Source organism: Azospirillum doebereinerae (assembly GCF_003989665.1).
In the GTDB taxonomy this organism is placed as follows: Bacteria; Pseudomonadota; Alphaproteobacteria; order Azospirillales; family Azospirillaceae; genus Azospirillum; species Azospirillum doebereinerae.
In genome coordinates, this window is sequence record NZ_RZIJ01000014.1 from 1 (window position 1) to 56622 (window position 56622).

The 56622-nt window shown below is 69.4% G+C and carries 51 protein-coding genes (1 of these 51 only partly in view); 23 read left to right on the top strand and 28 right to left on the bottom strand.

What is annotated here, in order from left to right; translation table 11 throughout:
* Positions 1-76 precede the first annotated feature (76 nt).
* The gene (gene pflA, locus EJ913_RS17420) at positions 77-874 is read left to right on the top strand and encodes a pyruvate formate-lyase-activating protein (RefSeq protein ID WP_127000155.1); all 798 of its coding nucleotides are present in this window, start codon (positions 77-79) and stop codon (positions 872-874) included.
* Between the two features lie 7 nt (positions 875-881).
* Here the strand turns inward: pflA and flhB are convergent, their stop codons facing one another.
* From flhB to EJ913_RS17460, 8 genes are all read right to left on the bottom strand, one after another.
* Entirely contained in the window at positions 882-1967 is a 1086-nt protein-coding gene (flhB, locus tag EJ913_RS17425) for a flagellar biosynthesis protein FlhB (protein WP_127000157.1), read from the bottom strand.
* A gap of 10 nt (positions 1968-1977) precedes the next feature.
* The gene (locus tag EJ913_RS17430; RefSeq protein ID WP_127000159.1) at positions 1978-2736 is read right to left on the bottom strand and encodes a flagellar biosynthetic protein FliR; all 759 of its coding nucleotides are present in this window, start codon (positions 2734-2736) and stop codon (positions 1978-1980) included.
* 5 nt (positions 2737-2741) lie between these two features.
* Positions 2742-4835, bottom strand: a complete 2094-nt coding sequence (flhA, locus tag EJ913_RS17435) for a flagellar biosynthesis protein FlhA (protein ID WP_127000161.1) — start codon at positions 4833-4835, stop codon at positions 2742-2744.
* Between the two features lie 90 nt (positions 4836-4925).
* Entirely contained in the window at positions 4926-5708 is a 783-nt protein-coding gene (locus EJ913_RS17440) for a lysozyme family protein (RefSeq protein ID WP_238520235.1), read from the bottom strand.
* 94 nt (positions 5709-5802) lie between these two features.
* Positions 5803-6069 carry a flagellar biosynthesis protein FliQ gene (gene fliQ / locus EJ913_RS17445; RefSeq protein WP_127000163.1) on the bottom strand — a complete coding sequence of 89 codons (267 nt, stop codon included), beginning with the start codon at positions 6067-6069 and terminating at the stop codon, positions 5803-5805.
* A gap of 12 nt (positions 6070-6081) precedes the next feature.
* Positions 6082-6447 carry a flagellar hook-basal body complex protein FliE gene (gene fliE, locus EJ913_RS17450; protein ID WP_127000165.1) on the bottom strand — a complete coding sequence of 122 codons (366 nt, stop codon included), beginning with the start codon at positions 6445-6447 and terminating at the stop codon, positions 6082-6084.
* Positions 6448-6458: 11 nt separating this feature from the next.
* Positions 6459-6878: a flagellar basal body rod protein FlgC gene (gene flgC / locus EJ913_RS17455; protein WP_127000167.1), complete on the bottom strand. Its 420-nt coding sequence runs from the start codon at positions 6876-6878 to the stop codon at positions 6459-6461.
* Between the two features lie 29 nt (positions 6879-6907).
* Positions 6908-7300, bottom strand: a complete 393-nt coding sequence (locus EJ913_RS17460) for a flagellar biosynthesis protein FlgG (protein ID WP_127000169.1) — start codon at positions 7298-7300, stop codon at positions 6908-6910.
* Positions 7301-7423: 123 nt separating this feature from the next.
* Between EJ913_RS17460 and fliI the strand changes: the two genes are divergently transcribed.
* Together fliI and EJ913_RS17470 are read left to right on the top strand one after the other, a co-directional pair.
* Positions 7424-8767, top strand: coding sequence for a flagellar protein export ATPase FliI (fliI, locus tag EJ913_RS17465; protein ID WP_127000171.1), 1344 nt, complete (start codon positions 7424-7426; stop codon positions 8765-8767).
* A complete protein-coding gene (locus tag EJ913_RS17470; RefSeq protein ID WP_127000173.1) occupies positions 8764-9357 on the top strand; it encodes a hypothetical protein in 594 nt (197 codons plus the stop codon). Before fliI ends, EJ913_RS17470 begins: the two co-directional genes overlap by 4 nt.
* A gap of 4 nt (positions 9358-9361) precedes the next feature.
* Here the strand turns inward: EJ913_RS17470 and EJ913_RS17475 are convergent, their stop codons facing one another.
* Positions 9362-10894 carry a hypothetical protein gene (locus EJ913_RS17475; protein ID WP_238520238.1) on the bottom strand — a complete coding sequence of 511 codons (1533 nt, stop codon included), beginning with the start codon at positions 10892-10894 and terminating at the stop codon, positions 9362-9364.
* Between the two features lie 290 nt (positions 10895-11184).
* On the opposite strand from EJ913_RS17475, the gene EJ913_RS17480 reads away from it, so the two are divergent.
* A complete protein-coding gene (locus tag EJ913_RS17480) occupies positions 11185-11388 on the top strand; it encodes a hypothetical protein (RefSeq protein WP_127000177.1) in 204 nt (67 codons plus the stop codon).
* A gap of 20 nt (positions 11389-11408) precedes the next feature.
* Here EJ913_RS17480 and EJ913_RS17485 read toward each other — a convergent pair whose 3' ends face one another.
* Positions 11409-14873, bottom strand: coding sequence for a DEAD/DEAH box helicase (locus EJ913_RS17485; protein ID WP_127000179.1), 3465 nt, complete (start codon positions 14871-14873; stop codon positions 11409-11411).
* 329 nt (positions 14874-15202) lie between these two features.
* On the opposite strand from EJ913_RS17485, the gene EJ913_RS17490 reads away from it, so the two are divergent.
* Positions 15203-16546 (top strand): sigma-54-dependent transcriptional regulator, encoded by a 1344-nt coding sequence (locus tag EJ913_RS17490; protein WP_244939394.1) that lies wholly within the window; start codon positions 15203-15205, stop codon positions 16544-16546.
* Positions 16543-18699 (top strand): cache domain-containing protein, encoded by a 2157-nt coding sequence (locus EJ913_RS17495; protein WP_244939395.1) that lies wholly within the window; start codon positions 16543-16545, stop codon positions 18697-18699. The genes EJ913_RS17490 and EJ913_RS17495 overlap by 4 nt, the downstream gene beginning before the upstream one ends.
* An 83-nt stretch (positions 18700-18782) precedes the next feature.
* On the opposite strand, the gene EJ913_RS17500 is transcribed toward EJ913_RS17495, so the two are convergent.
* Together EJ913_RS17500 and fdhE are read right to left on the bottom strand one after the other, a co-directional pair.
* Positions 18783-19628 (bottom strand): hypothetical protein, encoded by an 846-nt coding sequence (locus tag EJ913_RS17500; RefSeq protein WP_127000181.1) that lies wholly within the window; start codon positions 19626-19628, stop codon positions 18783-18785.
* Between the two features lie 197 nt (positions 19629-19825).
* Positions 19826-20719, bottom strand: a complete 894-nt coding sequence (gene fdhE, locus EJ913_RS17505; protein WP_127000183.1) for a formate dehydrogenase accessory protein FdhE — start codon at positions 20717-20719, stop codon at positions 19826-19828.
* A 476-nt stretch (positions 20720-21195) separates the two neighbouring features.
* On the opposite strand from fdhE, the gene fdnG reads away from it, so the two are divergent.
* From fdnG to EJ913_RS17520, 3 genes are read left to right on the top strand one after another with little or no spacing between them, the layout of a single operon-like run.
* Positions 21196-24273, top strand: coding sequence for a formate dehydrogenase-N subunit alpha (fdnG, locus tag EJ913_RS17510; RefSeq protein ID WP_483398295.1), 3078 nt, complete (start codon positions 21196-21198; stop codon positions 24271-24273).
* Between the two features lie 3 nt (positions 24274-24276).
* Positions 24277-25245: a formate dehydrogenase subunit beta gene (fdxH, locus tag EJ913_RS17515; RefSeq protein ID WP_244939396.1), complete on the top strand. Its 969-nt coding sequence runs from the start codon at positions 24277-24279 to the stop codon at positions 25243-25245.
* The gene (locus EJ913_RS17520; protein ID WP_127000185.1) at positions 25242-25871 is read left to right on the top strand and encodes a formate dehydrogenase subunit gamma; all 630 of its coding nucleotides are present in this window, start codon (positions 25242-25244) and stop codon (positions 25869-25871) included. Before fdxH ends, EJ913_RS17520 begins: the two co-directional genes overlap by 4 nt.
* Before the next feature lie 147 nt (positions 25872-26018).
* Here the strand turns inward: EJ913_RS17520 and fghA are convergent, their stop codons facing one another.
* Entirely contained in the window at positions 26019-26882 is an 864-nt protein-coding gene (gene fghA / locus EJ913_RS17525; RefSeq protein ID WP_127000187.1) for an S-formylglutathione hydrolase, read from the bottom strand.
* Between the two features lie 8 nt (positions 26883-26890).
* Positions 26891-28009: an S-(hydroxymethyl)glutathione dehydrogenase/class III alcohol dehydrogenase gene (locus tag EJ913_RS17530; protein WP_127000189.1), complete on the bottom strand. Its 1119-nt coding sequence runs from the start codon at positions 28007-28009 to the stop codon at positions 26891-26893.
* A 136-nt stretch (positions 28010-28145) separates the two neighbouring features.
* Between EJ913_RS17530 and EJ913_RS17535 the strand changes: the two genes are divergently transcribed.
* Both EJ913_RS17535 and EJ913_RS17540 read left to right on the top strand, forming a co-directional pair.
* Positions 28146-29048 carry a LysR family transcriptional regulator gene (locus tag EJ913_RS17535; RefSeq protein ID WP_127000191.1) on the top strand — a complete coding sequence of 301 codons (903 nt, stop codon included), beginning with the start codon at positions 28146-28148 and terminating at the stop codon, positions 29046-29048.
* Between the two features lie 79 nt (positions 29049-29127).
* Positions 29128-29685, top strand: a complete 558-nt coding sequence (locus EJ913_RS17540; protein ID WP_238520249.1) for a hypothetical protein — start codon at positions 29128-29130, stop codon at positions 29683-29685.
* A 161-nt stretch (positions 29686-29846) separates the two neighbouring features.
* On the opposite strand, the gene EJ913_RS17545 is transcribed toward EJ913_RS17540, so the two are convergent.
* From EJ913_RS17545 to EJ913_RS17555, 3 genes are read right to left on the bottom strand one after another with little or no spacing between them, the layout of a single operon-like run.
* Positions 29847-30416 carry a PqiC family protein gene (locus EJ913_RS17545; protein ID WP_127000193.1) on the bottom strand — a complete coding sequence of 190 codons (570 nt, stop codon included), beginning with the start codon at positions 30414-30416 and terminating at the stop codon, positions 29847-29849.
* Positions 30413-32089: a PqiB family protein gene (locus EJ913_RS17550; protein ID WP_127000195.1), complete on the bottom strand. Its 1677-nt coding sequence runs from the start codon at positions 32087-32089 to the stop codon at positions 30413-30415. The genes EJ913_RS17545 and EJ913_RS17550 overlap by 4 nt, the downstream gene beginning before the upstream one ends.
* Positions 32079-33347 (bottom strand): paraquat-inducible protein A, encoded by a 1269-nt coding sequence (locus tag EJ913_RS17555; protein ID WP_127000197.1) that lies wholly within the window; start codon positions 33345-33347, stop codon positions 32079-32081. Before EJ913_RS17555 ends, EJ913_RS17550 begins: the two co-directional genes overlap by 11 nt.
* A 217-nt stretch (positions 33348-33564) precedes the next feature.
* Here EJ913_RS17555 and EJ913_RS17560 point away from each other — a divergent pair, with 217 nt between their 5' ends.
* From EJ913_RS17560 to EJ913_RS17580, 5 genes are all read left to right on the top strand, one after another.
* Entirely contained in the window at positions 33565-34347 is a 783-nt protein-coding gene (locus tag EJ913_RS17560; RefSeq protein ID WP_238520251.1) for a histidine utilization transcriptional repressor HutC, read from the top strand.
* 74 nt (positions 34348-34421) lie between these two features.
* A complete protein-coding gene (locus tag EJ913_RS17565) occupies positions 34422-35273 on the top strand; it encodes a transporter substrate-binding domain-containing protein (protein WP_185909827.1) in 852 nt (283 codons plus the stop codon).
* A gap of 182 nt (positions 35274-35455) precedes the next feature.
* Positions 35456-36103: an amino acid ABC transporter permease gene (locus EJ913_RS17570; protein ID WP_127000203.1), complete on the top strand. Its 648-nt coding sequence runs from the start codon at positions 35456-35458 to the stop codon at positions 36101-36103.
* A 7-nt stretch (positions 36104-36110) separates the two neighbouring features.
* Positions 36111-36785, top strand: coding sequence for an amino acid ABC transporter permease (locus EJ913_RS17575; protein WP_127000205.1), 675 nt, complete (start codon positions 36111-36113; stop codon positions 36783-36785).
* The gene (locus EJ913_RS17580; RefSeq protein ID WP_127000207.1) at positions 36785-37603 is read left to right on the top strand and encodes an amino acid ABC transporter ATP-binding protein; all 819 of its coding nucleotides are present in this window, start codon (positions 36785-36787) and stop codon (positions 37601-37603) included. Before EJ913_RS17575 ends, EJ913_RS17580 begins: the two co-directional genes overlap by 1 nt.
* Before the next feature lie 140 nt (positions 37604-37743).
* Here the strand turns inward: EJ913_RS17580 and EJ913_RS17585 are convergent, their stop codons facing one another.
* Complete coding sequence (locus tag EJ913_RS17585; RefSeq protein WP_127000209.1) at positions 37744-38217, bottom strand: hypothetical protein; 474 nt, start codon at positions 38215-38217, stop codon at positions 37744-37746.
* A 154-nt stretch (positions 38218-38371) separates the two neighbouring features.
* The gene (locus EJ913_RS17590) at positions 38372-38584 is read right to left on the bottom strand and encodes a hypothetical protein (protein WP_127000211.1); all 213 of its coding nucleotides are present in this window, start codon (positions 38582-38584) and stop codon (positions 38372-38374) included.
* A 601-nt stretch (positions 38585-39185) separates the two neighbouring features.
* Between EJ913_RS17590 and EJ913_RS17595 the strand changes: the two genes are divergently transcribed.
* Positions 39186-39374, top strand: coding sequence for a hypothetical protein (locus tag EJ913_RS17595; RefSeq protein ID WP_238520254.1), 189 nt, complete (start codon positions 39186-39188; stop codon positions 39372-39374).
* Between the two features lie 113 nt (positions 39375-39487).
* On the opposite strand, the gene EJ913_RS17600 is transcribed toward EJ913_RS17595, so the two are convergent.
* From EJ913_RS17600 to EJ913_RS17610, 3 genes are all read right to left on the bottom strand, one after another.
* Positions 39488-39853: a response regulator gene (locus EJ913_RS17600; RefSeq protein ID WP_127000213.1), complete on the bottom strand. Its 366-nt coding sequence runs from the start codon at positions 39851-39853 to the stop codon at positions 39488-39490.
* A 222-nt stretch (positions 39854-40075) separates the two neighbouring features.
* Positions 40076-41266 carry an MFS transporter gene (locus tag EJ913_RS17605; protein ID WP_127000215.1) on the bottom strand — a complete coding sequence of 397 codons (1191 nt, stop codon included), beginning with the start codon at positions 41264-41266 and terminating at the stop codon, positions 40076-40078.
* Between the two features lie 32 nt (positions 41267-41298).
* Entirely contained in the window at positions 41299-42435 is a 1137-nt protein-coding gene (locus EJ913_RS17610) for an alkene reductase (protein ID WP_127000217.1), read from the bottom strand.
* A gap of 111 nt (positions 42436-42546) precedes the next feature.
* On the opposite strand from EJ913_RS17610, the gene EJ913_RS17615 reads away from it, so the two are divergent.
* The gene (locus tag EJ913_RS17615; protein ID WP_127000219.1) at positions 42547-43443 is read left to right on the top strand and encodes a LysR family transcriptional regulator; all 897 of its coding nucleotides are present in this window, start codon (positions 42547-42549) and stop codon (positions 43441-43443) included.
* Positions 43444-43473: 30 nt separating this feature from the next.
* Here EJ913_RS17615 and EJ913_RS17620 read toward each other — a convergent pair whose 3' ends face one another.
* Positions 43474-45216 carry a methyl-accepting chemotaxis protein gene (locus tag EJ913_RS17620; protein ID WP_342353708.1) on the bottom strand — a complete coding sequence of 581 codons (1743 nt, stop codon included), beginning with the start codon at positions 45214-45216 and terminating at the stop codon, positions 43474-43476.
* 215 nt (positions 45217-45431) lie between these two features.
* Between EJ913_RS17620 and EJ913_RS17625 the strand changes: the two genes are divergently transcribed.
* Complete coding sequence (locus EJ913_RS17625; protein WP_127000223.1) at positions 45432-47537, top strand: molybdopterin-containing oxidoreductase family protein; 2106 nt, start codon at positions 45432-45434, stop codon at positions 47535-47537.
* A 302-nt stretch (positions 47538-47839) separates the two neighbouring features.
* Here EJ913_RS17625 and EJ913_RS17630 read toward each other — a convergent pair whose 3' ends face one another.
* Positions 47840-48277: a hypothetical protein gene (locus tag EJ913_RS17630; protein WP_127000225.1), complete on the bottom strand. Its 438-nt coding sequence runs from the start codon at positions 48275-48277 to the stop codon at positions 47840-47842.
* 298 nt (positions 48278-48575) lie between these two features.
* Here EJ913_RS17630 and EJ913_RS17635 point away from each other — a divergent pair, with 298 nt between their 5' ends.
* The 3 genes from EJ913_RS17635 (at position 48576) to EJ913_RS17645 (ending at position 50789) form a co-directional block, all read left to right on the top strand.
* Entirely contained in the window at positions 48576-49739 is a 1164-nt protein-coding gene (locus EJ913_RS17635; RefSeq protein WP_127000227.1) for a PQQ-dependent sugar dehydrogenase, read from the top strand.
* 153 nt (positions 49740-49892) lie between these two features.
* Positions 49893-50081 carry a hypothetical protein gene (locus tag EJ913_RS17640; RefSeq protein WP_127000229.1) on the top strand — a complete coding sequence of 63 codons (189 nt, stop codon included), beginning with the start codon at positions 49893-49895 and terminating at the stop codon, positions 50079-50081.
* A 216-nt stretch (positions 50082-50297) separates the two neighbouring features.
* Positions 50298-50789 carry a hypothetical protein gene (locus tag EJ913_RS17645; RefSeq protein WP_127000231.1) on the top strand — a complete coding sequence of 164 codons (492 nt, stop codon included), beginning with the start codon at positions 50298-50300 and terminating at the stop codon, positions 50787-50789.
* A gap of 21 nt (positions 50790-50810) precedes the next feature.
* Here the strand turns inward: EJ913_RS17645 and EJ913_RS17650 are convergent, their stop codons facing one another.
* The gene (locus EJ913_RS17650) at positions 50811-51359 is read right to left on the bottom strand and encodes a hypothetical protein (protein WP_127000233.1); all 549 of its coding nucleotides are present in this window, start codon (positions 51357-51359) and stop codon (positions 50811-50813) included.
* Between the two features lie 187 nt (positions 51360-51546).
* On the opposite strand from EJ913_RS17650, the gene EJ913_RS17655 reads away from it, so the two are divergent.
* Entirely contained in the window at positions 51547-52983 is a 1437-nt protein-coding gene (locus EJ913_RS17655; protein ID WP_127000235.1) for an aq_1923 C-terminal domain, read from the top strand.
* A gap of 51 nt (positions 52984-53034) precedes the next feature.
* Here the strand turns inward: EJ913_RS17655 and EJ913_RS17660 are convergent, their stop codons facing one another.
* From EJ913_RS17660 to EJ913_RS17670, 3 genes are all read right to left on the bottom strand, one after another.
* Positions 53035-53595: an NADPH-dependent FMN reductase gene (locus EJ913_RS17660; protein ID WP_127000237.1), complete on the bottom strand. Its 561-nt coding sequence runs from the start codon at positions 53593-53595 to the stop codon at positions 53035-53037.
* 26 nt (positions 53596-53621) lie between these two features.
* Entirely contained in the window at positions 53622-54458 is an 837-nt protein-coding gene (locus EJ913_RS17665) for a universal stress protein (protein WP_127000239.1), read from the bottom strand.
* A 123-nt stretch (positions 54459-54581) separates the two neighbouring features.
* On the bottom strand, positions 54582-56622 hold the 3' portion of the coding sequence (locus tag EJ913_RS17670) for an efflux RND transporter permease subunit (RefSeq protein ID WP_127000241.1). Its footprint extends 1109 nt past the window's final position; the window shows 2041 of its 3150 coding nt (coding positions 1110-3150); its start codon lies beyond the right edge, outside the window; it ends in the stop codon at positions 54582-54584.

The following is a 56622-nucleotide window of genomic DNA, read 5'->3' on the forward strand; positions in this document are numbered from 1 at the left end:
CGGGTGTCGGGCTACGCGGTGAACTTCATCAAGCTGACGCGCGAGCAGCAGCTCGACGTCATCAGCCGCACGTTCCATGACAAGCATTGACGCCTTCAACCGCTCCGGCGCGGCCCTTCCCTCGGGAGGAGCCCGCCGGGCTCCCGCCGTTTCCGGCTGGGTCCATTCGGTCGAGACCGGGGGCACCGTCGACGGGCCGGGCATCCGCTACGTGCTGTTCCTCGCGGGCTGCCCACTGCGCTGCCAGTACTGCCACAACCCCGACACCCAGCACATGCACGACGGCACCCGCACCGACGTGGCCGAGGTGCTGGCCGACATCGAATCGACCGCCGGCTTCCTGCGCCGCGGCCATGGCGGCGTGACGCTCAGCGGCGGGGAACCGCTGGTCCAGCCGGAATTCTGCGCGGCGATCCTGCGCGGCTGCAAGGAGCTGGGCCTGCACACCGCGCTGGACACCTCGGGCTTTCTCGGCAATCACGCCGACGACTACCTGCTGGCCGACGTCGATCTGGTGCTGCTCGACATCAAGGCCTTCAAGGAAAGCACCTACCGCGAGGTCACCGGCAGCCCGCTGCGCCCGACGCTGGAATTCGCGGAGCGGCTGGCGGGGATGAACAAGCCGATCTGGCTGCGCTACGTCCTCGTCCCCGGCCTGACCGACAACCTCGACGAGATCGCCGGGCTGGCCGAGTTCGCCGCCGGCCTCGGCAACGTCCAGCGGGTGGACGTGCTGCCCTTCCACAAGATGGGCGAGCACAAATGGCAAGCGCTCGGCCGCCCCTACCGGCTGTCCGGCACGGAGCCGCCCGACCCGGCCTTCACCGCCCAGGTCCGCGACCTCTTCCGCGCCGCCGGGCTGAACACGCCGTAACCTCTCCTCACCCCCGCCGCGCCAGCCCGCCCTTCAGCTTCAGCACATAGGTGATGACCTCGGCCACCGCTTGGTAATGCTGGAGCGGGATGGTCGCGTCGACCTCCGCGCTGGCGTGCAGGGCGCGGGCGAGCGGCGGGTTCTCGACGATGGGAACCCCGTGCTCCTGCGCGAGCGCGCGGATCCGCAGCGCGATCAGGTCGGCCCCCTTGGCCAGGCAGACCGGCGCCGCCATCCGCCCCCGGTCGTATTCCAGCGCCACCGCGAAATGGGTCGGGTTGGTGATGACCACGGTGGCGCGCGGGACGTTCGCCATCATCCGGTGCTTGGAGCGCTGGCGGCGGATTTCCCTCAGCTTGGCCTTGACGTTGGGATCGCCCTCGATCTGCTTGTGCTCGTCCTTGATCTCCTGGAAGCTCATGCGCAGGCGCTTGCGCCATTCCAGGCGGTTCCACAGCACGTCGACCGCCGCCATCAGGACGGTCGCCAGCAGGACGGCCAGCAGCAGCCGCAAGGTCACGTCCCGCAGCAGCACGGGCAAGCCGGCGACGTCCATGCCCACAGTATCCTCCGTCCATGCGATGTAGGGCGCCAGGGCGTGCCACGCCGCGGCGCTGATGATGACCAGCTTGACCAGACTCTTGAGAAACTCGACGAAGGCCTGCCGCGAGACGATCCGTTTCCACCCCGAGGCCGGCGACAGATTCGACAGCTTGGGCCGGATGCGCTCGCCCGCGAACAGGAACCGCCCCTGCCCCAGCGCCGACGCCACCACCCCCGTCGCCAGGATGCCCAGCACCGGCAGCAGCGCCGCGCCGACCCCCAGGATCAGCCAATGCAGCCCGTGCACCACGTCCACCGCGCTGCCGTCGAGCCGGAAATCGTCCGGATTCTCGATCAGCGGCAGCAGCAGCTCCGACAGCCGCCCCGCCGCGCCCGGCGCCGCCATCAGCACGATCATCCAGGCCGCGACCATCCCCGCCAGCAGGCCGATGTCGCGGGCGCGGGGAACGTCGCCCTTCTCCTCGGCCTCGCGCAGACGTTTCTCGGTCGGCTCCTCGGTCTTCTGCGAATCGTCCTGGTCTTCGGCCATGGTCCGCCCCTCACGATCCCGACAGCCAGCCGCCGAGCGCCGCGACGAAGCCGGTCAGCATGGCCCCGACCGTCATCAGGAACAGCCCCAGCCCGGCCACCAGCAGGATCGGCGTGCCGATGAAATAGACCGGCATCGCCGGCATCACCCGGTTGACCAGCCCCAGCGCGACGTTGAACACCAGCCCGTAGAGGAGGAAGGGCGCCGCCAGCCCGACCGCCAGCCGGAAGGTCGTGGCGAGCAGCTGCGCGAAGCGCCCGACCAGCGGCCCGATCTCCGGAAACTCCCCGACCGGCCAGGAGCCGTAGGACCGCGCGAGCGCCCCGATCATCAGATAATGCACGTCCGAGGCGAACATCAGCGCCAGCCCGCCGATCAGCAGCACCCCCGACAGCACCGACCCGCCCTCGAACCCGGCGGCGTCGAGCGAGAAGGGGTTGCTGAGCCCGATGGCCTGCGCCGCCAACGCACCCGTCGTCTGCAGCGCCGCCATGAAAAGCTTCGCCCCGATCCCCAGCCACGCGCCGACCAGACTCTCCCCGGCGAAGACGCGCAGCATTTCGGCCGGCTCCTCCGGCATCCGGTCGGGCAACCCCTCGACACCGGGCAGCAGGACCAGCGCGACGATCAGCGCGAGCGCCGCCCGGATGCGCACCGGAACGGCGTTCTCGCCGAAGCCCGGCAGGAACCCGATGGCGGCGGCCACCCGCACCAGCACGAGGAAGCCCCGGTAGATCTCCAGCGTCAGCAGGTTGGTCAGCGGGTCCATGGCCCTCACACCTGATCGATGGTCTTGAGCGCCGCCTTGCGGTGCAGCTCGGCGTGGCTCAGCACCGGAGTCATCGGGCTGACGCGCTCCAGCAGCGAGCGCACGAAGGGCCGCACCTCCGCCCCGACCAGCAGGGCCGGCCAGACCTGGGGGGTGGCGTGCTTCTGGATCTTCAGCCGCACCGCCGTCAGGAACTCCTGCACCTGGCTCGGCGGCATGACGAAGCGGCGGTCGTCGCCCTCGACCACGATGTTCTCCAGCAGCGCCTGCTCCCAGCGCGGCGTCAGGGCGATCACCGGCACGAAGCCGTCCGGCCCGGCCAGCCCTTGGCAGATCTGCGGCCCCAGCCGGGTCCGTACGTGCTCGGTGATCAGCGTGATGTGACGGGTCCAGCCGACCGCCTCGGCGATGGCCTCGACGATGGTGGGCAGGTTGCGGATCGACACCCGCTCGGCCAGCAGCGCCTGGAGCACCCGCTGCACCACCACCAGCGAGATCTGGCTCGGCACCATGTCGGTGACGAGCTTCTGGTACTCGCGCCCCAGCCCCTCGATCAGCTTCTGGAGCGCGCCGAAGGTCAGCAGCGTCGACAGATGGTCCTTGATGACCTCGGTCAGATGGGTGGTGATGACGCTTTCCGGATCGACCACGGTGTAGCCCTTGGCGACCGCCTCCTCGTGACGGGCCGGGTCGATCCATTTGGCGTGCAGGCCGAAGGTCGGCTCGCGCGTCGCCTCGCCGGGGATCTCCGCCACCTCGCCGCCGGTCGGGTCGATGGCGAGCAGGTGCTTGGGCCGCACCTCCCCCTTGGCCGCCTCGACGCCCATCACGCTGATGACGTAGCTCTTGGGTGCCAGGAAGCTCGAATCCTTGATGCGGACCGAGGGCAGGACGAAGCCGAACTCGGTGGCGAAGCGCTTGCGCAGCGTCTTCACCTTGCTGGTCAGCGGGCCGTTCTTGTTGAGGATCAGCGGCACCAGATGGTTGCCGACCTCGACCTTCACGTCGTCGACCTTGAGCATCTCCTCGACCGGCTCCTCGGGCGCGGCGGCCTGGGGCTTGCGGCTTTCCTCCAGCTTGGCGAGCGCGGCGGCGCGGGCCTTGCGGCGCGGCGCGTACCAGCCGAGCGCCGCGAAGCCCAGCCCGATGATCAGGAACGGCGCCATCGGCAGCCCCGGCGTCAGCGCCAACGCGCCGAGCAGCCCCGACGCGACCATCAGCGCCTTGGGGTAGGCGCCCATCTGGGCGATGACCGCCTTTTCCGCCGAGCCGACGTTGCCGCCCTTGGTCACCAGCAGGCCGGCGGCGAGCGACACGACCAGCGCCGGGATCTGCGTCGCCAGCCCGTCGCCCACCGTCAGCGTGGTGTAGACCCCGGCGGCGTGCTCGAAGCTCATGCCCTTCTGCGCGATGCCGATGGCCATGCCGCCCAGCACGTTGATCACGGTGATGACCAAGCCGGCCACCGCGTCGCCGCGCACGAATTTCGACGCGCCGTCCATCGCGCCGTAGAAGGTGCTTTCGTCCTCCAGCTCCTTGCGGCGGCGGCGGGCTTCGGTGTCGTCGATCATGCCGGCGGACAGGTCGGCGTCGATCGCCATCTGCTTGCCGGGGATGGCGTCGAGCGTGAAGCGGGCCCCGACCTCGGCGATGCGGGTGGCGCCCTTGGTGATGACGACGAAGTTGATGATGACCAGGATGCAGAAGATCACCACGCCGATGACGAAGTTGCCGCCCATGACGAACTGGCTGAAGCCCTGGATCACATGGCCGGCGGCGCCGTGGCCGTTGTGGCCGTCGCTCAGGATCAGGCGGGTCGACGCGATGTTCAGCGCCAGCCGCATCATGGTGACGACCAGCAGCACCGTCGGGAAGGACGAGAAGTCCAGCGGGCGCGGGATCCACAGCGACACCATCAGGATCAGCACGCTGACCGAGAAGGACAACGCCAGTCCGAGATCGAGGAACCAGGACGGCACCGGCAGGAACAGCACCGCCAGCACCAGCAGGATGGAGACCGCGAACAGCACGTCGCGGTTCGCCAGACCGATGTCGCCGAGAATGCCGAACCGGCTGCGGACGTGATCCGTTAAGGTCATGGTGTCCCGAGGCGTTGCGAAAAGGGGCCGGCACGAGAAGGCGTCATGGGGCCGAAGCGTAGACCGGCGCGGTAAAACCCGGATTTACGCTCAACGCTGGCCGTCCGGCAGCAGCGGGCGGGCGGGGCCGTCGGCGAACAGGCCGGACAGGAAGGCGAGATGGCCGCGCTCCGCCTTGGTCCAGACCGGCGCCGCCCGGCTGCCGGCGACCGCCACGGCCTTCGGACCGGCGGCCAGCGTCTCCAGATAGCCCAGCGCCCCGGCGACCCAGCGCAGATTGCCCGACACCCGCTGCCGGTACGCCTCGCCGCGCTCCGACTGGGCGGAGTGGTAGCGGGCGATGGCGGTCTCCAGCGATCCGTGGTCGCGGCGCAGGGCGTTGAGGAAGCCGGCGGCGTAGCGCGCGTTGGCGACCGGGTCGAAGGCGGTGTCGAGGTCAGGGAAGGCGTCCGGGTGCCATTTCAGATTCACCTGAAGGCAGCCGACGTCGATGGAACGCACCCCGCGCGCCTGCGCGTCCCGCACGAAGGCGATGGCGGCCTCGCGGGTGGGGAAGTAATGGGAGCGTCCCTCGGTGTTGACGGTCCAGGGCCACGCGGTGAACAGCCGGTCCTCGGTGCGCCGGCCGGATTCGGTGAAGCCGATCGCCAGCAGCAGATGGTCGGCGATGCCGGCCGCGCGCTCCGCGTCGAGGATGGCGGCGATGCACTGGGCTTCCGGCGGCAGGGGGCCGCGCGCGCGTTCCGGCGGCGGGGTCGGCGCCTTGGGGGGGGCGTAGAGCGCTGTGCTCCAGGTCCCGATCTGCGACGGCGCCGTGGCGCGGGCGGTTCCGGTGGCCAAGACCGCCACGCCCAGCGCTATGACGAGCGTCATGAGAGAAGCGGTGCGCCACTTGAATCCCCTTCTCCCCCAAGGGGAGAGGGGCTCTGTCTCGACGAGAAAATTCTGGCCGTGGGCACGCATGGCCCTACTCGATGGCGACGATGAGATCGGTCAGCCGTTCCGCGTAGGTGGCGAGCGCCCCGTACATGAAGGGCAGCGACAGCACCGTGACGAGCAGGATGGCGACGATCTTGGGCACGAAGGTCAGGGTCATCTCCTGCACCTGGGTCAGCGCCTGGACCAGTGAGATGGCGACGCCGACCACCACCGCGACGATCAGCGGCGGGGCGGCGATGATCAGCGTCGTCCAGATGCCGCTGCGCAGCACCTCCAGCACGTCGGCCTGATTCATGGCGCGTCTCCCTCACACGGCGATCCGCATGATCTCCTGATAGGCCTGGACCATCTTGTCGCGGATGGCGACCACGCTCTGGACCGTCATCTCGGCGGCCAGCACCGAGCGGACGACCTCCTGCGCGCTGGCCTTGCCGGCGACGGCGGACATCGACACGCGCTCGCTGTCCTTCAGCGTATCGACCGCCTGGGCGATGGATTTGTCGAGGACATTGCCGAAATCGGTCTCGGCGGTGGCGGTCGTCGCGTCGGCGCCGAACAGCCCGGCCGTCGCCGACGCCGCCTTCTGGCTCTCGGCCAGGCCGGGGGCGAGCGGCCCGGCGCCGCGGTTGGCGGCGTAGGCGGCGGCGACGCGGCCGATGGGCATGTCGATCATGGGACGTTTCCTCAGCTGCGCAGCAGGTCGACGACGCGATTCATCATCGCGCGCGACTGTTCGATGACGTTCATGCTGGCCTCGAAGGACCGACCGGCCTCGCGCATGTCCATCATCTCGATCAGCGGCTGGACGTTCGGGCGCTTGACGTAGCCCTTGTCGTCGGCGGCCGGATGGGAGGGGTCGTAGGCGAGTTGGAAGTCGCTGCGGTCGCGGCCGATCTGCTTGACCCGCACGACCTCCACCCCCACGGCGCGGTCCATCGCGGTGTCGAAGGACACGGTCTTGCGGCGGTAGGGGTCGCCGCCCTTCTCGGTCGCGGTGGAATCGGCGTTGGCGAGATTCTCGGCGACCACCCGCAGCCGGGTCGACTGGGCCTGGAGGCCCGCGCCGGCGATCTTCAGGGTCGCGCCCAGGGCGTCGTTCATCATGGCGGTCGTCCTTATCGATGCGATCCGGGTCAGCCGTTGCGCCACGCCATGCGCAGCATCTGCACGTTGCGCTGGAACAGGCTGGTGGTCAGGGCGAAGGCGTCGCGGTTGTCACTGCCCTTGCTCATCTCCTGCTCCAACGACACGGCGTTGCCCGATGGGGTGGTCTCCCACAGCCCTTCCCTGCCGGCCTCGCGGAAGGCGGTGGCCGGTTTGCCGCCGGTGAGGTGGAAGGCGGAGGTGCGCGCGGCCTCGACCGGCCGGACGTCGTTCAGGACCGCGTCGAACGGTTTCAGGTCGCGCGCCACGTAGTCGGGCGTGTTGGCGTTCACGACGTTCTCGGCGATCAGCTTCTGCCGCTGCGCCAAGTAATCGAGGCGCGTGCCGGCCAGTTGAAAGAAACCGATTTTGCTCAAATCCATGACGACCCCGTTCCACCGCGTCCTCTTTCGAAGACAGGGGCAAGGTGAACCCGGCCGTTTAAAACCGGATTTAAATTCCCCGCGCTACGGTGACCGCATCGAGGATGGACGGAGACACCGCGCATGCGGGCCTTAGCGACCTTGTCGGCGGAGATCGAACGGCTGCCGACCCTGACGTGGCGGGGCGAGATCCGCTCGGCCGCCGGGATGACGCTGGAGGTCGACGGGCTTCAGCGCGTGCTGTCGGTCGGCGACAAATGCCACGCGGAGACGGTGCGCGGCGGGCGCGTGCTGTGCGAGACCATCGGCTTCCGCAACGGGCGCTCGCTGCTGATGGCGTTCGACAACCTCGACGGCGTGGCGGAGGGCTGCGCGGCGGTCACCGACGACACCGCCTTCACCCTGCGGCCGGGGGCCGGCTGGCTCGGCCGGGTCGTGGACGCGCTGGGCCAGCCCATCGACGGCCAGGGTCCCTTGCGCAACGGCGAGCACGCCCGCCCGCTGCGCCAGCCGCCCCCGGCGGCCTGCGGGCGACGCCGGGTCGGGGCGAAGCTCGACACCGGCATCCGGGTGATCGACAGCTTCGTGCCGTTGTGCCGGGGCCAGCGGCTGGGCGTCTTCGCCGGATCGGGCGTCGGCAAGTCGACCCTGCTGTCGATGTTCGCCCGCCACGCCGAGGCCGACGCCATCGTCATCGGTCTGGTCGGCGAGCGCGGCCGCGAGGTGCGCGAGTTCATCCAGGACGATCTGGGACCTGAGGGGCTGGCCCGCTCCGTCGTGATCGTCGCCACCTCCGACGAGCCGCCGCTGATGCGCCGTCAGGCCGCCCTCCTCACCCTGACGGTGGCGGAGGAACTGCGCGACCAGGGACTTCATGTCCTGTGCCTGATGGACAGCGTGACCCGCTTCGCCATGGCCCAGCGCGAGATCGGGCTGGCCGCGGGGGAGCCGCCGACCTCCAAGAGCTACCCGCCCAGCGTCTTCGCCGAGTTGCCCCGCCTGCTGGAGCGCGCCGGCCCCGGCCCGGAGGGGAGCGGCGGCGGCGACATCACCGCGATCTTCACCGTTCTGGTCGACGGCGACGACCACGACGAGCCGATCGCCGACGCGGTGCGCGGCATCCTCGACGGGCATCTGGTGCTCGACCGCCGCATCGCCGAACAGGGGCGCTATCCGGCGGTCAACCTGCTGCGCAGCGTGTCGCGCACTCTGCCCGGCTGCCACAGCGCGGCCGAGAACCGCGTGGTCGGCCGCGCCCGCGCGCTGGCCGCGATCCACGACAACATGGCCGAGATGATCCGGCTCGGCGCCTACAAGCGCGGGACCGATCCCGACACCGACGCCGCCATCGACCTGCACCCCCGGCTGGACGCCTTCCTGCGCCAGGGCAAGGACGACCGCTCCTCCAGCCCCGCCACCTTCGCGCAGCTCGACGCGCTTCTTGCCAACCTCGGAGACCGGACATGAGCGTCAACACCAAGCTGGCCGCCCAGGCCCTGTCGCCCGTCCAAGCGAAGGTCGCGGCGAAGGCCGAGCCCGCCGAAACGCTGGCCGACAGGATGAGCGTCGGCTTCGAGGATCTGCTCGACGTGGTGAACCCGCTGCAACAGCTGCCGGTGGTATCGTCGGTCTACCGCGAGGCGACCGGCGACAGCATCTCGATCCCGGCGCGGCTGGCCGGCGGCTTCCTGTTCGGCGGCCCGGCCGGGCTGATCGGCAGCGCCGCCATGGCGCTGTTCGAGGAGGTCACCGGCGACAGCGTGCTCGGCCACCTGGAATCGCTGGTCGACGAGATCGGCGGGGAGGAGACGCCGCCCGGCGCCGGCACCGCGACGGCCAACACGGCGCTGCCCTGGATGAAGGAGGACGGAGACGTCAGCCATGCCGCCCTGCCCTCCGCCGCGTCGATGGCCGAGGCGTTGAAACGGAAGACGGTGGCGGTCCATGAGGCGGAAGTCGCCGCCACTCTCCGTCCGGAGGAGCGGCCGGCCCCGCAACTGCTGGCGAAGCTCTATTCGCTCCAGGCGACGGAGGCCGACGGCGCCCACCGGCTGTGAGGTGTCAGCCCGGCGCGGCCCCGATGCCGCGTTGCTGCGCCGCGTCGAGCAGGCTGACCAACTCGTCCGACACCCACCAGCGGCATTTGCGGCGCTCCTCCGTCGAGACCGCGACCACCCGCTCGATCAGGCGGCTTTCCCCGGCGTCCAGCTCGCGCCCCTCGCGCAGGGCGGCTTCGACGATGGCCAGCAGCGTCTTGTCGATCACCGTCACCTCGACGGGATGGCCGACCTCCTCCGCCAGTTCGCACAGACGGGCCAGCGACGGCAAGGCGTCCTCATGTTCGTCGGCCGCGACCTGACGGAACAGCCCGGCGATGTGCTCGCCGACGGCGGCGCTCCAGGGGCTGGGGGACGTCGCGATGCCCCGGCGCGCCAGACCCTGGTTGAAGCGGTTGATGAAGCGCACCCGCTCCGTCAGCACCACCGGGGAAGCCGACAGGCTGAGCGTCAGCAGCCGGTGGTTGATCGCCGGGATCACCTCCGCCTCGACCAGCCCGGTCACCCGCCCCACCGCCATCGACACCAGCGCCCAGTTGCGGTCGCCGCGCCCGATGCCCAGCCCCTGCAAGGCGTCGTACCAGCGGAAGGCGCGCTCCAGCAGGCGTTCCGCCGTCTCGCCGGCGGTCAGTTGCGGCGGCGCGGAACGGCCGAGATGAATGTCCTCCAGCTTCTGCCGCAGAGCCTGCCACGCGAATTGCAGATGCCCGATCGAGGACTCCAACACGGGAGAGCTGGGGAAGAGCGTGTGGAAGGCGAGCGCCTGGTCGGCGTCACGCGAGGCGTTGAGCTGCGTCAGCGCGTAGAGCAGCCCGCCGTCCGGCAGACCGCTGCGCTCCACCATGCCGGAAACGAGACGGACGGCCGAAGCGTTGTCGCGCGGGCGGGCCGCCGCCTTCCATAGCGGCGCGTGCTCCAGCATCGAATCCAGCGTCGCCAGATCGCCGAAGGTCAGCGGCAGCGCCCCTCGGATGCCGCGCTTGCGCAGCAGCGCGTCACGCTCGGCGTTGGCGGCGGCCAGCAGCGCGCCCAGCCCGCTGCGTCGGCGCAGCACGGCCAGCGAACGGACCCGCAGCTCCTCCGCCCAATGGCCGGCGGCCGACGATCCCAGCACGACGTCCAGCGGCCGCTCGCTGGCCCGTTGCGCGATGTCGGTCTGCACCTGCCCCGGCAGGTCGCCCAGATGCGGCAGCAGGGCGAACCACCATGCCCCGGCGTCGAGGACGTGCAGGCAGGCGGGAAGCCGCGCTTCGGCCAGGATCAGCGCGTCGGTGCGCAGCAACACGGGATCGAACCAGCCGGTCCAGACGCGGCGCGCGTGCTCCGTGCGCGGTCCGTTCAGCATGGCGACGATCAGACGCCCGACCTCGGTCGTCATCTGGGCGTTTTCCAGATGGCCGGCGCGGACCAGTTCGAAGAGTTCGGACTTCTGCGCCCGGTCGAGCGGAGCCAGAATCGCGCGCACCCTGTCCAGGCTGTCGGCCGGATCGGGGGAAAGGCTGGGCGTGAAGACGGGGCTCGGGGGACCGCCCACCATGGCTTCCATTGGCGCTGGTTTCGTCGCTCATTTTAATTAGAAGTGACCGATATGGCTACCGATATCGTGTGACGCAATCTGTCGCTCCCTCGGTCCTGAACCTGTCCGGCCACGGGTCCCCAGCAAATTTTGCATCAAATATCGTATAAATTTATTACATTTAAGTGCTAATTTTCATCTTCACAGGGTGAGGCTGCGGCTTCATCATCCCCGACGCGACGCACCGCCCGTGCACCCCACGAAGGGCATGTTCCCTCCCTCCAAGCCACAGCCCAGGTTTCCAAACGGCCATGACCGACACCGTTCCACGCGAGGCCGAAGACGCGATCGACGCGCTCATCGCCCGACTGTCGTCGGTCGACGCCCTGTCGGACGAGAGCAAATCCGCGGCCCACGAGGCCGCGCTGAAGCGCCTGATGACGCATCTGATCCAGAAGGAAGGCTGGCTGGCCGAAGAGTTCTGCCGGCTCGCCCGCTCGCTCGGCGCCTACTGACCACGGGTCCGGCGACCGCCTCATCCGTCGATGGGGGCCAACAGGAAATCGATGTCGGCGGCGGTGAGCAGATCCGCCTCCGTCGCGGCCTGATCGTAGACCGCCTCGCCCAGCCGGCGCTTGCGTTCCTGAAGCTCCAGCATGCGCTCCTCCACCGTGCCGGCGGTGACCAGCTTGTAGACGAAGACCGGCTTGTCCTGGCCGATGCGATGGGCGCGGTCGGTGGCTTGGTCCTCCACCGCCGGGTTCCACCAGGGGTCGTAGTGGATCACGGTGTCCGCCGCCGTCAGGTTCAGCCCGGTGCCGCCCGCCTTCAGGCTGATGAGGAACAGCGGCACCTCGCGTGCCTGGAAGCGGCGGACCGGGGTTTCGCGGTCCCGCGTCTCACCGGTCAACTCGACAAAGGGGATGCCGAGCGTCTCCAACTCCGGCTTGATCAGATCCAGCATCGAGGTGAACTGCGAGAACAGCAGGATGCGCCGCCCGTCCGCCAGCAGATCGGGCAGCATCTCCAGCAGGCGGTCGAGCTTGGCCGAGGCCGCCCCCTTCGCCACCCGCTTGCGAGCGCTCTCCAGCCTCACCAGCCGGGGGTCGCAGCAGGCCTGCCGCAGCTTCAGCAGCGCGTCGAGGATGGTGATGTGGCTGCGTGCCATGCCCTTGCGGGCGATCTCCTCGCGCACCCGCTGGTCCATCGCCAGACGGATCGTCTCGTAGAGGTCGCGCTGGGCCGCCTGCGGTTCCACCGATTCCCGGATCTCGGTCTTGGGCGGCAGTTCGCCCGCCACCTCCTCCTTGGTGCGGCGGAGCAGGAAGGGGCGGACCCGGCGGGCGAGGATCCGCTGGCGCTCGGCGTCGCCATGCTTCTCGATGGGGGTGCGGAACTGCCGGCGGAAGCCGGTGCGGTCGCCGAACAGCGAGGGCACCGCGACCGAGAACAGCGACCACAATTCGTCCAGGTTGTTCTCGACCGGCGTGCCGCTCAGGCACAGGCGCTGCCGCGCGTCGAGGCCGTGGGTCGCCTTCGTCGCCTGAGAGGTCGGGTTCTTCAGGTATTGCGCCTCGTCGAAGATCGCCAGATGCCAGGGCTGGGCGGCCAGGATCGCGCGGTCGCGCGGCAGCAGCGCGTAGGAGGTCACCACCAGATCGTGGTCGCCCAGCGTGCCCTGCGCCGCCTTGCGCTGCGGGCCGTGCAGCACCAGCGTCCGCAACTCGGGGGCGAAGCGCTTGGCCTCCATCCGCCAGTTGCCGAGCACGCTGGTCGGGGCCACCAGCAGGCAGGGGCGGTCGAGCCGCCCGGCCTCCTTCTCGGCCAGCAGATGGGCGAGCGCCTGCACGGTCTTGCCCAGCCCCATGTCGTCGGCCAGGATGCCGCCGAACTCATGCGCGCCCAAAAATTGCAGCCAGTCCAGCCCGGCCTGCTGGTAGGGGCGCAGGGTCGCCCGCAAGCCGGCCGGCGGCGATACGGCGGGCACGCCGCCGGCCTCGCGCAGGGTCCGCGCCATCCGGCGCACGGCATCGGCGCCCAGCAGCGGAACCCCGGCGGCCTCGGCCGCCTCCTCCAGCGCCGCGAGGTCGCCCAGATGCGTCCGCCCGATCCGCACCGCGCCGTCGCCCGTCTGGAGGCCGAACAGTTCCATCAGCACGCCGAGCAGGGGCCGCAGCCGTTCGGCCTCCAGCGGCAGGAAGCGGTTGCCGGCGACCGGAACGAACAGGATGCCGTCGGGCGCCAGGGCGTCCAGCGCGGCGTCGAGGCCGCGCGGTTCCTCGGAGGCGCCGTTCCCGTCCCGAAAATCGTCATGGATGTCAAAGAACGCGTCGTCCGGCGAAACCGCATCCGCATCGATCGCGTCCAGCGCGGCGATCACCGACCGCAGAACCGGCAGCAGATCGACCCGCTCCCTGCCGACGTCGACGCCCAGCGACAGGCCGAACCAGTCGATGCCGCTGCCGTCGCCGATCTCGAAGGACCAGTTTCCCGGCGCTTCCGCCAATTGATAGGGGAAATCCGGGTCGATCTCGACGATCCAGCCCTCCCCCCGCAACGCGGGCAGCACGGAGTGGCAGACGGTCAGCCAGCCGGCCGATTCCTCGAAGGCGTCGCCGGGCACGACGAACAGCTCCCGTCGGACGGGCGGTCCGCCCGCCACGCTCAGCGGCGTCTCGTTGCGGATCAGGCCGGTTCCGTTCAGACGGGCGGCGGCCTTCGTCTCGTCCGCCGGGATGCGCTCGGCCGTGACGAGGGTCCCGTCCTCCATCCATTGCAGCGGCGCGGTGGTTTTTCCGGCGAGGCGGGTGCCCGCGTAATCGAACTCCAGCACGCCGACCGGAATCGGCACCGCCATCATGGACCCGCCATAGCCGAAAGGGCTGTAGGGCGTCCGGCCGCAGCGCAGGCGCAGCACCGGCCGTGGCCGGACACGGCGGGCCTCGGTCCGGGCCGGCGGTTCGGGCAGCACCGGCAGCCGCGCGCCGAACCGCACGGCGGCGGCGTTGCGGAAGGCGGCGACCTCCGCCGGCGGCAGCGGCGGCGCGCCCAGCAGGGCGGCGGCGAGATGCGGCGCGACCTCGGTGGTGAGGGATCCGCACTCCCACGACTCCACGTCCACATACAGCAGCGGCACCGTCGGCAGCACGACCGCCGACGGCGTGTCCAGCCCGACGTCGAAACGCTGGCGCCCCTTGTCGTCGCCGGTCCAGCGGGCGGTTCCCGCGCGGTCGGGACCGGGTCGCAAGGGCGGGTTGGCGCGGAAATCCTCCCAATACAGCCGTCCGGTGCGCAGCATCCGCTCGACCAGCCCGGCCGCCCACTCCCCGCGCAGCGCCCGGCCCTTTTCGGGATGCGACGGATGAGACAGTTGCTGCGCCATGAACTGAAGGATCGCCCGATCGGAGGGCGTGACGAACTTCGCCGGGATCTGTCCCTGGTTCCAACCCGTGGCGTAGGGCTTGTCGTCGGAACCGAAACGGTCGTCCTTTCGCAGCGAGACGGACAGCGGGCACACCGCCGCCTCGCGGCCGTTCGGCCCCTCCTCCATCCGCAGCACGTAGAGAAGACGCTTGCGCACGGTGTCCGGATAGGAATCGCCGCCGTCGCGCGCCGCCGCCTCGCCCAGCCGCTCCAGCAGATCGCTGATCGGTGCCGACAGCGCCGGCGCGGCCGGTGCCGGTTTGGGCGAAGCCGTTCCCGCTTCGGCGGGCCGCGACGCCCAGGCGATCGCCACCGCCGCGACGTGCTTGCAGTTGATGCCGACCGGGCAATCGCACTCGCCGTCCAGCATCGTCACGGCGTTGGCGTTCACCCGCAGCAGGACGCTCTGCACGTAGGGGATCCATTGCGAGCCCTGCACCGTCGCGGCAAGGCGCATCGTCCCGTCCGGCAGCCGATCCGCCTGGAGCGCCGAGACGCGGCCTTGGCGCTGGTAGCGCTCGCCCCGCTCGTAGGAGCCCGCATCGAAGTGGCGCCGCAAGGACGACAGAAGGGTCATCGAACCGTTTCCTCCGGACAAGCGTCGCCGCTGGGCCGCAGCGCCTGGGAATGACCGGGCCGTGTCCAGGAGAGGCGGCATGCCCGCGCGCGTTCCCCGCCCTTCTCCCCAATCAACCCGGCCCCTGTCAAGGCTTGGAGCCCGACACATCCTCTCCAGCCGGAAACGGACAATCCGCCACAGCCTGGGTGCTGGCGCGGACGCGCCGATCCGGGATAGTCTCACCCTTCGTCCGGACATTCCGGCCCGCGCCGCCCCAAATCACCGCCACCACGACCTTGCGCCCCGAGTCTCTTCCCGACCCCGCATCCGCCGATCCCCTCGATCCCGTGGACTCCCCGCCCAAGCCGTCGGTGCTGGTGGTGGACGACGAGGAGGGCATGCGCAGCTTCCTGTCGCGCGCGCTCGAACGGCGCGGCTGGCGGGTCGAGACCGCCGGCAGCGCCGAGGACGGCGCCCGCCTGCTGGAACGGGTCCACACCGACCTCGTCATCCTCGACATCGCGCTGCCGGGACGCTCCGGGCTGGACTGGCTGAAGGAGCTGGTTGGCGCCGGCTTCGCGGGCGAGGTGATCCTGATCACCGCGTTTGCCGACATGAACACCGCCATCGACGCGCTGCGCGCCGGGGCCGCCGATTTCGTGCTGAAGCCGTTCCGGATCGAGCAGATCCTCAACTCCATCGACCGCTGCATCGAGCGCGCCCGGCTGACCCGCGAGAACTTCGCGCTGCGCCAGCAATTGTCCAAGCGCAAGGCCGGCAGCGACGAGATCGTCGGCCAGTCCGACGCGATGGCCCGCCTGCGCGCCCTGGTCCGCCGCGTGGCGCCCACCCCGTCGACCGTGCTGATCCAAGGCGAGTCCGGCGTCGGCAAGGAGCTGGTCGCGCGCGCCCTGCACGAGCTGTCGCCGCGCGCCGCCTGCCCCTTCGTCGCGGTGAACTGCGCCGCCATCTCCGCCGACCTGATCGAGGCGGAGCTGTTCGGCCACGCCAAGGGCGCCTTCACCGGCGCCCGCGATTCCCGCAAGGGCCTGTTCTACTACGCCCATGGCGGCACCCTGTTCCTGGACGAGATCGGCGAGCTGTCGCTGACCCTGCAATCCAAGCTGCTCCGGGTGCTGGAGGAGCGGCGCATCCGCCCGGTCGGCAGCGAGCAGGAGGTGCCGGTCGACGTCCGCGTGGTGACCGCCACCAACCGCGACCTGAAGGTCGAAGCCTCGAAGGGCCGCTTCCGCCCCGACCTGTTTTATCGGCTGGAGGTGATGACGCTGACCATCCCGCCGCTGCGCCAGCGGGTGGCGGACGTGCCGGAGCTGACGGCGCTGTTCATGCGCCACCTGTCGCTGCGTCTGGCCGTGCCGCCGCTTCCGGTCACGCCCGAGGTGACGCGGGCGCTGATGGCCCATTCCTGGCCCGGCAACGTGCGGGAGCTGCGCAACTTCGTGGAACGCTCGCTGCTGTTCGGGGAGTTTCCCCTGAACGATCTGACCGGGAGCGGCCCGGACGCCGCCCCGGCGGAGCTGGCGGTCCTGCCGCTGGCCGAGGTCGAGAAGCGCCACATCCTGGCGGTGCTGACGCAATGCGGCGGCAACAAGACCCGCGCGGCCGACCTGCTGGGCGTCTCGCGCAAGACTCTGGACCGCAAATGCGCCGAATGGGGCGTCGAGCCGTGACCACGGCGCCGGCCGGTCCCCACGCCTGGAGTCCGCGCGCCTGGACCAAGCGCGCGGTCATGGCCTTCGCCGGATCGGTCCGCGTCAAGCTGCTGACCCTGGTGCTGGCGCCGCTGCTGCTCGGCGTGCCGGTGCTGCTGCTGATCGTCTGGTTCTGGGGTACCCAGGGCTACGACCAGTTGCTGGTCACCAAGGTCAGCTCCGACCTCGGCACCGCGCGCCAGTTCTTCGACCGGGTGCAGGCGGCGCTGGGCACCCGGCTGGAGGGCTTCGCCTCCTCGCATCGCCTGGCCGTCGCCCTGGAGCGGGGGAACGAGACGGAAATCCGCCGTCTGCTCGACGAGGCCGCCGAGGAGCAGGGGCTGGATTATCTGCTGCTGCTCGACCCCCAGGGCCGCGTCCGGGTCGGCGGCGCCTTCGCCGTCCAGACCGACCCGGTCGGACGGGACCGGTCCAACTGGTCCGTGGTGCGCGACGCGCTGCAAGGCTACGCCCGGCACGGGCTGGAGGTCTTCGCACCGGCGGAGCTGGATTCGCTCGGCCCCGCGCTGCGCCACACCGCCCGCACCCCCCTCCTGCCGACCCGCAACGCGCGGCCCGACCGCCGCAGCGTCGAGGAGCGCGGCCTGATGGTCCAGGCCGCCGTTCCCGTCGCCGAACTGGACGGCCGGGTGACCGGCGCGCTGGAGGGCGGGGTCCTGCTGAACGGCAACCAGGGCATCGTCGACCGCGTCAACACCATCGTCTACCAGGAGGCCTCGCTGCCGCTGGGCAGCCAAGGCACCGCCACCCTGTTCCTCGGCGACACCCGCATCGCCACCAACGTGCGGCTGTTCGAGGGCCAGCGGGCGCTGGGCACCCGCGCGTCGCAGGCGGTGGCCGACAAGGTGCTGGAACGGGGGGAGGTCTGGCTCGGTTCGGCCTTCGTGGTCGACGACACCTACGTGTCGGGCTACCAGCCTTTGACCGACACCGCCGGTCGGCGGATCGGCATGCTCTACGTCGGCTTCCTCGAAGCGCCGCTGCGCGTCGCGCTGTACCGGGCGCTGGCCGGGCTGTTCCTGCTGTTCCTGCTGGTGTCGGGGCTGGGCACGCTGGCCGACCTGCGTTGGGCGCGCACCATCTTCCGCCCGCTGGAGCGGATGAACCGGGTGATCGCCCGCATCGAGGCCGGCGAGGAATCCGCCCGCGTCGGCCCCACCAGCAGCCGCGACGAGCTGGGGCGGCTGGCCCGCGCCTTCGACCATCTGCTCGATTCCATCGCCGCCCGCCGCTGGGAGCTGCAACGCTCGGCCGAGGAGCTGGACCGCAAGGTGGCGCTGCGCACGGCGGCGCTGGAGGAGGCCAACGCCACGCTGCGCCGCGCCCAGCAGCAGCTGGTGATGAACGAGAAGCTGACCGCCATCGGCGAGCTGACCGCCGGGGTCGCCCACGAGATCAACAACCCGGTGGCGGTGATCCAGGGCAACCTCGACCTGCTGCGCGAGGTGCTGGGCGACGGCATCGACCCGGTGCGCGAGGAGATCCGCCTGATCGACGAGCAGACCCAGCGCATCCACGCCATCGTCACCAAGCTGCTGCAATTCGCCCGCCCCGGCGATTTCGCCGGCTACGCCGAGGCGACCGGGGTCAACGCGGTGCTGGCCGACTGCCTCGTGCTGACCCGGCACAATCTGAACCGCGGCAAGGTGACGGTGGAGACCCGGCTGATGGCGGCCGGCAGCGTCGAGATGAACCGGGGCGAGTTGCAGCAGGTGCTGATCAACCTGATCGTCAACGCCATGCAGGCGATGCCCGACGGCGGCACCCTGACGCTGGAGAGCCGCGACATCGACCCGGACGACTGGGCGGCGGACAGCGACCCCTTCGAGGGCGCGCTGGTGCGGGTCGAGGACACCGGCCACGGCATCGCGGCGGTGGATCTCGACCGCATCTTCGACCCCTTCTTCACCACCAAGAACCAGACCGGGACCGGGCTGGGTCTGTCGATCAGCTACGCCATCGTCCAGCGCTACGGCGGGCGGATCACGGTGGATAGCACCCCCGGCCGCCGCACGAGATTCTCGCTGTGGCTGCGCCGGCAGGCCCGCTATTCGGAACAGCCCTCGGCCCCGCTGTTCGCCGCGCGGCTGCTGAAACCGGGCGGGGGGTGAAGGGCGGCGGGCGGTTTGGAACGTTTGAAACACCGTGGAACGTTTTTCCGGCCCGTTCCGTGTTCCGTTCCGGCGGGCGGCGGTCATCCGGCGCGCCCGCTGCCAAGCCACCCGCAGGGCCCCTTGCCACGCCGCTCCTCCGCCGAGCCGAGGCTGGGGTAGGCGTCGTCGGGGTTGAGGGTCCAGGGATAGGCGCCCTTGGGGCCGTCCGCTTCCGGCTGCGCCAGGATGGCGGCGATGATGGCGGGATCGGGCAGGACCGGTTCGCGGAAGGCGCCGGGAACCGCGTCGTCGTCGAAGGCGGAGGGCGGGGCGGGCATCGGGGGCGCCGCCCGATCCTGCAAGCCAGTGCGATCACCTGTGGCGCCGAAGCCCTCTCCCGTCCCGGGAGAGGGAGGGGACCCACGAAGTGGGGAGGGTGAGGGGCTATCGGGTGTGGTACTGAGTCCATGTTCCGATAGCCCCTCACCCTTCCCACCTCTGCGCGGCAGGCCCCTTCCCTCTCCCGGGACGGGAGAGGGAGACAAAGGCGCGGCGTCCGGCGCGCCGAACAGGCCGAGGCGGTCGGCCGCCCAGCGCACCGTCGCCGGATCGCCCGCCGACACCAGCCGCTCCACCTGCTGCGCCACCAGATCGCGCAGCGACGACAGCCGCAGCTCCGCCTCGCGGTTCAGCGCCTGACGCTCCCACCAGACGCGCACGCGCAGGGGTTGCGAGCCGTAATAGGCCCGCCACAGCGTGGTGCGGCTGCACCCCAGGGCGCGCGCGACGTGCAGGAAGGAGGACCCGCGCGCCAGCATCCCGGCGGCCATCACCCATTGCTCCTCGGCGAAGCGCGAGCCGGGAACCAGGGAGCCGTCCGGCGGGACCGGAGGCTCCTCGGCCCAACGGGGAAGGGGGAAGTCGGTGGCGGGCGCGTCGAGGGGCATGGCGGGGCTCCGGGGGGACGGGAACGGGAGCCCCAGCCTATAGGTAAATATTCCTTTCGTGGAGGATTTTGAGAAAATGCGGTTTTCAGGGGGCCGCCGCATGCCAGAGGCTTCGAAGCATCGGCTGATTGCTGCCAATGCGGGATCCTGCGTGCCGCAGCGCCCGGTGGGGAAGGCAGGGCGGAGGCAATCGAAGCCTACCCCGCCAGCACCAGGAACGGATTCCCACCAATCCTCTGGTAGCCCTCGTCGCCGACCAGGATGTCGAGCGCCAGGGTGGCGAGGTCGTCGGCCACGGGATCGAGGTCCGGCGCCTTCTCCAAAAACAGCAGCTTCAGATAGCTGTGGCAGGCGTCGCAGGTCTCGGCCCGAACCGGGCTTTTCTCGCCCTCCCCCTGCCCCTCGACAAAGCGCTGGCTGACCTCCTTGCCGTCGCCGCAGGCCACACAGGCGGACCGGACATGGTGCCACGCGGTGTGGCAGACGCCGCAATGGAGGTAGCGCAGGCCGCCGGCCTCCATGCCGACGTGCAGCACCCCGGCGACCGGCGCGCCGCCGCAGACCGGGCAGGCGTGGGCGGTGGCGTGGACGGCGGTCGCGGCGGCGTCCCGCTTGGCGGCGTCGCGGGTCCAGGCGACCTGCAACGCGGCGGCGACGAAGGGCGTGACGGCGAGGTCGGCGGTCTCCAGCCGGCCCCCGGTCAGGCGGTCGGCGAGCGCGTCCAGGGTCTCGGCATCGGCCAGGACCAGCGCGTCCAAAGCCGGGCGGGCGGGGACCGGAACGGCGTCGCCCAGCCGGCTGCGCAGCGCGCGCAGATCGTCCCGCCATTGCGCGGCGGGCGGGGCCGAGGCCGGTTCGGCGACCAGCGCGTGCTGGGCGTCGGCCAAAGTGGCGACGAAGGACAGCCAGCCGCCCAGGCTGTGGCCGGAGGCGAGCGCGCGCAGGCGGGCGGCGCGGCGCTGGAACAGGCGGGCCGGATCGGGCAGGCGCAGCGGCGCCGGGGATTGACCGGGCACCAGACCGGCGGCGGCCATGGCGGCGGTGGTCGCCTCGGTGGCGGAATCGGCGGCGGGATGGGGCACGGAAATCATCGGTGGCTTTCGTCTTCGTCGAAGGATGGCGGCGGGGCCGTATGCAAGAACAGGGCTATCCGGGCGCGTCCGCTCCGGAGCGGGACAGGCGGCGGCGTCCATCCTAGCCCACCGGGACGGTGGCCCACCCTGCGCTGGATCAGCCAACCGTGTCTTTGACGAACGACGCTTCTTGATTCCGCTCACCCGCCAACCACTTGAGAATCAATCGCAAAAGGCTTACCCCGTCCGCTTCGACCCGCTGTCCAAAATGTCCATGAACGGCGCGAACGGGACATTTTGTCCGTCGCGTTCGGGACAAAATGTCCACATTGCTTGTGGGACCAAACAAAAAACCATGACATACGTACGGCTTTCCGTCTTGGCACGGAATCTGCCTAAGGGCGGTCGCGCCGTGGGCGCCGGTTCCGGCCGGCGCCCCAGTTCCGGGTCCCAACGCCCCGGTCACGGCACAACCGAACACCGAGGGAGGTTCCATGCCCATCACGCCCATGCAAGTCACACGGCGGCAGTTCATCAAGGTCACGGCTGGCGGTCTCGCCGCTTCCAGCATGGGGGTGCTCGGCTTCCTCCCGTCCGAGGCGCTCGCCGAGGTGCGGCAGTACAAGCTGACCCGCGCCAAGGAGATCCGCAACACCTGCCCCTACTGCTCGGTCGGCTGCGGCCTGCTGATGTACAGCCTGGGTGACGGGGCCAAGAACGCCAAGGCCGAGATCATCCACATCGAGGGCGATCCCGACCACCCGGTCAGCCGCGGCTCGCTCTGCCCCAAGGGCGCCGGCCTGCTCGACTTCATCCACAGCCCCAACCGCCTGAAGCACCCCGAGGTGCGCGAGGCGGGGTCCAACACGTGGAAGCGGATCTCCTGGCACGAGGCGGTGGAACGCATCGCCCGCCACATCAAGGACGACCGCGACGCCAACTTCGTCGCCAAGAACGCCGAGGGCGTGACCGTCAACCGCTGGCTGTCCACCGCCATGCTGACCGCGTCGGCCTCGTCGAACGAGACCGGCATCCTGACGCAGAAGGTCATGCGCTCGCTCGGCATCGTCGGCACCGACGCGCAGGCCCGCGTCTGCCACGGCCCGACCGTGTCGGCGCTCGCCTCGACCTTCGGGCGCGGCGCGATGACCAACACCTGGGTCGACATCAAGAACGCCGACTTCATCCTGGTCATGGGCGGCAACCCGGCCGAGGCCCACCCGGTCGGCTTCAAATGGGCGATCGAGGCCAAGAAGCGGGGGGCGCGCCTCGTCGTCGTCGACCCGCGCTTCAACCGCTCGGCCGCCGTCGCCGACGAATACATGCCGATCCGCGCCGGGTCGGACATCGTGTTCCTGGGCGGCGTCATCAACTGGCTGGTCGCCAACGACAAGATCCAGTGGGACTACGTCAAGGCCTTCACCAACGCCAGCTTCATCGTCGCCGAGGGCTTCGGCTTCGAGGACGGGCTGTTCAGCGGCTTCGACGCGGCCAAGGGCCAGTACGACCGCGCCTCGTGGAACTACGAGTTCGACGAGAACGGCAAGGCCAAGACCGACCCGACGCTCCAGAACCCGCGCTGCGTGTGGAACCTGATGAAGGCCCATTACGCGCGCTACACCCCGGACGTCGTCACCGACCTGACCGGCACGCCCAAGGACGGCTTCCTGCGCGTCTGCGAGCAGCTCGGCGCCACGGCGGTGCGCAACCGGGTCGCCACCATCCTCTACGCGCTGGGCTGGACCCAGCACACGGTCGGCGCCCAGAACATCCGCACCATGGCGATGATCCAGCTGCTGCTGGGCAACATCGGCATGCCGGGCGGCGGCGTCAACGCGCTGCGCGGCCACTCCAACATCCAGGGGCTGTCGGATCTGGGCCTGCTGTCCACCAGCCTGCCCGGCTACCTCAATCTGCCGGCCGAGAAGGCCAACCCGACCTTCGCCGACTACATCGCCAGGAACACGCCCAAGGCGCAGGCCGACGGCCAGCTGAACTTCTGGGGCAACACGCCCAAGTTCTTCGTCAGCTTGCTGAAGTGGTTCTGGGGCGACAAGGCGACGAAGGAGAACGACTGGGGCTACGACTGGCTGCCCAAGTGGGACAAGATGTACGACGTGCTCCAGGTCATGGACCTGATGCACAACGGCAAGGTCAACGGCTTCATCGTCCAGGGCTTCAACCCGCTGACCTCCTTCCCGGACGCGCGCAAGACGGCGGCCTCCTTCGCCAAACTGAAATACATGGTGGTGATCGACCCGCTCACCACGGAGACCTCGTCCTTCTGGCAGAACCACGGCGAAATGAACGACGTGGACACCGCCGGCATCAAGACCGAGGTGTTCCGCCTGCCCTCCACCTGCTTCGCGGAGGAGGACGGCGCCATCGTCAACTCGGCGCGCTGGCTGCAATGGCACTACAAGGGCGCCGACGCGCCGGGCGAGGCCAAGACCGACCAGGAGATCCTGGCCGAGCTGTTCGTCGCCGTCCGCGACCTCTACCGCAAGGAGGGCGGCGCGGTTCCCGAGCCGATCCTCAACCTGTCCTGGCCCTACAAGAACCCGCTGGAGCCGACGCCGGAGGAACTGGCGAAGGAGATGAACGGCCGCGCGCTGGCCGACATCCCCGACCCCAAGGATCCGACCAGGTTCCTGGCCCGCAAGGGCGAGCAGCTTCCCAACTTCGCCATCCTGCAGGCCGACGGCTCGACCATGAGCGCCTGCTGGATCTTCGCGGGCTCGTGGACGCAGGCCGGCAACCAGATGGCGCGGCGCGACAACACCGACGCCGGGCTGGGCAACACGCCGGGCTGGGCTTGGGCGTGGCCGGCCAATCGCCGCATCATCTACAACCGCGCCTCCTGCGACCCGTCGGGCAAGCCGTGGGATCCCAAGCGCAATCTCATCTCGTGGAACGGCGCCGCCTGGGCCGGGGCCGACGTGCCGGACTTCAAGGTGGATTCGGCGCCGAGCGAGGGCATGAACCCCTTCATCATGAATCCGGAGGGCGTCGGCCGGCTGTTCTGCACCGACAAGCTGGTGGACGGCCCCTTCCCCGAGCATTACGAGCCGATGGAAAGCCCGCTCGGCACCAACCCGCTGCACCCGAAGGTCGTCAACAGCCCGGCGGTGCGCATGTTCAAGGCGGACCGCGAGCGGCTGGGCACCCATGACCAGTTCCCCTATGTCGGCACCACCTACCGCCTGACCGAGCATTTCCAGTTCTGGACCAAGGGCGTGCGCCTGAACGCCATCGCCCAGCCCGAGCAGTTCGTCGAGATCGGCGAGGCGCTGGCGGCCGAGAAGGGCATCAAGGCCGGCGACTGGGTGCAGGTCAGCTCCAAGCGCGGCCACATCAAGGCCAAGGCGGTGGTGACCAAGCGGATCAAGGCGCTGACGGTGACCAACCGCACCGTCCACCAGATCGGCATCCCGCTGCACTGGGGCTGGGAGACGGTGGCCAAGAAGGGCTTCCTGTCCAACACCCTGCCGCCGGCGGTGGGCGACTGCAACACCCAGACCCCGGAATACAAGGCGTTCCTGGTGAACGTCGAAAAGATCGGAGTGGCGTAAATCATGGCACTGCAATCCCTGGACATCCTGCGCCGCTCCGCCACGCCGACGCAGACCCCGCAGGCCCGCAACCCGCAGGAGGTCGCCAAGCTGATCGACGTGTCGGTCTGCATCGGCTGCAAGGCCTGTCAGGTCGCCTGCTCGGAATGGAACGAGCTGCGCGCCGACGTGGGCACCTGCACCGGCGTCTACGACAACCCGGTCGACCTGGGCCCGCAGGCCTGGACGGTGATGCGCTTCAACGAGGTCGAGGAGAACGGCAAGCTGGAGTGGCTGATCCGCAAGGACGGCTGCATGCACTGCGCCGACCCCGGCTGCCTGAAGGCCTGCCCGTCGCCGGGCGCCATCATCCAGTACAAGAACGGCATCGTCGACTTCCACCAGGAGAACTGCATCGGCTGCGGCTACTGCGTCTCCGGCTGCCCGTTCAACGTGCCGCGCATCAGCACGGTCGACAGCAAGGCCTACAAGTGCAACCTCTGCTCCGACCGCGTCGCGGTGGGGCAGGAGCCGGCCTGCGTCAAGACCTGCCCGACCGGGGCCATCCAGTTCGGCTCCAAGGTGGACATGATCGAGGTCGCCGAGACCCGGATCACCGACCTGAAGTCGCGCGGCTTCGAGCAGGCCGGGCTGTACGACCCGGCCGGGGTGGGCGGCACCCACGTGATGTACGTGCTGCATCACGCCGACAAGCCGCAGCTCTATTCCGGCCTGCCCGAGAATCCGGCGATCAGCCTGACGGTCAGCCTGTGGAAGGGCATCCTCAAGCCGCTCGCCACGCTGGGCGTCGCCGCCGCCGGCCTGTTCGGCTTCTTCCACTACATCACCGTCGGCCCGAACCGCGCCGACGAGGACGAGGAGGAGACTGGCGGGCATGACAGCCCCACGGGTGGGCATGACAGCCCGGCCGGCGGCCAGGGCGGCCCGAAATTCGTCGAAAAGCAAAAGCAACCGGAGGACGCGCTGTCATGAAGGAAAAACTGATCCGGCGCTACGACGCCGCCGAGCGCATCAACCACTGGATCGTGGCGGTCTGCTTCGTGCTGCTGGCGATCTCGGGGCTGGCCTTCTTCTACCCGGCCTTCTTCTGGCTGACCGGCGTCTTCGGCACGCCGCAGCTGGCGCGCATCGTCCATCCCTTCGTCGGCGTGGTGATGTTCCTCGCCTTCGCCCGGCAGTTCTTCCGCTACGCCCACCACAACCTCCTCAACAAGGAGGACGTCAAGTGGATGATGTCGGTGCGCGAGGTGATGAAGGGCAACGAGGTCGGCGACATCGGGCGCTACAACGGCGGCCAGAAGGGCATGTTCTGGATGATGGTCGCCTGCATGATCCTGCTGCTCGGCTCGGGATTCATCGCGTGGCGGCCGTATTTCGCCGGGCTGTTCCCGATCCCGGTGATCCGTCTGGCCCTGCTGGTCCATGCGACGAGCGCGCTGGCGCTCATCGCCGGCATCATCGTCCACGTCTACGCGGCGCTGTGGGTGCAGGGGACCATCCGCGCGATGGTCGAGGGCGTCGTCACCCACGCCTGGGCCAAGAAGCACCACCCGCGCTGGTACCGTCAGGTGACGGGGAAGGAAAGCGGCGGGCATTGATGGAAGGGGGGCGTTTGCCCCCTCCCCATCCCTCCCCCGCTTCGCGGGAGAGGGGGCCGGACTCTTGTCAAAGTGCGGCGGAGTTCCCTCTCCCGCCAACGGCGGGGGAGGGTTAGGGAGGGGGCAAACGCCGCTCCACCCGACTGCCTAAGCCGTCAGCGCCGCCGCGTGGTGGCGCAGATGGTCCTCGATGAAGGTGGCGATGAAGAAGTAGCTGTGGTCGTAGCCCGGCTGCATGCGCAGCGTCACCGGGTGCCCCACCGCCTCGGCCGCCACGACCAGGGCCTGCGGCTTCAACTGCGTCTCCAGGAAACTGTCGCGGTCGCCCTGGTCGATCAGGATCGGCAGGCGCTCCGTGGCCTTGGCGATCAGGGCGCAGGCGTCCCATTCCAGCCAGCGGTCGCGGTCGGGGCCGAGGTAGCGGCCGAACGCCTTCTCTCCCCAGGGCACCGCCGCCGGGTTGACGATGGGCGAAAAGGCCGACACCGCCTTGTAGCGGCCGGGATGCCTGAGCGCGCAGACCAGCGCGCCATGCCCGCCCATCGAATGCCCGGCGATGGAGCGGCGGTCCGTCACCGGGAAATTCGCCTCGACCAATTCCGGCAACTCCCGCGTCACGTAGTCGTGCATGCGGTAGTGCTTGGCCCAGGGCTGTTCCGTCGCGTCCACGTAGAACCCGGCGCCGAGGCCGAAGTCCCAGGCCCCGTCGGGGTCGCCCGGAACGCCCTCGCCGCGCGGGCTGGTGTCGGGGGCGACGATGGCCAGCCCCAGCTCCGCCGCGACGCGGAAGGCGCCGGCCTTCTGAGTGAAGTTCTCGTCGGTGCAGGTCAGCCCCGACAGCCAGTACAGCACAGGCACCGGCGTTTGACCGGGGGCCCCCGCCTCCACCTGCGGCGGCAGGTAGACGGCGAAGGTCATCGCGCAGTCCAGCGCCGCCGATGGATGCCGCACCCGCTTCAGCGAACCGCCGAAGACGCGGGTGTCGGACAGGATGGTGAAGGCTTCGGTCATGGCAAGGCTCACTGGTTGTAGAGGATGACCGAGCGGATGCTCTTGCCCTCGTGCATCAGGTCGAAGGCCTCGTTGATGCGGTCCAGCCCCATGGTGTGGGTGATGAAGGTGTCGAGTTCGAACTCGCCGGCCAGATAGCGCTCGACGATGCCCGGCAGCTCCGTGCGACCCTTGACCCCGCCGAAGGCCGAGCCGCGCCAGACGCGGCCGGTCACCAGCTGGAACGGACGGGTGGCGATCTCCTCGCCGGCGCCGGCGACGCCGATGATCACCGACTCGCCCCAGCCCTTGTGGCAGCATTCCAGCGCGGCGCGCATGACGTTGACGTTGCCGATGCACTCGAAGCTGTAATCGACGCCGCCGTCGGTCATCTCGACCAGAACCTCCTGGATCGGGCGGTCGAAGTCCTTGGGGTTGATGACGTCGGTGGCGCCGAGCTGCTTGGCGATCTCGAACTTCGACGGGTTGACGTCGATGCCGATGATGCGCGACGCCTTGGCCATGGTGGCGCCGATGATCGCCGACAGGCCGATGCCGCCGAGCCCGAAGATGGCGACGGTGGCGCCCGGCTCGACCTTCGCGGTGTTCATCACCGCCCCCATGCCGGTGGTGACGCCGCAGCCGAGCAGGCAGACCTTCTCCAGCGGCGCGCTCTTGTCGATCTTCGCCAGCGCGATCTCCGGCAGCACCGTGTATTCGGAGAAGGTCGAAGTCCCCATGTAATGGGCGATTTGCTTGCCCTTGATCGAGAAGCGGCTGGTGCCGTCCGGCATCAGGCCCTTGCCCTGGGTGGCGCGGATCGCCTGGCACAGGTTGGTCTTGCCCGACAGGCAGAATTTGCACTTGCCGCATTCGGGCGTGTAGAGCGGGATCACGTGGTCGCCGACCGCGACGGAGGTCACGCCGGGGCCGACCTCCACCACCACGCCGCCGCCCTCATGGCCGAGGATGCAGGGGAAGACGCCCTCGGAATCCTTGCCCGACAGGGTGTAGGCGTCGGTGTGGCAGACGCCGGTGGCGACGATGCGGACCATCACCTCGCCGGCCTTGGGAGCGGCGACCTCGACCTCCTCGATCTCCAGCGGACGGTTGGCTTCCCAGGCGACGGCGGCGCGTGACAGGACCATGGACGGTCTCCTTCCCGAAAGGGCGTTGTTTGTTGGGCACCAGTGTAGACCGGCGGCGGTCGTTGCCAGAACGGCGAATTCGGGAATAGATTTTTGCCATATGGGGATAATGGCGCGCCAGGACGGGGATGTCGGCATGAGCGGCGGCTGGGACGGGATCGACGAGTTCGTGGCGGTGGCGGAAACCGGCGGCTTCTCGCGCGCGGCGGAACGGCTGCGGGTGTCGTCCTCGCATGTCAGCCGCAGCGTGGCGCGGCTGGAGGACCGCTTGCAGGCCCGGCTGTTCTACCGCACCACCCGCAAGGTCAGCCTGACCGAAAGCGGCCGCGCCTTCCTCGCCCGCTGCCAGCGGCTGGCGGAGGAGCGCGACGACGCCTTCCTCGCGGTCGGCGACCTGCAAGGCACCGATCCGGGCGAGGTCAAGGGCCGGCTGCGCATGACCTGCGCCACCTCCTACGGCGAGCGCTTCGTGGTGCCGCTGGTCAACGACCTGCTGGAACGCCACCCGCAGCTGAGCGTCGAGGTCGAGCTGACCAACCGGACGCTCGATCTGGTGCAGGAGGGCTTCGATCTGGCGATCCGGCTGGGACGGCTGAACGAATCGAGCCTCGTCGCCACCCGCGTCGCGCCGCGCGTCATGCATCTCTGCGCCTCCCCCGCCTATCTGGAGCGGCACGGCACGCCCATCCGCCTGGCCGATCTCGCCAAGCACGACTGCCTGATCGGCACCTCCGACAGCTGGCTGTTTGACGAGGACGGGCGGGAATGGCTGTTCCGCCCGCGCGGGCGCTGGCGCTGCAACAGCGGCTTCTCGGTGCTGGACGCGGCACTGCGCGGCTTCGGCCTGTGCCAGCTGCCGGACTATTACGTGAAGGCGCCCGTCGCGGAGGGAAAGCTGGTGCCGCTGCTGGAGGTCCACCGCCCGCCCAACACCGCCGTCTGGGCGGTCTACCCGCAGAAGCGCCACGTCCCGCCCAAGGTCCACGCCGCCATCCGCCATCTGAAGGCGGGGCTGGCGAAACGGCCGGAATACCGCTAGGCGGGAGTTATTGAGAATGACTTGCATTATCAAAAAGCGCTGCGTAGGCTGATCCCCGTTCACGGATCAGGAGCGCCCCATGCCGACCACGCCGTCCCGCCCCACCCGCCGCTTCCCGGCCGACGGTCCCGCGCGGGTTCGTGACCTGCGGACGGCGGAACTGCTGGTCGTCTCCGTGCTGCGGCTGTGGGCCGAGCCGTTGCGCCTGCCGGAGGAGATCCACCCGCACTGGCAGGACGGGCTGACGGCGGCGGGGCTGTCCAAGGACGCGGCGGTGGCGTTCGACACGGTGATGCGCATCACCATCGCGGCGGCGACCCGGCCGCTCGACATCCATCGGCCGCAATGCCCGATGCTGGGTCAGGACGAGGCGCTGCTGCTCGACATGATCGGGCTGTTGCAGGGGGGCCGCCACGGCGAGGCCGGGGTGCTGATGGCCGACTGGCTGGCGCTGGCCGGGGTGCGGATGGCGCTGGCGCCGCTGTGCATCCTGGCGGGGGCGCTGGACAAGGCGGGCTTCCGCATGCCGGTCGCGATGCCGGAGGAGCCGGTCAAGGCCGCCCCCCGTCGCAGCGTAGATTTCACGAGCGTCCGCGCGGTGGCTCCGGTCGACCGGGGGGCGACGCTGGTGCATTGAAGACCGTTGCGGAGGCCCAGACCCGCGGCCCCCTCCCACCCGCTTCGCGGGCACCCTCCCCCGCTTGTCAGCGGTGGAGGGGAAGACGGCGGAGTTCCCTCTCCCGCCAACGGCGGGGGAGGGTTAGGGAGGGGGCCGCGCACAGGTTTTTCTCTTTGACCTCACCGCCCCGCCACCACCCGGTCCGCCAGCAACGCCACCGCTTGGCTCATCGCCGCGACCAGGGCCGCCGGCTCGCCGCTCGCCCCTTGAACCTCCAGCGTGTCGCGGCGGCGCGGGCCGCTTCCCAGCGTCCAGTGCGCGTCCAGCACCACCCGGCCGTTCGCCTCGCCCTCGAATTTCAGGATCGTGACCGACAGGACCGCCACCCCCGGTCCCGGCGCGGCCCCCGCCACCGGCAGCACGTTGCGTCCGGGCAGGCGCGCCGCCAGATCGCCGGCGAGCGTCGCGCGCAAACCATCGGCCAGCGGTTCGGCCCAGCGATCGAACTCCAGCGCCTCCACCCGGTTGGAGTCGATCCGGCGGACGACCTGCGGCCGGTCCACCAGCGGCGGCAGTTCCAGGCTGCCCAGCGCCAGCGCGGCGGGCGTCGCCCCCGCCGCCCCCGCTCCCGGCAGCACCGACAGCGTGTAGAGCCGGTCGGTCGGCGTCTGGCAGGCCGCGAGCAGCATCAGCACGCCCGCCAGCGCGGCGCGCCGCATCCCCCCTAGCACCGTCTCAAACGCCGTCATGGCGAAGCCCCCGTCTTGCCCCGGATCAGCGCCTCCGGATGGCGTTCCAGATAGTCGGCCAGCACGCGGAAGGAGCGCGCGGCGTCGTTCAACTGTTTCAGGACCCCGGCGAGATCGGCGGTGCCGGCGGTCGTCCCGCCGATCACCCCGTTGGCGGCGGTCAGCGTGCCCTGCGCCGCCGTCGCCACCCCGCGCAGACTGGCGACCAGCGCCGGGACTTGCGTGTTCGCGGTGCGCATCAGCGTGTCGGCGCTGCCCAGCGCCTTCGCCAGCCCGGCCAGCGAACGCGCCAGATCGGGCGAGCCGGCGACCCCGCCGACCGAACGGATGGTGCCGCGCAGATCCTCGACCAGCCCGGCCAGCGGCAGCCCGGCGATGCTGTCCATCACCGCCCCGGCCGAGCGGCTGATCGATTCCAGATCGCTGGAGGCCAGCGTCGGCAGCTCCGACCCGCCGGGCACGCCCTGCACCGGGAGCGGGGCGTTCGGCTCGAAATCCAGCGCCACCAGCTTCTGCCCGGTCAGCAAATTGCCCGACGCCAGCCGCGCCCGCAGCCCCTTCTCCACCAGCGCGGCCATGATGCGCCGGGCCGTCGCCTCGTCGGTGGCTGGGCCGTTGGGCGGCGCGTTGACGCGCTGGACACGCTCGGGCTCGATCTCGATGTCGACCGGCACGCGGATGTCGCCGCGCGCCACGTCGTATTCCAGCCGCACGCCGACCACCTGCCCGACCGCCAGCCCGCGCAGCAGCACCGGCGCGCCGGCCTGCAACCCCTGGACCGAGCCGGGGAACTCCAGCCGGTAGCGCACCCGCAGCCGCTCGCGGGCGGCGTCGGCCGAGACCGGATCCTCGTAGAGGGTGAAGGTCGCCCCCTCCCCCGCCGCCGGCCCGGCCTGATCGGTCGGCGGGCTGTCGAGCACGACGCCGCCCAGCGCCAGCGTGCGCAGCGACTCCGTCTGCAATTTGAACCCGTCGGCCCCGGCGGAGACCTGGATGCCCGACGCCCGCCAGAAGCGTGTCGTCTCGTGGACGAGGTTGTCGTAGGGCGCCCGCACGAAGATCGACACCGACACCGCGCGGTCGCGCGGCGACAGGGTGTAGCCCATGATCTCGCCGACCGGCACGCCGTGGAAATAGATCGGCGACCCTTGCGTCAGCGACCCCAACTGCTCGGTCCGCAGGGTGAAGCCGCGCCCCGGCACGTCGGAGCGGACGACCGGCGGTTCCTCCAGCGCCTCGAACTCGCGGCGGTCGTCGCCGGTGCCGGGTTCCATCTCGACGTAGGTGCCCGACACCACGGTGCTGAGCCCCGACACCCCGCCCAACCCCAGCCGCGGGCGCACCGCCCAGAACCGCGTGCTTTGTTTCAGGTGCTCGGCGGCGGCGCGGTCCATGCGGGCGGTCGCCATCACCGAGGACAGGTCGTCGGACAGCCGGACCCGCTCGATGGTGCCGAGGTCGACGTTCTTGTGCTTGATCCGGGTGCGCCCAGCCTCCAGCCCCTCGCCGGTCTGGAAGGTGATGACGATCTCCGGACCGCGCTCCTCCAGCCAGCGCCAGCCGAGCCAGCCGGCGACCAGCGCCGCGACGATGGGCAGCGCCCAGATCGGCGACAGACCGCGCCGTTTCGGCAGGGCGACCTCGGGCGGTGGCTTGGGGTCGTCAGCGGCCATGCGGGGACTCCTCCGGTTCCGCCCGGTCCCACATGATGCGGGGGTCGAAGACGTGGCTCGCCAGCATGGTCAGGATGACCACCCCGGCGAAGGCGACCGCGCCAGCGTCGGCGCGGATGGAGGCGACGGCGCCGAACTGCACCAGCGCCGCGAGGATGGCGATCATGAACACGTCGATGTTGGACCAGCGGCCGATGGAGTCGATGATTCGGTAGAGCCGGGTGCGCGCGTGCAGCCGCTTGCCCGAACCGCGCCGCGCCGCGACGAGGAACCAGCTCAGCCCCGCCAGCTTGAGGACCGGCACGGCGATGCTGGCGACGAAGACCAGCAGGGCCAGCGGCCACAGCCCGACCTCCGCCAGTTCGACCACGCCGTGGACGATGGTGCTGGGCGCCCCCTGGCCGAAGTTGACGACGGTCATCACCGGCAGCAGGTTGGCCGGCACGTAGAGGATGGCCCCGGCCGACACCAGCGCCGCCGTGCGGCCCAGGCTGTCCGGCTCGCGCCGGTGCAGGCGGCTGGCGCAGCGGGTGCAATGGGCCGGCGGCGCGTCGGCGAAGCCGTGGATCCGCTGGCAGACCGCGCAGGCGACCCAGCGGGCGGGCGGCGGCGCGTCGATGGGGGGGACATGGTCGATGGACGTCCACACGGCGCGGCGGTCGAGCGTCTGGTCCATCGCCGTGCGGACCAGCACGTAGCCGCCCAGCGCCAGCCCGCCGGCCAGGAACTCGGCGTTGGCGAACCCCTTCAGCCGCGAATAGCCGACCAGCACCCCCAGCAGGAAGACGTCCAGCATCGCCCAGGGGCGCAGTTTCTCGGTCCAGGCGAACAGGCGGGCGACCTTGCGCGGATCGGCGGGGCCACGCCCCTGGTGCAGGCAGGCCAGCACCGTCACCACGCCGGCGACCCGCGCCAGCGGCGCCGCCAGCACCAGCGCCCCAACCAGCAGGGCCAGCGGCCACATGCCCTGGTCGGCCAACGCCTCGATCCCGCTGGTGATCAGCCCCTCGCGGTCGTTGCCTTGGACGTGAACCCCCATCAGCGGGTTGAGCACGATCACCGCCAGCAGCGCCGCCCCGGTCAGCGCCACCGGCAGCGCGTGGTGGACGCCGCCCCGGCCGCGCCGGTACAGCACCGCCCCGCAACGCGTGCATTCGGCGCGGTGGCCGGGGCGCGGCTGGCGGATCTGGTGGAGAAGGCCGCAATCGGGACAGGCGACGAGGTCGTCGCGCACCGATGCCCCGCCTTCGGTCGGCACGTCGGAAATGGTTCGGCACTCCAGAGACCCGGAAACGGGCAAAAACCGGACGACTTTCGTCCTTCCCCTAACTGGACCGGGCCGACGTTAACGCAACCCCGGCGAAAGGGGTAGCGGGTTGGCCGGGCCGCCGCCTCGCCGGCCGATTTCCCAATTGACCGTCCCATTATGTACATACATTATTCCCGCAACACCGAGCGACGATGCGGAGAGCGGGGTGGAATTGGCACGACAGAGCCTGACCGGACACGCGAGCGGGCCGCAGCCCGGCCTCGACGGGAAAGGTCCCCTCTTCGGCCAGATCAAGCGCGCCGTCGCCGGACAGATCCTGCGCGGGCACTGGCAGGCCGGCGAACGGCTCCCCAACGAGGCCGAACTCTCCTCGCTCTACGGCGTGTCGCGCCAGACGGTCAACAAGGCCATCGCGCTGCTGGCGCGGGAGGGCTTCCTGGTCCGCCGCCGCCGCGCCGGCACCTTCGTCGCCGCCGGGCGCAGCGACCGCTTCGCCCTGCCCATCGAGGACATCGGCGATGTGGTGGCGCGCGAGGGCCGCGTCTACGAATTCCGCATCCTGGACCGCAAATCCCTGCGCAACGGCGCGGCGATCCATTGGCCCGACGTGCCGGACGGGACGCCGATCCTGGCGCTGGACTGCCTGCATTTCAGCGACGGCACGCCGATCCAGGTCGAGCGCCGCCTCGTCAACCTCGACGCCGTGCCCGAAGTGGCGGCGGAGCCCTTCGACCGCGTCTCCCCCGGCCGCTGGCTGGTGGACCGGGTGCCGTGGTCCTCGGCCGAGCACACGGTCCGCGCGGTCAACGCCACCGCCGACATGGCGGCGCTGCTGGGGGTGGAGCCGGGCGCGGCCTGCCTGTCGATGCGCCGCCAGACGGTGCATCTCAACCGGCCGATCACGCTGGTGCATTTCCTGTCGGTGGGCGAGCGCTTCAGCCTCAGCGGGTCCTCGATCACCGACAGCGCGACCGAGCTCAATTTGTAAACACAAAAAGGCCGGCGGCATTATCCTCGCCGCCGGCCGCCAACAGGGGGTTCTCAACGATGGAGTCTTTCACCATGAAGCGCGCGGGCGACACGACAGGACGTTTCGGCACCCTGATGCGGGCGGCCCTGCTGGGCACGGCGATGCTGGCGGCCGGCGCCGCCGGCGCCATGGCCGACACGCTGGCCGACATCAAGAAGGCCGGCACGATCAACGTCGCCACCGAGATGCAGTTCCCGCCCTTCGATTTCCTTGAGAACAACGAGTACAAGGGCGTCGACCGCGATCTGTTCGACGAGGTGGCCAAGGAGCTGGGCGTCAAGGCCAAGTACATCGACCTGCCCTGGACCAGCGTGTTGCCCGGTCTTGAGGCCAAGAAGTTCGATCTGGTGATCGCCCCGGTGACGATCACCAAGGAGCGCATGAAGCGCTACGCCTTCACCGTGCCGATTTCCGAAGCGACGGCGGCGATGATGAAGCGCGCCGACGACAAGACCATCAACAAGCCCGAGGACATCGCCGGCAAGAACGTCGGCGGCGGCAAGGGCACCTCGCAGCTGGCCCAGGTGAAGGAGTTCGGCGCGACGCTGAGCCCCGCGCCGACGGTCAAGGAATACGTGGACAGCAACCAGTCCTACGCCGATCTGGCCGCCGGCCGGGTCGACGTGTCGGTGAACTCGCTGCCGAACCTCGCCTTCGCCGCCGCCCAGCGCAAGGAGACCTTCGCGGTCGTCCTGCCGCCCTTCGGCAAGCCCTCCTACTTCTCGTGGGTCGGCCGCCCGGCGGACGACGACAAGAGCCTGGTCGAGGCGGTCAACGCCGCGCTGGTCAAGATCCAGAAGGACGGCCGTCTGGCGACGATCCAGAAGAAGTGGTTCGGCCTGTCCGCCGAGCTGCCGACCACGGTCCCCGAACCGCAGCTCTGATCGTCAAATCTTTCCCTCTCCCGCCCCGGGAGAGGGAAGGGGCCCATGCGCAGCATGGGAAGGGTGAGGGGCTATCGGGACATGGAGTCAGCACCACGCCCGATAGCCCCTCACCCTCCCCGCCTTGCGGCGGGTCCCCTCCCTCTCCCGGGGCGGGAGAGGGCGTTCAACAAGGCCCATCCATGAAGTTCAGCGTCATCATCGACGCGCTTCCCCATCTTCTCGGGGCGGCCGTGACGACCGTCTGGATCTCGCTGCTCGGCGTCATGCTGGGGCAGGTGATCGGCGTGCTCGTCTGCGTGGCGCGGCAGTCCGGCAGCCGCGCGGCGGACATGGCCGGCGGGGTCTATGTCAGCTTCTTCCGCGGCGTGCCGCTGCTGATCCAGCTTCTGCTGATCTACTACATGCTGCCGCTGATCGGCATCGACGTGCCGCCGCTGGTCGCCGCCATCGGCGCGCTCAGCCTCGCGTCGGGGGCCTACGTGTCGGAGATCTACCGCGGCGCCCTGAACGGCGTGCCGCACGGCCAGTCGGAGGCGGCGCTGGCGCTGGGCTTCCCCGCCCCGACCATCTGGACGCGCATCCTGCTGCCCCAGGCCTTCCGCATCTCGGTCCCGGCGCTGGTCAACGAGCTGATCCTGCTGCTGAAGGCGTCCTCGCTGATCTCCGTCGTCGGCGTGGCGGAGCTGACCCGCACCAGCCAGACCATCTCGGCCAGCAACTACCGCCCGCTGGAGATCTACCTCGCGGCGGGCCTGATCTATCTGGCGATCAACGGCGCGCTCGCCGCCTTCGGCGCGCTGGTCGAACGCCGGCTCCAGCAGGGATGACGCCGCCATGGACCTGACCCTTCTGGTCGATTACGGGCCGGCGCTGCTGCGCGGCTTCGGCGTCACCATCCTGTGCTGGGCGGCCGGCTGCGCCATCGGGCTGGCGCTGGGCTTCGCGCTGATGCTGCTGGGGCGGACCGGCCTCAAGCCGCTGCGCTGGGCGGTCCGCGCCTACATCGAGGTGATCCGGGGCACGCCCTTCCTGATCCAGCTGTTCCTGCTCTACAGCGGCGGCCCGGTCATCGGCCTGCGGCTGGAGGCGACGACCGCCGGCATCCTGGGCCTGGGCGTCTACGGCAGCGCCTATTTCGCCGAGATCTTCCGCGCCGGCTACCAAGCCGTGCCCAAGGGGCAGGTGGAGGCGGCGCTCAGCCTCGGCATGCCCTACGGCGGCATCCTGCGCCGGGTCATCCTGCCGGGGATGCTGGTCTCCACCCTGCCCGCCATCGTCAACATGATGGCGATCCTGACCAAGGAGACCGTGGTCCTCTCCATCATCACCGTGCCGGAACTGATGTACGAGATGCAGACCATGGCGGCGGAGACCTTCGCCACCTTCGAGACCATCCTGGGGATGGCGCTGTTCTACTGGCTGCTGGTGGAGGCGGTGTCGCGCCTGGGCCGCCGGGCCGAGGCGCGCGTGACCCGTTTCCTGACCCATTCGTCCAACGCGAGGGCCTGATGCCGGCCATGACCGAGACCGAAACCAAGCCCCGCCTCGATCCCGCCGTCCCGATGGTGAGCGTCCGGGGCGTCGGCAAGTCCTTCGGCGCCAACGTGGTGCTGCGCGACATCGACCTGACGGTGAACAAGTCGGAGGTCGTCTGCCTGATCGGCCCCAGCGGGTCGGGGAAAAGCACGCTGCTGCGCTGCATCAACTTCCTGGAGGTCTACGACCGGGGCGAGATCCGCATCGAGGGCAAGCTGGTCGGCTACACCGAGGCGGCCCCGCGCCGCCAGTTGTCGAACCGCGAGCTGCGCGACCTGCGGCGCAACGTCGGCATGGTGTTCCAGCAGTTCAACCTGTGGCCCCACATGACCGCGCTGGAGAACGTCGCCGAGGCGCTGATCCAGGTGCGCGGCATGGACAAGGCCGCGGCGGTGGCCCACGCGCGGCGGATGCTGGACCGCGTCGGGCTGGCGGAAAAGGCCGACTCCTACCCGGCGCGGTTGTCGGGCGGCCAGCAGCAGCGCGTCGCCATCGCCCGCGTCATCGCCATGGAGCCCCACCTGATCCTGTTCGACGAGCCGACCTCGGCGCTCGACCCGGAGTTGGTGGGCGAAGTGCTGCAGGTGATGCGCGATCTGGCGGCGGACGGCATGACGATGGTGGTGGTGACCCACGAGATGGGCTTCGCCGCCAACGTGGCCGACAAGGTGGCTTTCCTCGACCGGGGCCGCATCGCCGCCTTCGGCCCGCCGCGCGAGGTCTTCCACGAGAGCGGCGAGCCGAGGTTGAAGCAGTTTCTCCAGACCTACCACGAGCGCAACAGCTTCTGATTCCTATTTTCCATCAACGCCCCGTGTGGCGGGCGGGATCAGGTAGGCTACGGCGTTTCGTCTCCAAAAAGCGGCCCCGGCCGGAATTGATCCGGCCGGAGCTTCCGACGCTTCAAAGCGGACGGCTGGGGTCCAGGGGCTCAGCGCTGCTGGATGAAGGCCCTCTGCTTGGCGAGGTTGCCGATGCCGGCCGAGAGGTTCTGCATGTTGCCGATGTTGCCGCCGCCCAGCGGACCGCCGCCGCCGAACTGCTTGACCAGACCGCTCTGGGTGGCGGTGTTGCCGATCCCCGCCGCCGTGTTGCCGATCAGCGCGGTGTTCGAGCCGCCGCCCAGCACCGGCACTCCCATCGGACCGCCGAAGCCGCCGCCCTGAACCACCGTCGCGCCCTGACGGGCCACGTTGCCGACACCGGCGGCCAGATTGCCGACCTCGGCGCTGTTCGAGGTCCCCAGCACGCCGCGCCCGGCGAACTGCTTGGTCATCGCCGACTGCGAGGCGACGTTCCCCACCCCGGCGGCCGTGTTGGTGATCGAGCTGACGCTCTGCGCGAAGGCCGGGGCGGAGAGCAGGGCGAGGGTGGCGAAGCCGGAGAGCAGGGCGGTGCGGAGCATGGGACGGTTTCCTTTGGGGCTGGCCGGCTCGCTGTGTCCGGCGGTTGGTCGATGACCAGACCCTACCCAAGCGCCCGCTGCGTCGATGTGAGCCGAGCCACAAGAAGACTCATTTCAGGGTGCCGGCCGATTTTTGGCCCCTCCGGACAGCCGATTAGTTGTTGATGAACCAATAGAGAAGCCGCGCCGCAAGGACCAGGATGCCGCTGGCAACGATCCCCAGCAGCGCGTCCGTCGCCTCTATGTCGCTGCCAGCCCACACCATGTAGCCGACCAGGGCGAGGCCGATCAGGAGGCCGATGAAGAACCACCTGAGAATGCGGTTTCCCAGAAGGAGGTCCCACAGAGATTCCATCAAATCAGCCATGGTCTTGCCTCCGTCGCCAATGGCTTGAGCGTAATCGGCAGTGCCTCCGCGGTCAAAGCTCGGTCTCGCGGTGCCGGCCAAGCTTGCATGGAATCACCGCTTCCTGCCCGCACCCGGTAACGCCGAGCGGCCAAGCGGGATGCTGGACGGCAGAGGTTTCTGAAACTTGATCGCCAGCTTTTAAGAACACGTTCCATTTGATTTTACTCTGCCTAAAGATAGACGGCGAGAATTTCTTAAACTTTTTTCCTTCATGGAGTGTTTGCAGTGAAGAGCCACATCACACGGAGCGAATCATGCATTATGAGATCCAATGCTTAATCCACAGCCCAGATGGGAATCATGACCGGCATCAATTTTTCATTGATGCTGGAAAGGAACTGGAGGCCAAGTTGAGGCAAGGGGGAGTGGGGTTCGTTATCGAAGTCCGTGACATCCGGGCTGGGAAGAGGCTGTTCCGGTCCATAGACACCAAGGGGATATGATCGCCACAGAACGCCTTCTGTGGGAATGGGAACTCCCGCATCCGGGATGGCACGGGCAGATGGATGAGGTGTCGGAGAAACAGCAATGACGCATTCTAGATTGCATCCAGACCAGGGTGATCAGCATCCTCAAGCCGCAGCGCAACGCCCGCACCCATCTCCAAGCGATGCTGTCGCGGGATCGAATTCTGTGTCTGCTGACGGCCGATCCGCTAACGGGTGAGGTGGCCCAGATTGACAAGGTGATTCCGGGCTGGCTGATCAAGGAATGCCACGACCGTGGATTGGTGACTCCGGGATATTGACCCGGCGTTTGGAGGCTCAGCCAGGACGGGCGGGACACAAGGGCGGCGCTTCCAAAGGCGTGATCAATCCCCGGTGGATCCCGGGATTTCAAAGACTCTGGATTGAAAAGCAATCATGACGAGGAAAGGAAGGTCGCTACGGCCAAGGCCATGGCATCATCGTGTATTGGCTTCTGAAGTATAATCAGAGGTTTTATTTTGTTCACAGGTACGGTGTTACCATATCCAGTTATGACTATGGCAGGAATTTCTGGACGCCGATCTTGTATCATGCGCACCAAAGTAAGACCGTCCATCCCCGGCATTTGAACATCTGTAATCAAGAGGTTGGCAGGGTCCGCCTCATCGGCATCCAAAGCCTCTCGCCCGTCATGAGTTACCGTAACGCGGTGCCCCAGATCCCGCAGCAAGATGGCTAGCGAGGTTGCGACCAAATCTTCATCATCCGCGATAATGATGTGGCTGGACGTTACGGGCATGGAGCCTCCGGAGCGCTCTTCGATCACTGATTAACCGGAAAAGTCCGTATTTTGTCACAGAGGGCTGAGAAGGTTTTCAGTGGCTCTGGAAGAAGGCCATGCCCGTAGGGGCATGGCTCACGAACAATGACCTCCGGCAAACCCGGCACGATTGAACGTTCCCGCGCGGGGGGCGGCTTGACTGCAAAACACGTCAAACGCCGGCCTGTTCAATCCCCGCCCTCAGCGTCCCCGGCGCAGGCTGGCCATCTGGAGAAGCGTGGCCGCCACGCCCAAGGCCATGCCCAAACCGGACACGGCGGTCCAGCCGCCCAGGTTCCACACCACGGTCGCGGCGCTGGACCCGATGGCGCCGCCCAGGAACATCATGCCCATGAACAGGGTGTTGAGCCGGGCGCGGGCCTGCGGGCGCAGCGCGTAGACGATGTGCTGGTTCGAGACCAGCGCCCCCTGCACGGCGAAGTCGAGCAGGATCACCCCGACGACCAGCCCGGCGATCGACGACCACAAGCCGAACAGCAGCCAGGACGCCAGCGTCAGCACCGCGCCCAGCGCGATCACCCGGTGCGGGCCGCTGCGGTCGGCGATCCGGCCGGCGATCGGCGCCGCCAGGATGCCCGCCGCGCCGACGATGCCGAACAGCCCGGCGACGTCCGCGCCGAGGCCGAATTGCGGCTCCTCCAGATGCAGGGCGAGGATGGTCCAGAAGGCGGTGAAGGCGGCGAACAGCAGGGCCTGGGTGACCGCCGCCAGACGCAGGGCCGGGAACTCCACCCAGAGATGGACCAGCGACCGCATCAGTTCGCCATAGCCGACGCCCGCGTCCGGCTGGCTGCGCGGCAGGCGCCACGCCATCAGCGCGCCGGCCCCCAGCGCCAGCGGCACGCCGAGCCAGAACATCTCGCGCCAGCCGGCGTGCGTGCCCACGAAACCCGCCAGTGTCCGGCTCAGCAGGATGCCGGTGAGCAGCCCCGACATCACGGTGCCGACGGCGGCGCCCCGCCGCTCGGGCGAGGCCAGATGCGCGGCGAAGGGCACGATCTGCTGCGCGGCGGTCGCGGCGGCCCCGACCAGCAGCGACGCCACGATGACCAAACCGGCGCTGGGCGCCAGCGCGGTCGCCACCAGGGCGGCGGCCAGCACCAGGAACTGCACCACGATCAGCCGCCGCCGCTCGACCAGATCGCCCAGCGGGACCAACAGCAGAAGCCCGGCGGCGTAGCCGAGCTGCGTCGCGGTGGGGATCATCCCCGCCACCGGTCCCGGCAGGTCGCGCTCGATCAGGCCCAGCATCGGCTGGTTGTAATAGATGTTGGCCACCGCCACGCCGGTCGCCACCGCCATGGCAAAGGTCAAACCACGCCCGAGCGACGCCGCGGGGGGATGGGAGGACATCGTTTCGGTCGTGCTCATGGGAAGTGTCCCTGTGTCAAAAGGCGGAGGGGTCAGGCGGTCTGCTGTTCGAGCGTCGGGTAGTCGACATAACCACGCTCGTCGCCGCCGTAGAAGCTGGATCGATCGTAACGGTTCATCGCGGCGCCGATTTGCAGCCGGCGCGGCAGGTCCGGGTTGGCGATGAACAGGCGGCCGAAGGCGATGGCGTCGGCCCGGCCCTCGCGCAGCGCGTCCCGCGCGGTGTCGCCGACATAGCCGCCGGCCGAGATCACCGGTCCTCCGAACGCCCGCTTCAACAACGCCCCCGCGTCGGGCGCGTCGGCCTTGATCGCGTTGGTGTCGCTGGTCTGGTCCGCGCGCGGCTCGACGACGTGGAGATAGGCCAGCTTGCGCGTGGCCAGCGCGGCGCCGACATGGGCGTGGAGCGCGGCGGGGTCGCTGTCGGCCATGCCGTTGTAGGTCCCCCAGGGCGACAGCCGGACGCCGATCCGGTCGGCCGACCAGGAGCCGGTCGCGGCGTCCACCACCTCCATCAGGAAGCGGGCGCGGTTCTCGACCGATCCGCCGTACTCGTCGGTCCGCCGGTTGCTGGAATCCTGGAGGAACTGGTCGATGAGATAGCCGTTGGCGCCGTGAAGTTCGACTCCGTCGAACCCGGCACGGCGCGCGTTGCGCACGGCCTCCGCGAAGTTCTCGACGATGCCGGCGATCCCGTCCCGCGACAGCGCGGCCGGCACGGCGGGGTCGGCCGGGGCGCCGGTCGCGTCCATGTGGCGCCAGCCCGCCGGAAGAACGGCGGAGGGGGCGACGGGCGGGACGCCGCCGGGTTGGAGCGACGGGTGCGAGACCCGCCCGGTGTGCCAGATCTGGAGGACGATCCGCCCGCGCTTGGCGTGGACCGCCTCGGTGACGCGGCTCCAGCCGGCGACCTGCCGCTCGGTGTGGATGCCGGGCACACCGGGATAGCCGCGCGCCTGCGCGCTGATGTCGGTCGCCTCGGTGATGATCAGGCCGCCCAGGCTGGCCCGCTGCCGGTAATATTCGACGTTCATCGCCTGCGGCACGTCGCCGGGCTGGCTGGCCCGCATCCGGGTCAGGGGCGCCATCACCACGCGGTGGCCGAGCGCCAGGGCGCCCAGCCGGACCGGGGTGAAGAGAGGGTCGTCGCCGGCGAAATCGGTCGTCATTCCATGAACTCCGTCGTGGAGGGGGCGTTTCTGTGACCGCAACCCTAACGCCGTTTCAAAATCCGCATCAGTCCTCTAGAATGATGTGTCTGTCCTTCAGGAAACGATGCAATGGATTTGCCCGCCCTCGCCGTCCTGGTCGAAGCCGCCAACGCCGGCAGCCTCGCCGCCGCCGCCCGGCGCTTGGGCATCTCCCCGCTGATGGCGACGCGGCGGCTGGCCGCGCTGGAGGCGGACGTCGGCGCGCGCCTGATCCAGCGGACCACCCGCGCCCTGTCGCTGACCCCGGAGGGCGAGGCGCTGCTGCCCTTCGCGCAGGCGATGCTGGAAACCGAGACCCAGGCGCGGGCCAGCGTCCGCCCCGCCGCCGCCGGCGCCTCGGGGTTGCTGCGGCTGACGGCGTCGGCGGCCTTCGGGCGGAAGATGGTGACGCCGGTGGTGGCCGAGTTCCTGCGCGCAAACCCGCAGGTCTCGGTCGATCTGCTGCTCAGCGACGGGCTGGTCGACATCGTCGCGCAGGGCATCGACCTCGCCATCCGCATCGCGCCGCTGAAGGACAGCGGGCTGATCGCGCGCCGCCTGTCCCTCAATCCGCGCAGCCTCTACGCCACGCCGGGCTATCTGGAGGAACACGGCCGGCCGGCCGTCGTCGCCGACCTCGCCCTGCACCAATGCCTCGCCCTTTCCGGCACCCTGCATTGGGGCTTCGTCGGGGAGACCCGCAACGTTCGCGCGCGGGTCCAGGCGCGTTTCAGCGCCAACTCGATCGAGGGGCTGCGCGAAATCTGCCTCGCCGGGCTCGGCATCGCCATCCTGTCGGACTGGGACGTGCGCGCGGAGGTCGCCGAGGGGCGGCTCGTCCCGCTGGCGCTCGGCGATGGCGAACCCGAACCGCTGGCGGTCTGGGCGCTCCACCCCTCGTCCCACTTCGTGCCGCCCAAGGTCCGGCTGTTCGTCACCGCGCTGGAGGCCGCGCTGCGCCGCGACGGCGTGGCCCGGCCGGCGTGAGCGAGCCCCCGCCCCGCCGCCTGGAACCGCTCAGGCGGCGCGGATACCGGCCAGGAAGCGCTCGACCTCGCTCTTCATCATCTCCGACTGACGGGACAGCTCTCCCGATGCGCCCAGCATCTGGGCCGCCGCGGCCCCCGTCTGGGTGGCGCCGCGGTTGACGTCGGCGATGTTCTCCGTCACCGCCTCCGTGCCGCGCGCCGCCTCCTGGACGTTGCGGGCGATCTCGCCGGTGGCCGCCCCCTGCTCCTCGATGGCCGAGGCGATGGAGGTCGCGATTTCGTTCATCGAGCCGATGGTGTTGCCGATCCCGGTGATGGCCGACGCCGCCTCGCTGGTCGCCTGCTGCATCGAGGCGATCTGGCCGGCGATCTCCTCGGTGGCCTTGGCGGTCTGGTTGGCGAGGTTCTTGACCTCCGACGCCACCACGGCGAAGCCCTTGCCGGCCTCGCCGGCGCGGGCCGCCTCGATCGTCGCGTTCAAGGCCAGCAGGTTGGTCTGGCTGGCGATGTCGGTGATCAGTTTCACCACGTCGCCGATGCGCTGCGCCTGATCGACCAGCCCCTGGACCCGGCCGTTGGTCGCCAGCGCCTCGCCCACCGCCTGCCCGGCGATGGCGGTGGAGCGGGCGACCTGCGCGCTGATCTCGCGGATCGAGGCCGAGAGTTCATCGCTCGCCGCCGCAACGGTCTGCACGTTGGCCGACGCCTGTTCGGCCGCCGTCGCCGTGTCGGCGGCCTGCCGGTTGGTCTGCTCGGCGGTGTGCGCCAAGCTCTGCGCGGTGGCGTCGAGTTCGGTCGCGGCGGCGCTGACCGTGCGCAGGATGCCGGACATGCCGGAGTCGAAATTCCGGATCAGCCCTTCGACGGACGCGTTGCGCCGTTCCTTGGCCTGACGCTCGGCCTCCTCCGCCGCCGCCATGCGGTCGCGGTCGAGGGCGTTCTGCCGGAAGACCGCCACCGCCCGGGCCATTCCGCCGATCTCGTCGCCACGCTCGGCCCCTTTCACCTCCACCGACAGGTCGCCGTTGGCGAGACGCTCCATCGTGTCGGTGATCCCGGCGATGGGCCGGGCGATGCCGGATTGGGAAATCAGGACGCTGGCGACGACCGTCGCGCCGATGCCGCCGACGCCGACCACCAGCATCAGCGTGATCATGCGGGAATAGAACACCCCCAGCTCCTCGTTGGCCTGCTGGATGCTGTCCATGGTCCGCTGCGCCATCGCTTCCAGCTCCTTGCCGAAGGCGGTGCGGTTGGCCCGGCCTTCGGGCGTGTTCCCGTATTTTTCCGCCGCGTCCTGGCTGACCTCGACGCCGAGGCGGGCGACCTCGTTGCGGATCGCGACGAACTCCTGGGCGCTCTTGGCCATCTTCTGGAAATCGGCCTTGCGGTCCGGCGGCAGAAGGCGCTCCCACGCCGCCAAGCGCTTCTCCATCGTCGCCGTCGAGTCCTTGATGGCCTTGCCGAACATAAGAACGTCGTCCTTGGTCTTGGCCGCGTAGAGGCCGCGGCTGTCCATGACGACCTTGTAGATCAACCCGCTGAGCTGTTCGCCGAGCAGCGCCCTTTGCGACCGGTCCTGGATGTCGTCCACCCGGTCGTCATAGGTCTGCATGCCGACGAAACCGATGATTCCGATCACGACGGCGATGACGGTCATCAGACCGACCACGACGGAAATTTTCCGGCTGATGCTTATCCGCGTCAGAAATGCATTCATGATCCAAACCCACCAATATCCCTGCCGAACATCCGGAAAGCATACGCGCATATGCCTTTCAGGAAGGTTATAATTTGTGTGAAATTGCGACCGGAACTGTTGGGGTTTTCCCCCATACCCGGTGGCGTTGGGACCGCATCCCCAACGGGACGGCTCCGCGCCTGCGGGATCGTCTTCACGGTCCGGGGTGTGCTACGCATGGTTCGGACCGTATACGAACCGCATCGCCGCCCAGAAGCCGATCTCCGTTGCCCGCAAGGACCGACATGCCCGACGTTTCCGCGACCCGCATCCACGCCTCGGCCTGCCCGCACGACTGCCCGTCCACCTGCGCGCTGGAGGTGGAGGTCGTCGACCGAAACCGCATCGGCCGGCTGCGCGGAGCGGCGGACAACAGCTACACCGCCGGGGTGATCTGCGCGAAGGTCGCCCGTTACGCCGAGCGCATCCACCACCCCGACCGGCTGACCCGGCCGCTGCGCCGCACCGGTCCGAAAGGCTCCGGCCAGTTCGAGCCGATCTCCTGGGACGACGCGCTGGACATCGTGGCCGAGCGTTTCCTGGAGGCGGAGCGCCGCTACGGGCCGGAGACCGTGTGGCCCTACCAGTACGCCGGCACCATGGGCTTCGTGCAGCGCGACGGCATCAACCGGCTGCGCCACGCCAAGCGCTATTCGGGATTCTTCTCGACCATCTGCACCAATCCGGCCTGGTCGGGCTTCCTGGCCGGCACCGGGCGGCTGGCCGGGGCGGACCCGCGCGAGATGGCGAAATCCGACCTCGTGGTGATCTGGGGCACCAACGCGGTCTCCACCCAGGTCAACGTGATGACCCACGCCATCCGCGCCCGCAAGGAGCGCGGGGCGAGGATCGCGGTGGTCGACGTCTACCGCACGCCCACCATGGAACAGGCCGACCTGCCCCTGCTGATCCGGCCGGGCACCGACGGGGCGCTGGCCTGCGCGGTGATGCACGTCCTCTTCCGCGACGGCTTGGCCGACCGCGCCTACCTCGCCAGCCACGCCGACGACCCCGCCGGGCTGGAGGCCCACCTCGCCGAGCGGACCCCGGCTTGGGCGGAGGTCATCACCGGGCTTCCCGCCGCCGCCATCGAGGACTTCGCCCGGCTGGTCGGGACCACCCCGCGCACTTTCTTCCGCCTGGGCTACGGCTTCACCCGCTCGCGCAACGGCGCGGTGAACATGCACGCGGCGTCCTGCATCCCGGTGGTCAGCGGCGCGTGGCGGCACGAGGGCGGCGGCGCCTTCCACACCAACGGGGCGATCTACCACTGGAACAAGACGCTGATCGAGGGGGCGGACCTGCGTGATCCGTCGGTGCGGATGCTCGACCAGTCGCGCATCGGCCCGATCCTGGAGGGCGACGCCGACGCGCTGGCCGGCGGGCCGCCGGTGACCGCGCTGCTGATCCAGAACACCAACCCGGTGACGGTGGCGCCCGACCAGACCCGCGTGCGCCGGGGCTTCGCGCGCGACGACCTGTTCGTCTGCGTCCACGAGCAGTTCCTGACCGAGACCGCGCGGATGGCCGACGTCGTGCTTCCCGCCACCATGTTCCTGGAGCACGACGACCTCTATCAGGCCGGCGGCAACCAGCACATCCTGCTGGGACCCAAGCTGGTCGATCCGCCGGGCGAGTGCCGCTCCAACCACGCGGTGATCGGCGCGCTCGCGGCGCGGCTGGGGGCCGACCAGCATCCCGGCTTCCGCATGACCGCGCGGGAACTGATCGACGCGACCCTTCAGGCGTCCGGCTGGGGCACGCTGGAGGCGTTGGAGGCGGCGCGCTTCCTCGACGTGCAGCCGGACTTCGACACCGCGCATTACACCGACGGCTTCGCCTGGCCGGACGGGCGGTTCCGCCTCAAGCCCGACTGGGCCTCGGTGCCCTACCCCGCTCCGTCCACCTTCGGCCCGGTGGCGGCGATGCCCGGCTTCCCCGACCATTGGGCGGTGACCGAGGAGGCCGACGCCGAGCACCCCTTCCGTCTGGTCACCGCCCCGGCGCGCCAGTTCCTGAACACCAGCTTCACCGAGACCGCCGGCTCGCGGAACCGGGAGAAGCGCCCGTCGCTGATGCTCCACCCCGACGACGCGGCGGCGCTGGGCATCGCCGAGGGCGACCGGGTGGAGGTGGCGAACCGGCGCGGCGCGGTGATCCTGCACGCCCGCCTGTTCGACGGGGTGCGGCGCGGCGTCGCGATCGCCGAATCGATCTGGCCGAACGCCGCGCATGAGGGCGGCCGGGGGATCAACAGCCTGACCGGGGCCGACGCGGTCGCGCCTTTCGGCGGCGCGGCCTTCCACGACAACCACGTCCGCGTCGCCAAGGCGGCCCCGCTTCCCAGCTGACGCGGTGAAAAAGGAATGGGCGGCCGGAGGAACCGGCCGCCCGAGTTGGGGGAAACCATCAGGAGGAAACCTGGGGGCATCATCCTTCAACCGACTGGAGAAGTCTTGTCGGGTTCGCTCCTCTCCGGATTGACCCTGATGCCGGTGTTGAGCATGATACGTCCTGGCCCTGGCTTGCCCCCACACGGCCGGGCCGGAAAACCCCTCATCGCGTCTTTGGGGTTTCCGAACATTCAGGATTCGCAGGCGCTCTCCGCGCTTTCATCACGCGCCGAGGCTGGGTGGCTTGCGAGGATCAGGTTTCAGCGCAGCGCCCCGATCCGCCCGACCTCCATCCCCCGCTCGTCCTTCTTGATAAAGCCGCCACGCCCATCGCTTTCGAGTCTCCCCGCCTGCATCCCTCTTTCGTTTCTTATGGTGAAGCCGCCACGGCTGTCGCTTTCGAGCTTCCCCACCTGCATCCCTCTTTCGTTTCTTATGGTGAAGCCGCCACGCCCATCGCTCTCGTACCGCCCCACATCCATTCCACGTTCGTTTTTCTCGATGAACCCGCCACGGCCGTCGTTTTCATACCGGCCGGTTTCCATTCCCCGCTCGTTCCTCTTGGAAAACCCGCCCCGGCCATCGCTTTCCAAGGCTCCGACGGAACGGCCGGAACCGTCCGTGAGCGACCGTGACTCGGCCAGGACCGCACCCGAGAACAGACTTGCGGCAATCAGGGAAACAACGAACAGACGCATGCGGACCTCCACACTCAAGCTGCCGGTCGGCCGGCTTTGGTGTGAACGTCCCGCCCGGTTGTTTTCATCCAAGGATTTTCCCGACTTGGCGCATCGGTGAAAACCAGACGCCGGGCGCGCATGGAAGGAGGGGCCAAGGGCCGCCGGGCAACGCCCTGCCGCTGACCGTTCCCCCAACGAAAGCAAGAATCGTTGTCGACAAAATTTGACGCCATCCGCCGCCCAAACGGCACCCCGCCTTGCCGGAACCGGCAGCGCCCCCACCTAGGCTTGTACCTCGACCCTTGGGAGGACACGCATGCGCATCGCCCGAACCGCCGCCCTGACCGCCGTTGCGCTGCCGCTCGCGGCCTGCCTGACCGTCGCCGACGCCGGCGCGGTCGACCAGACGTTCCGGACGGAGAAGGCGGCCGTCCAGGTCAGGACAATCGCCGATGGCTTGAAACACCCCTGGGGGCTGGCCTTCCTGCCCGACGGGCGAATGCTGGTGACGGAGAAGGAAGGGAATCTGCGGATCGTCGGCGCCGACGGCAAGCGGTCGGAGCCGCTGCGCGGCGTGCCGGCGGTGGACGACCGCGACCAGGGCGGTCTGCTCGATGTGGCGCTCGACCCGGATTTCCAGCTCAACCGCCTCGTCTATCTCAGCTTTTCCGAAGCGGGGGACGGCGGCAACTCGACCGCCGTCGCTCGCGGGTCGTTGAGCGGGGACGGGCGGTCGCTGGACAGCGTCACGGTGATCTTCTCGCAGAAGCCCAAGGTGCGCAGCACCAAGCATTTCGGCTCGCGCCTCGTCTTCGACCGGCAGGGCCATCTGTTCGTCGTGCTGGGCGAGCGCTCGGACGAGCAGTTCCGCACCCAGGCCCAGGATCTGAACTCGCATCTCGGCAAAATCGTCCGCATCAACCCGGACGGCAGCGTTCCGGCGGACAACCCCTTCGTCGGGCAGGCCGGCGCCCTGCCGGAGATCTGGTCCTACGGCCACCGCAACGCCCAGGGCGCCGCGCTGCACCCCCAGACCGGCACGCTGTGGATGAGCGAGCACGGGCCGCGCGGCGGCGACGAGATCAACATCCCCGAGGCCGGCAAGAACTACGGCTGGCCGGTGGTGTCCTACGGCGTGAACTACAACGGCACGCCCGTCGGCACCGGCAAGCAGAGCGCGCCCGGCATGGAACAGCCGATCCATCACTGGACCCCGGTGATCGGCGCCTCGGGCATGGAGTTCTACACGGCCGACGCCGTTCCGGGATGGAAGGACAGTCTGTTCAACGGCGGCCTGGCCTCGAAGGAGCTGGTGCGGCTGGAACTCGACGGCACCAGGGTGACGCATGAGGAACGGCTGCTCGGCGGGCTGGGCAAGCGCATCCGGCAGGTCAGGCAGGGGCCGGACGGCGCGCTCTACCTGCTGACCGACGAGAGCCGGGGCGAGATCCTGCGCGTCGGCCCCGCCGCGAAACCGTGAACGGACCTGCGGGCCGGGCCGTCAACGGCGGTGTCCAGGCGCGGCCCGACATGGCCTTCAATCCCCTCGCCCACCATCTCCCAGCATTAGCCAAGAGTTCGAGCCCGAAGTGTGATAGCCTCCACCGTGACCTGCAATTGAAGGAATTTCACCTTGTCGCACCTGTATACCGGCAGAACCTATGAACTCAGGAGCACTCCGGTTCGCCTTCTGGAAGTCTGGCCCGTGGTCAAGGACGCCGATCCCAAGGCCGTCATCGTGACCGCGGCCAGCGACGACATTGGCGTGATCGGCACCAACGACCAGGAAGCCTTCGCGCTCGGCAAGCAGAAGCTCGGTTGATGGGCGGTTCGGAGCCTGTTCGATCGCGTTGTCGATCGGGCAGGTTCCGCCGGTGCGATTGGCGTCTTCGTCAGGATGCCGCGGCCGGGCTCGCTCCGGCCGTCCACGTTTCGACCGCGTACCAGTAGTTGCGGTCTTGATCTTTTAAGTTGCTCCGTCAATCATCCTGTCTTTGTCCAACACACCCCGGCCAACCAAGCAAGCGGGAAGACAGAGATGCCTCAATCCGGTGCGATCCAGGTCCGCGACAATTATCCCAGCACAAAACTGATTCTTCCGGCGGGATTGACCCTTGAGCACCAGGACGGCTCGCGGGAGGAGTTCTGGGCAAAGCACCCGTCCCCGGCGTTGCCCGGCGACGGTGCGACGGAAAAGGACTGGCAGAACTATCAAAAGGCTGCGGAAAAATTCACCGCGTCGCAACCAATGGCGTGGTCGATCAACATCTGGGGATTGAACGAGGCCGCCATCATCGAGTGGTGGGAGCGCTGCAAGAACCAGCCGGACGACTTGTTCAAGGGCACGCGCTACATGGGGCTGAGCCGCAACCCGAACAGCGTGGTGGCGCGCGGGCTGAAGACCGGGTTGCCGCCGGGCTTGAAGATCAACATCGGGGTGCGATTCGCCTGGACCAACGGCGACGTGCGGAACTACGCGCTCGGGATCAAGCAGGCGCTCGCCAAGAAGGGCGTCAAGCAGCTGGATTGAGCCGCACCTGTTCCGGCGGCGCTACCCCTCGCTTCGGCCGTCCTCCACCTGCCGGGCGCTCGCCAGAGCTTCCCGGTACCGGCGCAGCCGCCCGTAGGTGGGCCACAGCCGGGCGACGAGCGGGTCGGCCCACAGGATCATCACCATGGCGCCGAGACCGGCAAGCCCGCCGATGAACGCGCCGTAAAGCAGGCCCGAGAGGGCACCCAGGATCCAGGGCTGGGAGAAACGCGCGCCCTCGATCGCTTGCGACAGAGCGGCAACGGCCGCAACCAACAGGGCCACCGCCACGCCGGCGCGGCCGGGCGCGTACCAGATGCGGAGGTCCGCCGCCGTCAGGCCGTAGTCCTCGGGGATCGGACGGGCCGCTCCGGGAGGCACACCGGGCGCGGATGCGTTGTCGACGGCCAGTTTCAGGTGGGGGTGCTGCGGTCGGTTCATGGCGGCCAAAGAAGGTTTCCGGTCCGATCCGGCGGCTTTCCGTGCCGCCGGGTCCGGCCGGCGCGGGTCGACGCGCGTCAGCCTGAGGCCCGTCCCGCCGCGCGTCAAGCCGATGTTGCCGGCGGCCAAGCCGTCACGGCTGGGGGACGCGCCGGGGTTGGCGGGGCCGGACCGACCGCGTGTTTTCCTCGTCATCGTGGTTCTGGACGTTCAGGCCTCACCATTTCGCGTCCGCACAATTCCGCGTTGACAGGGATTCGTTGCCGGTGTCCTACTGGAGGTTGTTCGATAACCTTATGATAAACCAGGAGACGTCATGCCGCCGGTCCATGCCTCGCAGCCCCGAAAGACGAACCGTTTGGCGGTTGGCGGGGCCGTCGTCCTTGCTCTCGCGGCGGCGGCTGGCGGTGGGTACGTCTATGCCCAGGGCGAAGCGGACAAGCGGCTCGCCGCGCATCTCGACGCCGTCCGGGCGGGGCTTCCGCCGGGCGCGTCGCTGACCTACGACTCCGCCAAGGCCAGCCTCCTGTCGCGGGGCGCCACGCTGACCAAGCTGGCCCTCAAGATCGACGGGCGCATCGAGGCGCGGGCCGAGCGGGTCACCGCGTCGGGTGCCGGGGAAAACACGCTCGACGCCTTCGACGCCGAGACGGTGACGGTCGGGAACCCCAACACGGCCGAGACGGTCAGCCTGAAGCGTCTGCGTCTGGAGGGGATCGACGCCCGCGCGGTCGCGGCGCGGCTGGGCGGCGATCTGGGGCGCATGCAGGCGGCGGATCTCAAGGACGTCCGCTGGACCCGCGCCACGGCCAACGGCGTCGTCCAACTGGACGCCAAGGACCAGCGCACCGTCAGGATCGAGGATGCGGAGGCGGAGCAGAAGGGCGAGCAGCGCCAGACCCATCTGACCCTCAAGACGGTGGAGGTCGCGGAGGAGCGCGGGGACAAGCGGCGCCTCACCGTCAACCGCGTCGAGCTGTCGGCCCGCGCCGCCGATCTGATGGACGGGGCGTCCCCGGCGGGCGGCGTCAAGGCCGACACCATCGGCGCCGTTTCGGTGGATCGGCTCGCGATGACCGCCGGGGGCGCGGCGGTGGTCTCGGTCGGCCACGCCGAGTACACGGCGAACGCCGCCCCGGGCTCGGCGGGGCTGCACGTCAAGACGACCGTCAAGGACCTGGAAATCCCGCAATCCTCCCAGCTTCGGAACGGGGAGTTCGCCGACGCCGCCGCGACCATGAAGGAACTCGGCTACGACACGCTTCTCCTGAACGTCGCCGCCGAAATGAAGCACGACGGCGCCTCGCGCAGCGGCTCCTTCGGCCCCATCACGCTGAGCGGCGACCGGATCGGCTCGTTGGAGACCTCGGCTGAAATGCTGGAGTTCGACCTGCCCCGCAGCGGCGAGGACATCCCCGGCCTCGCGTCGGCGCTTCTCAAGGATCTCAGGATTTCCTACACGGACCGGTCGCTGATGGAGCGCTCCTTCAAGGCGATCGCCAGCCGGCAGAACGTCTCCGTCGAGGCGCTGAAGGCGGAGGCCTCGGCGAACGTCGACCGCAGCCTCGCGCGGCTGTCCCCGCGCGACCCCGGAATCGCGGCGGCGCTCAAGAGCTTCATCGCCAAGCCCGGCACCCTGGAGCTGTCGGTCACCCCGGTGAAGCCGATGAACTCCACCCAGATCGCCTTCGCCGGGATGCTGGCGCCGGAACGCCTGTCCGACATCGTGGCGATCCGTCTGGTCGCGCGCTGAGCGCTTGAAAAGGGACTGGGGCGGGTTCGCGCCCGCCCCAGCCCGGAAGGTTCACACGCGCACGCGGTCGATGAAGGCGGCGAAGTTGCTCAGTTGGCCACGGATGAAGTCGCGGGTCGGCTGGTCGGTCAGCTCGCCCGTCCCGGAGATCTTCGTTCCCGCCGCACCGACCATCACCTCGGGCTTGTTCATGGGCAGCGCGTCGAGGAACACCAGGGTCTGGCGCAGATGGTACTGGGCGCGCACGCCGCCCAGCACACCGGCCGACGCCGACTGGATGACCACCGGCTTGCCCGCGAAGGGCTGCGGCGAGACGCGCGACAGCCAGTCGATGCCGTTCTTCAGCACGCCCGGAACCGAATAATTGTACTCCGGCGTGACGAAGGCGACGCCGTCGGCCGCCTTCACCGCCTCGGCCAGCCGCAGCACGGTGTCGGGAAAGCCCTCCGCCTGAAGGTCGGCGTCGTAGTGCGGCAGGCTGCCGAGCCCGTCCAGCAGCGTGACCGTCATCCCTTCCGGCGCCAGATCCGGCAGGGCGCGGGCGATGGCGGCGTTGAAGGAGCCTTTCCGCAGGCTGCCGACGAAGACGACGACGCTGGACCGGTGGGACATTGGCGGTTTTCCTTCTGTGTGGGGGATCAACGCGACAGGAAGACGGGCAAGGCGGCCTTCATCAGGATGCTGCGGGTGGCGCCGCCGAACACCAGTTCCGTGATGCGGGAATGCCCGTAGGCTCCCATCACCAGCAGATCCGCGTCGAACTCCTTGGCGCGGGCCAGCAGAACGTCGCCGGGGTTGCCCTTCTCGACGTGCTCGGCCGAGGCCTTGACGCCGCAGCGGGCCAGATGGCGGACGATGTCGGCGCCCGGCTCCTCCCCGGCGAGCAGGGCGGCGGTGCGCTCCTCCGCGACCAGCACCAGCTTGACCGCGTCGGCGGCCTCCAGCAGCGGCATCGCGTCGGACAGGGCGCGGGCCGATTCCCGGCTGCCGTTCCAGCCGACGAGGATGCGCCGGCCCGAGACCTCCGCCGGCCAGCCGGGCGGAACCAGCACCGTCGGCCGGCCGGAGGCGAGCACGATGTCCTCGCACAGCGAGGCCGGGCCGTTGCCCTCGCGGCCGGGGAAGCCGATCATCGCCAGCCCGCAATGCCGGGCGTGGGAGAGGATGCGCTCCAGCGGCTCGTCGTGGGAGTAGCGCCACTCGGCTTCCAGGCCGTGCTCGGCCACCAGCGCGTCGAAGGCGGCGCGGGCGTTGCGCTCGGCGGTTTCGGCCAGCCCCCGGTGATGCTCGAAGGCGCTGCGGATCGCCGCCTCGCCGACGGCGAAGCCGATGTCCAGCGTCGCCTGCATCGGGGCCGCGATGAACACCGCCGTGAGATGCGCCTTCCAGCGCGCGGCCTGGACGGCGGCGAAGGCCAGCCGCTGGACGGCGTCGTGCCCTTCCAGGAAGACGAGGATGTCCTTGTGCCCGCTCATGGGTGACCGCTCATGGCTGTGTTCCGCTGCGCTTGGGAGTGTCGTGAAACAGAAGAAAGCGCCGCCCCGCCCGCGTGGCCCGGCTCAAGGCCGAACGGTACGGACGGGACGGCGCGGTCGGGTTCAGTCGCCGGCGGCGTGGCTGGGCATCGGGACCGGCTGCGTCTCCGGCCGCTTGCCGCCGAACATCCGGGTGATCGCGACGAAGAAGGCCGGCACGAACAGGATGCCCAGCGTGGTGGCCGAGATCATGCCGCTCATCACGCCGACGCCGATGGCGTTCTGGCTTTCCGACCCGGCGCCGCTGCTGGTCGCCAGCGGCAGCACGCCCAGGATGAAGGCCAGCGAGGTCATGATGATCGGGCGCAGGCGCTGGCGGGACGCCTCGACCGTCGCCTCGACGAGATTCATCCCCTGGTCGTGCAACGTCTTGGCGAACTCCACGATCATGATGGCGTTCTTCGCCGCCAGACCCACCGTGGTCAGCAGGCCGACCTGGAAGTAGATGTCGCTCGGCAGACCGGCCAGCAGCGCGCCGGACACGGCGCCGATGATGCCCAGCGGCACCACCAGCATCACCGCCACCGGCACCGTCCAGCTCTCGTACAAGGCGGCCAGGCAGAGGAACACCACCAGCATCGAGATCGCGTAGAGCGCCGGGGCCTGCGACCCGGTCAGCCGCTCCTCGTAGGACAGGCCGGTCCACTCGTAGCCGATGCCGGGCGGCAGCTTGGCCATCATCGCCTCCATCTCGGTCATCGCCTCGCCCGAGCTGATGCCCGGCCGGGCGGCGCCCTGGATGTTCATCGAGGAGGAACCGTTGTAGCGCTCCAGCTTGGGCGAGCCGAAGATCCAGCGCGAGGTGCTGAAGGCGGAGAAGGGCACCATCTGGCCGGCGTTGTTGCGGACGAACCAGCGCTCCACGTCGCCCGGCAGCATGCGGTAGGGCGCGTCGGCCTGGAGGTAGACCTTCTTCACCCGGCCCCGGTCGATGAAGTCGTTGACGTAGGTCGAGCCCCAGGCCGCCGACAGCGTCGTGTTGATGTCGCTGAGCGACAGCCCCAGCGCGCTGGCCTTCTCGCGGTCCACGTCGATCTGGAACTGGGCGTTGTCCTCCAGCCCGTTGGGGCGGACGCCGATCAGCTTGTTGTTGCCGGCCGCCATGCCGAGCAGCTGGTTGCGCGCCTGGAGCAGCGCCTCGTGCCCGAGGCCGGCGCGGTCGAGAAGCTGGAGGTCGAAGCCGGTGGCGTTGCCCATGCCGGGGACCGACGGCGGGATGATGGTGAAGACCATCGCGTTCTTCAGCGCCGCCAGCGCCGCCGTGGCGCGCGCGGCGATGGCCGGCGGCTTGGCGGCGGGCGTCGTGCGCTCGCTCCAGTCCTTGAGCCGGATGAAGCCCATGCCGGCGTTCTGGCCGCGCCCGGCGAAGTTGAAGCCGACCAGGGTGAACAGGCCCTCGACGTTGTCCTTCTCGTTCTCCAGGAAATGGGTCTCGACCGCCTTGTTGGTCTCCAGCGTGCGCTCGATGGTGGCGCCGGGCGGCGCGCTCCACAGCACGAACAGCATGCCGCGGTCCTCGGTGGGCAGGAAGGCGGTGGGCATCTTGAGGAACAGGAAGACCAGCCCGCCGACGATCAGCAGATAGGCGAAGCCGTAGCGCCACAGCCGGTTGACCACGCCGCGCACGCCGCCCTGGTAGGCGCGGCTGGTGGCGTCGAAGCCCCGGTTGAACAGGCCGAAGAAGCCGCGCTTGGCGTGGCCGTGCCCGGCCGGGACCGGTTTCAGGATGGTGGCGCAGAGCGCCGGTGTCAGCACCATGGCGACCAGCACCGACAGCGCCATCGCCGACACGATGGTCAGCGAGAACTGCCGGTAGATGGCGCCGGCCGAGCCGCCGAAGAAGGCCATCGGCACGAACACCGCGCTCAGCACCAAGGCAATGCCGACCAGCGCGCCGGTGATCTGGCCCATCGACTTACGGGTCGCCTCGCGGGGCGGCAGCCCGTCCTCGCTCATCACGCGCTCGACGTTCTCGACCACGACGATGGCGTCGTCGACCAGCAGGCCGATGGCCAGCACCATGCCGAACATGGTCAGCGTGTTGATGGAGAAGCCGAAGGCCGACAGGATGCCGAAGGTCCCCAGCAGCACCACCGGCACCGCG

Coding starts and splice junctions, on each gene's coding strand:
- pflA (WP_127000155.1), top strand. CDS start 77: ATGACAAGCATTGACGCCTTCAACCGCTCCGGCGCGGCCCTTCCCTCG.
- flhB (WP_127000157.1), bottom strand. CDS start 1,967: ATGGCCGAAGACCAGGACGATTCGCAGAAGACCGAGGAGCCGACCGAG.
- EJ913_RS17430 (WP_127000159.1), bottom strand. CDS start 2,736: ATGGACCCGCTGACCAACCTGCTGACGCTGGAGATCTACCGGGGCTTC.
- flhA (WP_127000161.1), bottom strand. CDS start 4,835: ATGACCTTAACGGATCACGTCCGCAGCCGGTTCGGCATTCTCGGCGAC.
- EJ913_RS17440 (WP_238520235.1), bottom strand. CDS start 5,708: ATGACGCTCGTCATAGCGCTGGGCGTGGCGGTCTTGGCCACCGGAACC.
- fliQ (WP_127000163.1), bottom strand. CDS start 6,069: ATGAATCAGGCCGACGTGCTGGAGGTGCTGCGCAGCGGCATCTGGACG.
- fliE (WP_127000165.1), bottom strand. CDS start 6,447: ATGATCGACATGCCCATCGGCCGCGTCGCCGCCGCCTACGCCGCCAAC.
- flgC (WP_127000167.1), bottom strand. CDS start 6,878: ATGATGAACGACGCCCTGGGCGCGACCCTGAAGATCGCCGGCGCGGGC.
- EJ913_RS17460 (WP_127000169.1), bottom strand. CDS start 7,300: ATGGATTTGAGCAAAATCGGTTTCTTTCAACTGGCCGGCACGCGCCTC.
- fliI (WP_127000171.1), top strand. CDS start 7,424: ATGCGGGCCTTAGCGACCTTGTCGGCGGAGATCGAACGGCTGCCGACC.
- EJ913_RS17470 (WP_127000173.1), top strand. CDS start 8,764: ATGAGCGTCAACACCAAGCTGGCCGCCCAGGCCCTGTCGCCCGTCCAA.
- EJ913_RS17475 (WP_238520238.1), bottom strand. CDS start 10,894: ATGGTGGGCGGTCCCCCGAGCCCCGTCTTCACGCCCAGCCTTTCCCCC.
- EJ913_RS17480 (WP_127000177.1), top strand. CDS start 11,185: ATGACCGACACCGTTCCACGCGAGGCCGAAGACGCGATCGACGCGCTC.
- EJ913_RS17485 (WP_127000179.1), bottom strand. CDS start 14,873: ATGACCCTTCTGTCGTCCTTGCGGCGCCACTTCGATGCGGGCTCCTAC.
- EJ913_RS17500 (WP_127000181.1), bottom strand. CDS start 19,628: ATGCCCCTCGACGCGCCCGCCACCGACTTCCCCCTTCCCCGTTGGGCC.
- fdhE (WP_127000183.1), bottom strand. CDS start 20,719: ATGATTTCCGTGCCCCATCCCGCCGCCGATTCCGCCACCGAGGCGACC.
- fdnG (WP_483398295.1), top strand. CDS start 21,196: ATGCCCATCACGCCCATGCAAGTCACACGGCGGCAGTTCATCAAGGTC.
- fdxH (WP_244939396.1), top strand. CDS start 24,277: ATGGCACTGCAATCCCTGGACATCCTGCGCCGCTCCGCCACGCCGACG.
- EJ913_RS17520 (WP_127000185.1), top strand. CDS start 25,242: ATGAAGGAAAAACTGATCCGGCGCTACGACGCCGCCGAGCGCATCAAC.
- fghA (WP_127000187.1), bottom strand. CDS start 26,882: ATGACCGAAGCCTTCACCATCCTGTCCGACACCCGCGTCTTCGGCGGT.
- EJ913_RS17530 (WP_127000189.1), bottom strand. CDS start 28,009: ATGGTCCTGTCACGCGCCGCCGTCGCCTGGGAAGCCAACCGTCCGCTG.
- EJ913_RS17535 (WP_127000191.1), top strand. CDS start 28,146: ATGAGCGGCGGCTGGGACGGGATCGACGAGTTCGTGGCGGTGGCGGAA.
- EJ913_RS17540 (WP_238520249.1), top strand. CDS start 29,128: ATGCCGACCACGCCGTCCCGCCCCACCCGCCGCTTCCCGGCCGACGGT.
- EJ913_RS17545 (WP_127000193.1), bottom strand. CDS start 30,416: ATGACGGCGTTTGAGACGGTGCTAGGGGGGATGCGGCGCGCCGCGCTG.
- EJ913_RS17550 (WP_127000195.1), bottom strand. CDS start 32,089: ATGGCCGCTGACGACCCCAAGCCACCGCCCGAGGTCGCCCTGCCGAAA.
- EJ913_RS17565 (WP_185909827.1), top strand. CDS start 34,422: ATGAAGCGCGCGGGCGACACGACAGGACGTTTCGGCACCCTGATGCGG.
- EJ913_RS17570 (WP_127000203.1), top strand. CDS start 35,456: ATGAAGTTCAGCGTCATCATCGACGCGCTTCCCCATCTTCTCGGGGCG.
- EJ913_RS17575 (WP_127000205.1), top strand. CDS start 36,111: ATGGACCTGACCCTTCTGGTCGATTACGGGCCGGCGCTGCTGCGCGGC.
- EJ913_RS17580 (WP_127000207.1), top strand. CDS start 36,785: ATGCCGGCCATGACCGAGACCGAAACCAAGCCCCGCCTCGATCCCGCC.
- EJ913_RS17585 (WP_127000209.1), bottom strand. CDS start 38,217: ATGCTCCGCACCGCCCTGCTCTCCGGCTTCGCCACCCTCGCCCTGCTC.
- EJ913_RS17590 (WP_127000211.1), bottom strand. CDS start 38,584: ATGGCTGATTTGATGGAATCTCTGTGGGACCTCCTTCTGGGAAACCGC.
- EJ913_RS17600 (WP_127000213.1), bottom strand. CDS start 39,853: ATGCCCGTAACGTCCAGCCACATCATTATCGCGGATGATGAAGATTTG.
- EJ913_RS17605 (WP_127000215.1), bottom strand. CDS start 41,266: ATGAGCACGACCGAAACGATGTCCTCCCATCCCCCCGCGGCGTCGCTC.
- EJ913_RS17610 (WP_127000217.1), bottom strand. CDS start 42,435: ATGACGACCGATTTCGCCGGCGACGACCCTCTCTTCACCCCGGTCCGG.
- EJ913_RS17615 (WP_127000219.1), top strand. CDS start 42,547: ATGGATTTGCCCGCCCTCGCCGTCCTGGTCGAAGCCGCCAACGCCGGC.
- EJ913_RS17620 (WP_342353708.1), bottom strand. CDS start 45,216: ATGCGCGTATGCTTTCCGGATGTTCGGCAGGGATATTGGTGGGTTTGG.
- EJ913_RS17625 (WP_127000223.1), top strand. CDS start 45,432: ATGCCCGACGTTTCCGCGACCCGCATCCACGCCTCGGCCTGCCCGCAC.
- EJ913_RS17630 (WP_127000225.1), bottom strand. CDS start 48,277: ATGCGTCTGTTCGTTGTTTCCCTGATTGCCGCAAGTCTGTTCTCGGGT.
- EJ913_RS17635 (WP_127000227.1), top strand. CDS start 48,576: ATGCGCATCGCCCGAACCGCCGCCCTGACCGCCGTTGCGCTGCCGCTC.
- EJ913_RS17645 (WP_127000231.1), top strand. CDS start 50,298: ATGCCTCAATCCGGTGCGATCCAGGTCCGCGACAATTATCCCAGCACA.
- EJ913_RS17655 (WP_127000235.1), top strand. CDS start 51,547: ATGCCGCCGGTCCATGCCTCGCAGCCCCGAAAGACGAACCGTTTGGCG.
- EJ913_RS17660 (WP_127000237.1), bottom strand. CDS start 53,595: ATGTCCCACCGGTCCAGCGTCGTCGTCTTCGTCGGCAGCCTGCGGAAA.
- EJ913_RS17665 (WP_127000239.1), bottom strand. CDS start 54,458: ATGAGCGGGCACAAGGACATCCTCGTCTTCCTGGAAGGGCACGACGCC.